We start from the raw sequence: 57671 nt of genomic DNA, 5'->3' as shown, positions 1-57671 counted from the left end.
GCGACCGACGCGCGGATTCCGTCCACGGTCAGCTCATCCGGGGTCGTCATGGCTTTCTCCTCACTGGCTGGGGTGGTCATCTGCTTGATCACGGTGTCGATCACCTGGACGCGGTGCGGCTCCAGGTAGAAGTGCCCGCCGGGGAACACTTCCAGGCCGAACCCGGCGTCGGTCGCCTCGGCCCAGTCCGCCGCCTGCGCCACGGTCATCCGCGGGTCGTCGGCGCCCGCGAGCGCGAAGATCGGGACGGGCAACGGGTCGGCGGGAGCCGGGCGGTACGTCTCGATCAGCCGGAAGTCGTTGCGGACCATGGGAAGCACGAGTTCGCGCAGCTCCGGCTGGTCGAGCACGGCGACGCCAGACCCACGCAGCGTCGCCAGTTCCGCGACGATTCCGTCATCGTCGCGCAGGTACACCTCGGTCCGGGTGGTCCGCTGGTGCGACGGCGCAGGCCGTGCGGAGACGAACAGCCGGTCAACGGGAGCCCGTCGGGCCAGCAGCCGCTTGGTGACCTCGTAGCCGACGGCCGCGCCCATGCTGTGCCCGAACACGGCCGTCGGCAGGTCGAGCACCGGCGCGATCGCGTCGGCGATCTGATCGGCCAGTTGGTCCATGTCCGGCACGCACGGCTCGGTGAAACGGTCCTCGCGGCCCGGGTACTGCGCCGCCCACAGTTCGACGTCGGCGGGCAGCGTGTCCACCCACTGCCGGTAGAACCCGGCGCCGCCCGCCGCGTGCGGGAAGCAGATCAGCCGTCGGGTCGCGTACGGCCTTGGTCGGTAGCAGCGAACCCAGTCGCCGCGGAAGATCGTCATCGGCGCATCAGCTCCGCTTCGACGTCCTCCTCCGGCATCCGCGAGATCTCCAGGTACAGCTCGGCGACCTGCTCGATCCGGCCCGGCTGCTCCTGGTCGGCTGTCATCGCGGCGGCGAGTTGGCGGACGGTCACGGTTGACAGCACCGACAGCAGACCGAGACCCGGCGTGTCCAGCGCCTCGCGCAGCCGGGCGACGATCCGGGTGGCGAGCAGCGAATCCCCGCCCAGGGCGAAGAAGTCGTCGGTGACACCTACCCGCTCGACCTCCAGCACGTCCGCCCACACCTCGGCGATGACCTCTTCGAGCGGGCTCACCTCGCGGTCGTCGACCGGCTTTGCGGCGGTCGCCTCGGCCGACGCGAGCGCGGCCCGGTCGACCTTTCCGTTGCGCGTCAACGGGAACTGGTCGTGGACCGTCACCGTCGCGGGCACCATGTGCGCGGGGAGCCGCGCCGACAGCGCTCGGCGGATCTCCTCGGCGTCGAGCGACTCGCCGACGGCATGCGCGGCCAGAGCGCGGTATCCGGGCCGGTCCGCGTGCGGCACGGCGGTGGCGACGGCGTCGCGCACCCCGGGGACCGCGCCGAGGGCCGCCTCGATCTCGCCGAGTTCGACGCGTTGCCCGCGGATCTTCACCTGCGTGTCCGCGCGTCCGGCGAACTCGATCACCCCGCCCGGCAGCAGTCGCCCGCGGTCACCGGTCCGGTAGAGCCGCTCTCCATCATGCTCCACAAAGGACTGCGAGGTGCGTTCCGGGTCGCCGAGATAGCCGCGGGCGACACCGGGTCCGACGCAGTACAGCTCACCCGCCACCCCCGCGGGCCGAGTGCGCCGCCACGGGTCGAGGATGTGGTAGCGCGTGTTCGCGATCGGCACGCCATACGGGACGCTGCGCCACGACTCGTCGAACTCCTCGACCGGGTGCCAGATGTTCCACAGCGTCGTCTCGGTCGGCCCGCCCACCGACACCAGGCGCAGGCTCGATGACAGCTCGGCGGCCAGCCGCAGCGGAATCCAGTCGCCGCCGAGGAAAGCCAGCCGCAGCGACGATGGCACCGGGCCCGTCTCCAGGAGCATCTCCATCATGGCGGGCACCGAGTTCCACACGGTGACGCCGTGTTCGGCGATCAGGTCGGCCCAGTGCTCGGCGTCGCGGGCGCGGACCGCGTCCGGGATCACGATCGCGCCGCCCACGCCCAGCACGCCGAAGACGTCGAATGTCGACATGTCGTGGTGCAGCGCGGTCACGGCCAAAGCGCGGTCGCCCGACCCGATGCCAAATGTATCGATGGTGTCGCGCAGGCAGTTGACCATGCCCGCGTGCTCGATCATCGCGCCCTTGGGCGTGCCGGTGGAGCCGGAGGTAAACAGCACGTAGGCGAGGTCCGACGGCGTCTGGGCGGCGTCGAGTGGCGTGTCCGGCAGATCTCCCGCGTCGTCGACGCACAGCACCGGCCGCGCCCCGACACTGTCCATAAGGGACTCGTAGAGGCCGCTTCTGGTCAGTACCAGCGAAACACCCGCCGTGTCAAGCAGGCTGGAGATCCGCGCGGGCGGCAGCGCGGCGTCCACCGGCAGGTAGGGCGACCCGGCGAACAGCGAGCCGTAGGCCGCCACCACCTGTTCCCAGCCCTTGTCCAGCACGACCGCCACCGGGGTCTCGGTGCACGCGCCGTGCTCGCACAGCCAGTGGGCGACCTGCCATGCCCGCGACCGCACTTCCCGGTACGTCAGGGATCCGTCGGAGGTGATCACGGCGACCTCGTCGGGTCGCTGCTCGGCCTGGTCCAGGAAAAGCCGCTGCACCAACATCTCGGGCACCGGGCGGTCCGCACCGGCGAGCGGACCGGAAGCCGCGAGCGTGAAGTCGGTCGCCGACCAGCTGTCCGGGTCGGTCAGCCGGGACAGCAACTTGCCGAACGCGGCGAACGCGTCGGCGATCAGGTCGGCCGGGAAGATCCCGTCGACGCTGTCCCAGTTGTAGGTCATCGCGCCGGAGGGGGACTCCTCGATCTGCACGTCGAGGTACACCTGCGGGGTCTGCGAGATCGCGAACACCCGCTCGATCTGGCCGCCGAGCAGGGGAGCGGGTCCGGCGTCGAAACCGAGCGTGCTGGTCAGCACCACCGGCATGGCCGCGCGGTGGATGCCGCCGCGGACCCGGCTCAGCTCGCGCAGCACCTGCACGCCGCTGACCTGCTGGTGCGCCAGGTCCGTCCACAGCTGCCGCTGCACGGCCTTGGCCCGCTGGGTGAACGGCGCCGAACCGTCGTGGTCGACGGCCAGCAGCGAGAACGACGCGAACTCGCCGAGGATCTCGTTGGCCTGCGGGTGCAGCGGCAGCCGGTTCATCCGCGGCACGTTGATGGTGAACCGCGGTTCCTCGGACCACACCGCCAGCACCTCGGCGAACGCGGCCAGCACGAGGGCGGTCGGGGTGAGCCCGGCCTGCCCGGCCAGCGCCTTGAGGGCGTGCCACGGCTCGGCGTCGAGCGTGCCCGCGCGGCTGGTCCAGCGCGGGTGGGAGAGGGTCGCGGGGTCGGTGCCGATCGGCAGCCGCGGCGACTCCGGCAGGTCCTCGACCCGGTCGCGCCAGTACTTGTCGGCGCGGCGGTAGGACTCGGTGTCCTTTAACGCCCGCTGGGTGTGGACGTAGTCGCGGAAGGTGAGGTCGAGCGGGTCGAGCCGCAGGTCCGGGTCGGCGTAGAACCGGGTCAGGTCGGCGACGAGCAGCTGCCAGCTCAGGTAGTCCAGGGTGAGCCCGTCGAAGCTGATGTGCACCCGGGCCCGCGCATCGTCGAGCCTGCTGACGACGACCCCGAACAGCGGGTACTGGTCGGCGGGTCGAACCTCGTGCGACATCCGGTCGCGCAGTGAGGTCAGCCGCGCGGACACCTCGTCCTCGCCCAGGCCACGCAGGTCGATGACCTCGGGCGCGAACGGCGGCACGTCGACGAGGATCACCTGCTGCTCGCTGTCGGGCAGCAGGACCGCGCGCAGCATGTCGTGCCGCTCGACGACCCGCTGCCACGCGCGGGCGAACCGGTCCAGGTCGAGTTCGCCCTCGTACTCGTAGTACGCGTGGGTGGACACGTTGCCCAGCTCGAACTCACCGGTCCGGCCGACGAGGTAGGCGTGCTGCTGGTCGGTGACGGGGAACGGCTCGAACCGCGCGTTCGGCGCGGGTTCGACCGTCGGGAATGCGTCAAACACCTGCTGCTGCTCCGTTTTCCTGTGTGGACTCCTGGGCGGCGCCCTGAGCGACACTGCCGAGCATGAACTCGCCGACGGCGCCCTCGGTGAAGTAGTCCCGGCCGGTCGCCGCGGTGAACACCTCGGCGTGGCCGCCGCCGATCGCGCACGCGGCCAGGCCCATCGCCGTGGCGACGGAGTACATGACCTGGTAGAGCACGCCGACGTCCTTGAGGATCGCCGCGTAGCCCATGGCCTCGTACTTCCACAGCAGCCTGCCGAAGCGGGCGGCGACGACGAAGACCAGCTGCGGGCTCTGCGCGCCGGTGGCCAGCTCGGCGGCCATGATCAGGGTCTTGGTCGCGTCGTTTTCCCCGCACACCGGCCGAAGCTGGTGGGTGTGGCCGTCGTAGTGGTACATCCCGGGCTCCAGCCCGTCGACCGAGCGGACCACCGGGTAGATCTCCAGCTCGTGCAGCGCGCCGCCGGAGGGGTACGGGCGGTCGACGTGCTCGATGCCGTCGAGCAGGTGGGTGCCGCGGACTCGTGTGCAGCGGAACAGGAACTCGCCGAGCTGGTCGACGGTCAGCGGGGTGCTGTCGTCGTGCTCGCGGATCGAGCGCCGGTCTTCGAGCACGGCGGTCAGGCTGGGATCGTTGCGACGCAACGCGTCCAGGTCCGGCCGGAACAGGTCGACCGGCGTGCCGGGGTAGGGCTCTGGACGCGCGGGCAGCGGGCGGAAGGTGCCGTCGGCCCAGGCGGTCAGGCCCCAGGACGCGTTGAAGCCGCCGGACTCGCCGAGCCTGCTCCGGTTGTGCAGCCACAGTTCGAACGGGCTCCACTGGCGCAACCGCAGCTCCGTCTCCTCCTCCGCGCCGTAGGCCACGACCAGCCGTGCCCGCCATAGGTCGGCGATCAGCAGTTCGGTCGCCTCGGCGGGCAGGACCTCCGGCAGCGCCGAGAACCGCAGCGGCGTGGAAAGCGCGCCGATCACCGCGAGGACAGCCGGATCGTGCACCCGCAGATCGCACCAGGCGCGCGGGGACTCGACCAGCAGGGCCGTGCCCTCGCGGTGGATGACCGCGAACCGGGACAGCACCAGTCCGACACCCTCGGGCAGCGGACCCGGGTCCTCACCCCGGCGGGCCGGGTGCAGCGAGTAGAGCGGGCGCCCGTCGACCGACCGTTCGAGGGGCGGGTCCGCCAGTTCGGCGGTGTTCATTCGCCCATCGCCTCGATCAGGCTCTTGGGCCGCATGTCGGTCCAGTTCGCGCTGATGTGGTCCAGGCAGGCCTGCCTGGTGTCCGGGCCGAACGCGGCCGTCCAGCCGGCGGGGACGTCGGCGAACTCGGGCCACAGCGAGTGCTGGCCCTCGTCGTTGACCAGCGCCAGGTACGTGCCGTCGGGGTTCTCGAACGGGTTGGTCATGGTTCGTTCCTTTCCAGTGAGATTGCAGCGGCGGCCCAGTGTTTGGCCAACAGTTCGGGTGTGGGGTGGGCGAACAGTTCGGCGACCGGGACCGACCTGCCGAATTCCTCGGTGATTCGGTTGCGCAGCGCGACGATCAGCAGGGAGTGGCCGCCGAGGGCGAAGAAGTCGTCGTCGACGGCGACGGACGGGACTTCGAGGACGTCGGCGAACAGCCCGCAGAGGATCTTCTCGGTGAGTGTGCGCGGTTCCCGGCCCACGGTCGTGGTGAATTCCGGCGCGGGCAGCGCGGCCCGGTCGACCTTGCCGTGCGGGGTCAGCGGCAGGGCGTCGAGCACGACGAACGCGGCGGGCACCATGTAGTCGGGCAGCCGTTCGCCGAGGAACTCGCGCAACCCGACGAGTTTGTCCACTGTGGACGGTACGACGTGCGCGACGAGCCTGCCCGCGATCTGGGTGACCACGGCCTGCGCCACCTGTGGGTGCGCCGACAGGGCCGCGGCGATCTCGCCCAACTCGACCCGGAAGCCGCGCACCTTGACCTGCTCGTCGACCCGGCCCAGGTAGTCGATCTTGCCGTTTCCGGTCCACCGCACCAGGTCCCCGGTGCGGTACATGCGGGACCCGGCCGGGCCGAACGGGTCGGCGACGAACCGTTCGGCGGTGAGGCTTTCCCGGCGCAGGTAGCCCCGCGCCAGGCCCGCGCCGCCGAGGTACAGCTCACCGGCGACCCCCGGAGCGACCGGTCGCAGGAACGCGTCGAGGACGTACGCGCTGGTGTTGGCGGTGGGCGTGCCGACGAGCGGGGTGTCACTGTCCGCCGCGCGCGCCGCGAGGGCGTCCACTGTGGTCTCGGTGGGGCCGTAGAGGTTGTAGCACTGGATGTTCCGCAGCGACCGCATCGTCCGCCAGAACGCCGGCGGCACCGCCTCGCCACCGACGCCGAGCGCCAGCAGCGGGCACTCGCCGTCGCTGATCAGGCCCGCGTCGGCGAGCGCGACCGCCAGCGACGGGCTGACCTCGATGAAGTCGAGCCGCTCCGTGCGAACCTGCTCGGTGAGCACGGCGGGGTCGCGCAGGGTCTCCTCGGTGACGATGTGCAGGGCGTGCCCGTCGAGCAGCCACAACTGCGGCTGCCAGGACGCGTCGAACGCGAACGACCAGGTGTGCCCGACCCGCAGCGTGCGCCCGCCCGCCGCGGCGACGGTGGGCTTGTAGAGCGTCTCCCGGTGGCTGTGGAACAGGTTGACCACGCTGGCATGGGTGACCACCACGCCTTTGGGCACGCCGGTCGAGCCGGACGTGTAGATCACGTACGCGGGGTGTCGGGGATCCAGATCGACCTCAGGAGCGGTGTCCGGGAAGGCGTCGAAGGTCTGCTCGTCGAGCAGCAACCGAGGCGTCTCCCCGAGCACGTCGGCGACGGCGGCCATGCTGATCACCAGGTGCGGGTCGGCGTCGGCGATCGTGGCCGTGATCCGCGCGGCCGGATACGCCGGGTCGATCGGCAGGTATGCGCCGCCCGCCTTGAGGACCGCGAGCATCGCCACCACGAACTCGGCGGTCCGGGGGAGCAGCAGCGCGACGATCTTCTCCGGCCCGACCCCTTGGGCGACAAGGGCATTGGCGAGCCGGCTGGCCGCCGCGTCCAGCTCGGCGAAGGTCAGCCGGGTGCCCTGTGCCACCAGTGCGACGCCTTCCGGGTCGCGGGCGACCGCGTCGGCGAACAGGCTGGGCAGGGTGGCATCGCGCGGCACGTCGAGCGCGGTGTCGTTCCATGTCCGGAGCACCTGTTCGCGCTCGGCATCGGTCAGCGGATCCACTGCGGCGACCCGGATCGACGGGTCGACGAGGAGCCCGTCGAGGACGCGCAGGAACCGGTCGAGGACCCGCTGGGTGCCGTCGCGGTCGAAGCACTCCGGGTGGTACTCCAGGTGCAGGTCCAGTTCGGCGCCCGGCAGCACGGCCAGGGTCAGCGGGTAATGCGTGGCGTCGATGCCCTCGGCGGCGGTGACCCGCAGGCCCGGCGCGGGCTCGATCCGGGTCTGCTCGTCGACCGGGAAGTTCTCGAACACCACCAGCGAGTCGAACAGCTGCCCGGACCCCGCCGCACGCTGGATGTCGGCCAGCCCGACGTGGTGGTGCGCCATCAATACGGCCTGCTCGTCGGCGATCCGGCTGAGCAGTCCTTCGACGCTTTCGCCTGCCCGCAAGGCGATCCGCACCGGAACGGTGTTGATCATCAGGCCGACCATGGCCTCCGCGCCGGGCAGCTCGGCGGGCCTGCCGGACACGGTCTGGCCGAACACCACGTCGTCGCGCCCGGTGAGCTGGGCGAGCACGAGCCCCCAAGCCGCCTGCAGCACGGTGTTCTGGGTGACGCCGGTCGTCCGCGCCACCTCCGCGAGCCGCGCGGTCAACGATGCCGAAAGCCGGGTGCTGACCCGGGTGCGCTCGGTGGAGCCGCCGCGCACGGTCTTGGCGACCAGCCGGGTCGGCTGCTCCAGTCCGGCCAGCGCCTTGCGCCACGCCTCGCGACCCGCGTCGGCGTCCTGGGCGTCGAGCCACGCCAGGTAGTCGCGGTACGGCGCGGCGGTGGGCATCGGCCCGCCTTGGTAGAGCGCGAAAAGGTCCTGGGCGAGCAGTTGGGTGGACCAGCCGTCGAGCACGACGTGGTGGCAGGTGAACACGATCCGGTGCTGGTCGGATCCCAGTCGCAGCACCAGGAACCGCAGCAGCGGCGGGGCGGTGACGTCGAACCGGCGGTCGCGTTCCTCGACGGCGAGCCGGTCGGACTCGGCCTGCCTGCCTGCCGGGTCGAGGTGTGAAAGGTCGATCTCGCGCCACGGCAAGTCGGCGGCGACCGGGATGACTTGCACCAGCTGACCGGCCTGGCGGAAACCCGCGCGCAGGTTGGGATGCCGGGTCAGCAGCCCCTCGGCCGCACCCCGCAGCCGGACCAAGTCGAGCGGGCCTTCCAGGTCGATGAGGTCCTGCACGGTGTAGACGTCGATGCCGTCGGACTCGCCCGCGGCCATCGAGTGGAACAGCAGGCCCGCCTGCAGCGGTGTCACCGGCAGCACGTCCGCGGCCGGGCCGAGCGCGTCGAGTTGGTCCTGGGTCACGGAGACGAGCGGGACGTCCGACGGGGTGAGGCCGCCCGCGTCGGCGTGGACCAGTGCGTCAAGCGCGGCGATCCAGCCGTCGGCGAGGTCGGCCGCCTCGGCTTCGCTGAGCACACCGGATGCCCACGTCCAGTGCGCGAGCAGTTCCGGCCCCTCGGCGGTGTCACGCACCGCCGCGTTGACCGCCAGCGCGTGTGACAGGGGCGCGGAGCCGACGGACGCGCCACCCAGCAGCGCGTCCGTGTCTGCGGGCGCGAACGGGCCGGTCTCGGCGCCGCCGAGCCTGCCCAGGTAGTTGAACTCGACCTGCGGCTTGGCGAGGTCGGCCAGCGCGGACGCCGTCACCGGGTTCAGGTGGCGCAGCACGCCGTAGCTGAGGCCGTTGTGCGGCACCGCACGCAGCGATTCCTTCACCAGCCGGACAACCTGACCCGGGTCGCCCGCCGCGTCGAGCCGGACCGGGTACTGGCTGGTGAACCAGCCGACGGTCCGGGACAGGTCGACGGGTTCGGCGACGAACTCCTCGTCGCGGCCGTGCCCTTCGAGGTCGACCAACAGCGACGACCGCCCGACGCTGAGCGTGAGTGCGGCGAGCAGCAGTTCGGGAACCGAGGCCCGGTAGCGGTTCGCAGTCTCGCCGAGGAGCCGCGCGGGTAGGGCACGGGTCAGGAGACCGGCGGTGTCCAGTGTGTCGCGGGCCGGGTCGAGTGGCCGCGAGCCGATCGGGTCCTCGGGCTGCGCAAGCGTTTGCTGCCAGTGTGGAAGGTCGGCCAGCACGGCGGGCGCGCTCGCCTGGGTGTTGAGCAGTCGCGCCCAGCGCCAGAAGGACGTGGTCTGCTGCGGCTCGGCTGTGCCGTGCCCGCACGCGGCGGCCAGTTCCGGCACGAGGATGCGCCAGGACACCCCGTCGACGACGAGATGGTGGGCGAGCACGAGCAGCCTGCCGTCGTGGTCGGGCCCGCGGTCGAACCACACGAACCGGACCATCACGCCGTTCGCCGGCGCGAGCAGCGCGGCCTGCTCCGCGGCGACCTTCGCGACCAGCGCGTCCAGGTCCGACCCGGTGGCGTCCACCCGCGACACCGCGGGCGTCACCCCGCGAGGCGGGACGTCCAGGGCCCACTGGCCGACGATGTCGCGGCGCAGCTTGGCGCGCAGCAGGTCGTGCCGGTCGAGCAGCCCGGTCGCGGCGGCGGTCAGCGTGGACAGGGCCAGGTCGGCGGGGGTGCGCAGCACGACGGACTGGTGCACCTGGTCGATTGACCCGGGCACCGCGAGCAGCGCGTGCATGATCGGGGTCAGCGGCACCGCGCCGATACCCGCGTCGGGGTCCTCCGTGCGCCGCGCCTCGGGGGCGTCGGCCGAGCGGGCGACCGCGGCCAGCGCCCGGGGCGTGCGCTGCCCGAAGACGTCGCGCGGCCGGATCAGCAGACCGGCGGCCCGGGCCCGGCTGACGACCTGGATGGACAGGATGCTGTCGCCGCCGAGGGTGAAGAAGTTGTCGTCCACACACACAGCCCGCATGCCGAGGACTTCGGCGTAGACCTCGCACAGGATCCGTTCGGCGTCAGTGATCGGCTGCGCCACCTCGCGGGCGGCGTGCTCCGGATCGGGCAGCGCGGCGGTGTCCAGCTTCCCATTGGTGGTCAGGGGAAGCGTGTCCAGCACGACGAAGGTCGGCGGGACCAGGTAGTCGGGCAGCCGTGCCGCGAGGTACGCGCGCACGGTTTCGATGTCGATGGCGCCGTTGGGAACCAGGTACCCGACCAAGCTGGTGCCGCCGGCGGTGACGGCCGACCGTGCGACGCTGGGGTGGGCGTCGAGCGCGGCTTCGATCTCGCCGGGCTCGATCCGGAACTCGCCGATCTTGACCTGGTCGTCGGCCCGGCCGACATAGTCGAGCGTGCCGTTGTCCTGCCACCGCGCGAGGTCGCCGGTGCGGTACATGCGTTGACCGGGCTGCCCGAACGGGTCGGCGACGAACCACTGGGCGGTGTGCCCGGGAAGGCAGGCGTAGCCGCGGGCCAGTGGCGTGCCGGCCAGGTACAGCTCGCCGACCGTGCCCGGCGGGACCGGCCGCAGCCAGCCGTCGAGGACGTAGGCGCGGGTGTTCGTCAGCGGCCTGCCGACGGTCGGGGACTCGGCGTCGGCCAGCGCGCAGGCCAGAGTGTCCACAGTGCACTCGGTGGGCCCGTAGTAGTTGTAGCCCAAGGTGTCCGGCGCGTCGCGCACCTCGGTCCACAGCGCGGGTCCGACCGGCTCGCCGCCGAGCATGAGCACCCTGGGTCGGTGTCGGGGGTCGGTGAGCAGCCCGGCCGCGACGACCTCCTGGGCGAACGACGGGGTGAGGTCGAGCAAGTCGACCCGCTCGCCCGCGACGTAGTCGACGAGGGCGTGCGGGTCGCGGCGGGTGTCGTCGTCGATCAGGTGTAACTCGTGGCCCGCGGCCAGTGCCAGCAGGCCTTCCCACGACGTGTCGAACGACAGCGCTGAGGTCAGCGCCACCCGCAGGCGTCCACCCACTTCGCTCGCGTGCGGGGAGAACAGGGTGCGCACGTGGTCGCGGTAGAGGTTGGCCAGGGACCGGTGCTCGATCACCACTCCGCGCGGAGTCCCCGTGGAACCGGAGGTGTAGAGCAGGTACGCCGGGTTCGCCGGGTCGAGGCTGAGCGGGGGAGCGGTGTCGGGGTACCGGTGCGCGCGGGTCAGCGTGAGTTCGTTCAGCACGAACGTCGGGCGGGCGGTGCCGAGCAGGAAACTGATGCGCTCGGCGGGCAGGCCGGGGTCGATCGGCACGTACGCGCCGCCCGCCTTGTGCACCGCGAGCAGCGCGACGATGAGATCGGCCGAGCGGGGCACCAGCAGGGCGACCAGCTTCTCCGGCCCCACACCGGCTTCCACCAGCAGGTTCGCCAGCTGGTTGGCTCGCCGGTCGACCTCGGCGAACGTCCAGCGGACCGGTCCGGCCACCAGCGCGGTCGCGGCCGGGGTGCGCTCCGCCTGCTCGGCGAAGATCTCCGGCAGCAGCGGGCCCGCGGTGTCACCAGCGGTGTCGTTCCACTCGACCAGCAGCCGGTGCCGCTCGTCCGCGCTGAGCGCGTCGAGCAGGCTGACCGGCTGGTCCGGGTCGACCAGGAGAGCGTCGACGAACCGCTCCAGCCGCGCGGCGATGACCTGGACCTCCGGCTCGGCGCACACATCCGGCCGGTAGCCGAGGTCGAAGCGCAGCCGCTCGCCGGGCAGCACGGTGAGGGTGAGCGGGTAGTGCGTGGCGTCACCGCCCGCGACGTCGACCAGCTTCAGGCCAGGCGCTGGTTCGAAGACGCCGTCGGCGTCGAACGGGTAGTTCTCGAAGACGGCGAGGGTGTCGAACATCTCGCCCACGCCCGCGAGCTTCTGGATCGCCGAGAGGCCCAAGTGCTGGTATGCCAACAGGTCCGCCTGCTCGGCCTGCAGCCGGGTGAGCAGGTCGGCGAACGTCTCGTCCGGGCGCGGCCGCAGCCGCACGGGGACGGTGTTGATGAACAAGCCGATCATCGACTCGACGCCGGGCAGGTCGTGCGGGCGCCCGGACACGGTGGTGCCGAAGACGATGTCGTCGCGGCCGGTCAGCGTGGTGAGCAGCAGCCCCCACATCCCGGCGACGACCGTGTTCAGGGTCAGGCCGCGGGCACGGGCGAACGCGGTCAGCTCCGCCGTGCGCTCCGCCGACAGCTCGACTTTGAGCCTGCGTGGGGCGACCGCGATCGGGCCCGCGTCCGGGGCGACCCGCGTCGGGCCGTCCAGACCCGCCATCGCGTCGCGCCAGGCGGACTCGGCGGCGTTGTGGTCCTGGCGGGCGAGCCAAGCCAGGTAGTCCCGATACGGGGTCACCGCGGGCAGCGGGGTCCGGGCATAGCAGGCGAACAGCTCGGAGACGAGCAGCGGCATGGACCAGCCGTCGAGCACGATGTGGTGGTTGGTGATCACCAGTCGGTGCCGGTCCGGTGCCTCGGCGAGCAGGGCGAAGCGGATCAGCTTCGGCTGCCCGAGGTCGAACGGCTCACCGCTCTCCTCCGCCGCCACCCGGGCGACGGTGGCTTCCCGCTCGGCCGTGGACCCGGTCAGGTTCTCCTCGCGCCACACGGGTTCGGCCGTGTGCGGGATGAGGGCGACCGGGGTTCCGTTGGCCCGGTACCGGAACGCGGCGCGCAGGTTCGGGTGTCGCGTCAGCAGCGACCGGGCCGCTTCCCGCAGCGCCTTTCCGTCGAGGACACCGTCGAGCGTCAGGATCGTCTGGACGACGTAGACGTCCGACCCCGGTTCCTCCAGCTGGGACTGGACAAGCAGCCCTTCCTGCAGCGGCGAGAGCGGCAGGATGTCCGCCAGGCCCGACTTTTTCGTGGTGCTCACAGGAAGTCCGCCTCGAACTCGTCGATCTCGTCCTGGCTCAGTGCGACCAGGGTCAGGTCGGCGGGGGTGTGCCCGCCCGCGTCCGGTGCGTCGGCGTGCGCAGCCAACGCCTCCAGGTAGCCGAACCAGCGCTCGGCGAACCGGGTCGCGACGGCCTCGGACAGCACCGCGCCCGGCCACGACCAGGTCGCTTGCAGCACCGGGCCGTCGGCCTGGTCGAGCGTGACCACGTTGAGCTCCAACGGATAAGCCACCCCGGCGCGGTCGTCGACGCCTGCGGGCAGCGGGCGCAGGTCGACGGCCCAGTCCGCGGTGGGTGACTGCTCGGCGGTGAGCCTGCCGAGGTAGTTGAACAGCAGTTGGGCCCTGGGCAGTTCCGCGAGGTACGCGGCGGTGTCCGGGTTGAGGTAGCGCAGCCTGCCGAAACCGGCGGTGTCCTCGGGCAGCTCGGCCAACCGCTGCTTGACCCGCTTGATCGCCTTGCCCGCGGCCCGCCCGCCGACGGCGGCGTTGGGCAGGTCGATCCCGGTCACGTCGAGCCGGGCCGGGTATACGCTGGTGAACCAGCCGACCGTGCGCGACAGGTCGAGCCGCTCGTGGTCGCGGCCGTGGCCTTCCAGCTCGACCAGGAACTCCGTGTGTCCTAGGCAATCGGCCAGGGCGAGACCGAGACCGGTCAGCAGGATTTCGGTCACGCCGGTGTGGAACAGCTCCGGCAGCCTGGTCAGCAGCGTCGCCGTCGGCACGCTCGCCAGGCGCAGCGTCAGTCGCTCCACTGTGGACGCGACATCGACGGCCGGGTCGAGCGGCCGGTCGCCCAGTGTCTCCAATGGTGAACTCGCTTGCCCGGAGGGGCGACTCGTTTGCCTGGCGGGGCGACTCGCGGTTGGGTCTAGGACGGCGGCCCAGGCGGCGAGATCGGTGGGGCGGGCGGCGTCCTGGTGGGAGCGTTCGGCCCAGCGGCGTACCGATGTGCGGACCTCGGGGAGTGGGGCGCCGCGCCAGGCGTCGACGAGGTCCGGTTGCAGGACGCGCCAGGACACGCCGTCCACCACGAGGTGGTGGATGACGAGCAGCAGCCTGCCGTGCGGGCCGGGGCCCGCGTCGAACCAGACCGCCTGGACCATCACACCCTCGGTCGGGCGCAGCCGGTCGATCGCCGCCGCGGCCTCGGTCTCGATCAGGGCGGCCGACCCGGTTTCGTCCATAGTGGACACGTCATGTCGGGTGAGGATGTCCGCGGCGGCGACCGAGCCGGGTTCGCCGATGTCTAGGGACCAGTCGGTGTCGAGCCGGGCGCGCAGTGCGTCGTGCCGGTCCAGGACCGCCTGCAATGCCGTGCGCAGGCCGGCTTCGTCCAGGTCGCCGGGGGTCCGCAGCAGCAGCGACTGGCTGAACTTCTCGATCGGGCCGCCGCGCTCGCGCAGCCAGTGCGCCACCGGAGTCGCGGGTACCCGGCCGACGCCGTACCCGGCGGGCTCGGTGTCGCGGTCGGCGCTCTCCACCACCGAGGCGGCCGCGGCCAGCGCGGCAGGCGTCTGGTGGGCGAACACGTCACGCGGGGTGATGCCCAGGCCCGCGGCCCGGGCCCGGCTGACCAGCTGGATCGACAGGATGCTGTCGCCGCCGAGGGCGAAGAACCCGTCGTGCGCGCCGACCCTGGGCAGGCCGAGCAGGTCGGCGAACAGCTCGCAGAGCAACTGCTCGCGCGGCGTCTCCGCCTCGTCATTCCCGGCGTGGGCGGCGAAGTCGGGTGCGGGCAGCTTCGCCCGGTCGAGCTTGCCGCTGGGGCTGATCGGCAGCGCGTCGAGGGTGACGAACGCGGCGGGCACCATGTGCTCGGGCAGCAGCCGGGCCGCGTGTTCGCGCAGGTCGGCGCCAGTTCCGATGACCCTGCCGACGACTGTGCCGACGATGTAGCCGACGAGCCGGTCGTCGCGCACCACTACAGCGGACTGGCTGATCGCCGGGTGGCCCAGCAGGGCCTGCTCGATCTCGCCGAGTTCGATGCGGAAGCCGCGCAGCTTGACCTGGCTGTCGACCCGGCCGAGGTACTCGACGGCGCCGTCGCGGTTCCAGCGGGCCAGGTCGCCCGTGCGGTACATCCGAGATCCCGGTTCCCCGAACGGGTCCGGCACGAACCGCTCCGCGGTCAGACCCGGCCTGCCCAGGTAGCCCCGGGCCAGTTGGACGCCGGTCAGGTACAGCTCACCGGCGACCCCAGGCGCGACCGGTCGCAACCCTGAGTCGAGGATGCGCAGCCGGGTGTTCCAGACCGGGCGGCCGATCGGGACCACAGTGGACGATTCCGTGCAGGCCCACGCGGTCACGTCGACCGCCGCTTCGGTTGGCCCGTATAGGTTGTGCAGCTCCGCGCCGGGCAGGACGTCCGTGCAGCGTGCCACCGCGTCGGCGGGCAGCGCCTCGCCGCTGCAGATGACCCGGGTGAGGGACACGCAGTCCGCCGCCGTCGGCTCGGCCAGGAAGGCGCGCAGCATCGTGGGGACGAAGTGGACGGTTGTGACGCCCTCGGACTGGATGAGCCCGGCGAGGTACTCGGGGTCCTTGTGCCCCTCGGGCGCGGCGACCACCAGCGTCGCGCCGGTCAGCAGCGGCCAGAAGAACTCCCACACCGACACGTCGAAGCTCGACGGCGTCTTCTGCAGAACCCGGTCGGCCTCGGTCAGGCCGTAGGCGTCCTGCATCCAGAGCAGCCGGTTGACGATGGCGGCGTGCGAGACGACTACACCCTTGGGCCTGCCGGTGGAGCCGGAGGTGTAGATCATGTACGCGGCACCGGCGGGGTCGACCGCGACGGCGGGCGAAGTGCCCGGATAGGACTGGACCGCGGCGATGACGTCGGCGTCATCGAGGACCACCGGGGCGTCGACCGAGGGCAGGACGTGCGTGAGGTCGGCGGTGGTGAGCACCACGGCGGGGTCGGCGTCGGCGAGCATGTACGCGATCCGGTCGGCCGGGTAGTCCGGGTCGATCGGCAGGTACGCGCCACCGGCCTTGTGCACCGCGTACAGCGCGACGATCAGCTCCACCGACCGGGGGACCGCGACGGCGACGACCCGCTCTGGGCCGACACCGCGCTCGATCAGCAGGTGTGCCAAGCGGTTCGCCGCCGCGTCCACGCCCGCGTAGCTCACGTGCCTGCCCTCGAACACCACCGCGGTGGCGTCCGGCGTGCGCGCGGCCTGCGCCGCGAACAGCTCCGGCAGGGTCGTCGCGGGCACCGTGTGGGCGGTGTCGTTCCAGCCTTCCAGCACGGCGTGCCGCTCGTCGGCGGTGAGGACTTCCACACCGCCGACGCGGGTTTCGGGGGCACGAACCAAGTCCGTGAGCAGCCGGACGTAGCGGTCGGCGATGCCCGCTGCGGTCTCGCGGTCGAACAGATCGGTGCTGTACTCGACGAAGCCCTCGATGGCCTCCCCGTCGAGCCCCTCGACAACCGTCACCGTCAGGTCCATTTTCGCGACACCGCTGTCGACGACGACCGGCCGTGCGTCGATCCCGGTCAGTGTCGGGCGGGCCACGGTCGCGTCGTTGTGCACCAGCATGACCTGGAACAGCGGGTGCCGGGCCTGCGAGCGCTGCGGGCTGAGCAGCTCTACGAGTCGCTCGAACGGCAGGTCCGCATGGTCGAACGCGGCGAGGTCGGCCGCCCGGACTCGCCCAAGAAGCTCGGTGAACGTCGGGTCGCCGGAGGTGTCCGTGCGCAGGACCAGCGTGTTGACGAAGAACCCGACCAGGTCCCGCAGCGCCTCGTCGGTGCGCCCGGCGACCGGGGTCCCGATCGGCAGGTCGGTGCCCGCGCCGAGTCGGGTCAGCAGGGCGGCGAGACCGGCGTGGAACACCATGAACGGACTGACACCGGTCGCGTTGGCCAGCGCCCGCACCGCGCGGGCGGAGTCGGTGTCGAGCCGGAACCCGATCAGGTCGCCCGCGTGGCTCGCGACGGGCGGTCGCGGCCGGTCGGTGGGCAGCGCCAGTTCGGTCGGCGCGTCCGCGAGGGTCTCCGTCCAGAACGCGGTCTGCCGGGACTGCTCGCTGCTCGGGTCGTCGGCGTCGCCGAGCAGTTCGCGCTGCCAGACGGCGTAATCGGTGTACTGGGCCGGCAAGGGAGTCCACTGAGGACTCTCGCCCGCGAGCCGAGCGGTGTACGCCGTGGACAGGTCCCGGGTCAGCACCTCGATCGACGCACCGTCGCCCGCGATGTGATGTACCAGCAGCGCCAGCACGTGCACGTCGGTGTCCAGGGTGAACAGACTCGCCCGCAGCGGGATCTCGCCTGCGAGGTCGAACGGGCGCCGGGCCGCCGCGGTCAACAGCGCGTCCACAGTGGACTCGATGGCATCGCTGACATCAAGGGCAGGCCGGACGGCGGTCAGCACCACGCGCTCGGCGTGGCCGCCGGACTCGCCGTACAGCGTGCGCAGCACCTCGTGCCGGTCGGCCACATCGGCCAGCGCCGACCGCAGCGCGCCGACGTCGAGCGCTCCGGAGAGCCGGAACGCGGCGGCGATGGTGTAGGTGGGGCTGGGGCCTTCGAGCTGGTGCAGGAACCACTGCCGCTGCTGGGCGAACGACAGCGGAGCGGCCTGGCCCGCGTCGCGGGCGACCAGCGGCGGCCGGACGGCGCCCCCGGTCACCTCGGCGAGTTGGGCGACGGTCGGCGTCTCGAACAGCGCGCGCAGCGGCAGTTCGGTGCCGAGGGCGGCCCGGACCCGGCTGACGAGCTTCGTGGCGAGCAGCGAATGGCCGCCGAGGGCGAAGAAGTCGTCGTCGATCCCGATCCGCTCGACCCCCAGCACGTCGGCGAAGAGCTCGCACAGGACTTCCTCGCGTGGTGAACGCGGGCCGCGCCCGGCGGGCGTCGAGTAGTCGGGGGCGGGCAGGGCGCCGCGGTCGATCTTGCCGTTGGGCAGCGTCGGCAGCGCGTCCAGCACGACGAACGCCGCGGGCACCATGTAGTCCGGCAACACGGCGGCGAGGTGCCGACGCAGGTGCGAGGCCTCAGGCGCGGAACCAGGTTCGGCTGACAAGTAGGCGACCAGTCGCTTGTCGCCGGGGCGGTCCTCACGGGCGATGACCACGGCGGCGGCCACATCCGGGTGGCCCACCAGGACGGCGGCGATCTCCCCGGGCTCGATGCGGAACCCGCGGATCTTGACCTGGTCGTCGGCGCGGCCGAGGAAGTCGACGCGGCCGTCCGGGGTCCACCGCGCGAGGTCGCCCGTGCGATACATACGAGAACCCGGGGCGCCGTAAGGATTCGCCACAAACCGCTGCGAGGTCAGCGCGCCTTGGCCGTGGTAGCCGCGAGCGACACCGTGGCCCGCCAGGTAGAGCTCACCGACGACGCCCACGGGCACCGGCCGCAGGCCCGCGTCGAGCACGTAGCCGAACATCCCGGGGTCGGGCCTGCCGATCGGCACCGACGCCGCCGCGGCGATCGCGTCGAGGTCGCACTCGCCGAGGGTGGCGTTGACCGTGGTCTCCGTCGGGCCGTAGCAGTTGACCATCCGCCTGCCCGGCGCCCAGCGGCGCACCAACTCCGCCGACACGGCCTCGGTGCCCACCAGCAGGTGGATGCCGGTCGGCAGGTTGACGTCCTCGGGCAGCACGGACAGCACCGACGGCGGCAGGAACGTGTGGGTGACCTTGTGGTCGCGGATGTAGTCGGCCAGCGCGGGACCGGGCACGCGCCGGTCGGCCGGGAACACGACCAGCCGACCGCCGGAGAGCAGGCCGACGACGAGTTCCCAGAACGCCAGGTCGAAGCTGGGGGAGGAGAACATCGTCACCGCGTGCTCGGGCCCGAAGCCGAGCCGGTCGCGCTGCGTGGCGACCAGCTTGGCGACGCCCTCATGCGGGACCACCACGCCCTTGGGGCGGCCCGTCGAACCGGAGGTGTAGATGACGTACGCGGCGTTGTCCGGCCCGAGCGGGCACGGCCGGTCGGCGTCGGTCACCTCGCGGGCGTCGGAGCCGCTATCCGGTGTCACACAAGGCAAGGCCGCCAGTTTGGGCAGCCTCGCGGCGATGTCGCCGGTCGTGACCGCGCAGACCGGGTGGGCGTCGGCGACCATGTAGGACAGCCGGTCCGCCGGGTAGTCCGGGTCGAGGGCCAGGTACGCCGAACCGGACTTGCTGACCGCGAGCAGCGCGATGATCAGGTCCAGCGACCTCGGCAGCGCGACCGCGACGATCCGCTCCGGGCCCGCGCCGTGCGTGAGCAACTCGCGTGCCAGTCGGTTGGCGGCCGCGTCGAGTTCGACGTAGCTCAGCGAGTCGTCCTCGAACTCCACGGCAGTCGCGTCGCCCCGCAGCCGGACCTGCTCGGCGAACAGCGCGGGCAGCGTGGACGGTGCCCCGGACGGGCCGCCGTCGCCCCAGACGGACAGGATCGTGGCGCGCTCGTCCTCGGCCAGGATGTCCACGGCGCCGATGCGGCGGTCCGGGGCGGCGAGGACGCCGGTCAGCAGCCGGACCAGCCGCTCGCCGAGGGTCCTCGCGGTGGTCGGGTCGAACAGGTCGGCGCGGTACTCGATGCCCGCTGCCAGCCCGTCGACCCCGTCGGTCTCGGTGACCACGACGGTGAGGTCGAACTTCGCGGTGCCCGTGGTGACCAGCTCGACCGACGTGCCCAGGCCGTCCATCGACGGCCCGGCGGCGGAGCGGCGCTGGTAGCCGAGCGCGACCTGGAACAGCGGGTGCGCCGAGGTGGAGCGGACCGGGTTGAGCAGCTCGACCAGGTGCTCGAACGGGACGTCGGCGTGGTCGAACGCGGCCAAGTCGACCTCGCGGACCCGGCGCAGCAGCTCGGTGAACGTCGGGTCGCCTCCGGTGTCGGTGCGCAGAACGACCGTGTTGACGAAGAACCCGACGGCGTCACCGAGAGCTTCGTCCGGGCGGGCGGCGACCGGGGTGCCGATCGGGATGTCGGTGCCCGCGCCGAGGCGGGTGAGCAGCGCGGCGAACGCGGCTTGCAGGACCATGAACGCGGTCGTGCCGGTCCGCTGGGCCAGCGCCCGCAGCTCGCGGTGCAGCTCGGGCGGCAGGTCGAAGGTGGCGAAGCCGCCCGCGTTGCCCGCGACCGGCGGCCGGGGCCGGTCGGTGGGCAGCGGAAGCTGTTGCGGGAGACCGGCGAGCGTCTTGGTCCAGTACGTGCCCTGACGGGAGACGACGCTGTGCGGGTCCTCGGCCGCGCCGAGCAGTTCGCGCTGCCAGAGCGTGTAGTCGGCGTACTGCACGGGAAGCGGCTTCCACGCCGGGTCCTTGCCCGCGCGGCGCGCGTCGTACGCGGCGGCCAGATCGCGGGTCAGCGGGTCCACCGACCACTCGTCACCGGCCACGTGGTGGGCCAACATGAGCAGGACGTGCTCAGTCGCGCCGAGGGTGAACAGGTGCGCCCGCAGCGGCAGCTCGGTGGTGAGGTCGAAGCGGTGGCGGACAGTCTCCGCCAGGTCGGCGTCGATCCGGTCGGCGTCGCTGACTGAGGTGGACACCGGGACGTGCGCTTCCTCTGCGGGGACGACCACCTGACACGGCTCGCCATCCACTTCGGACAGCAACGTGCGCAGGCTCTCGTGTCTGGTGACGACATCGCCGATCGCGGCGGCCAGCGCGTCGGTGTCCAACTCGCCGGTCAGCCGCAGCACCACGGGAAGGTTGTAGGTCGTCGCCGAGCCGTCCCACTGCTGCAGGAACCACAGACGCCGCTGCGCGTGCGACAGCGGGATCCGCTCGCGCCGGGCCGCGGGCCGCAGTGGGATCCGTCGGGTGCCGCCGTCGCCGAGCCGCTCCGCGAGCCGGGCGACGGTCGGGTCGTCGAACACCTGCTTGATCGCCACCGGCATACCCAGGGTGGCTTCGATCCGCAGGGCGAGGCGGGTGACCAGAAGGGAATGCCCGCCCAGGGCGAAGAAGTCGTCGTCGATGCCGACCGAGTCCACGCCGAGGATCTCGGCGAACAGCCCGCACAGCACTTCCTCGCGTGGCGTGCGCGGCGGACGACCCACGGCGGCAGTTTTCGGCTCGGGCGCGGGCAGTGCGGCCCGGTCGAGCTTTCCGTTGGGGGTGACCGGGAACGCGTCCAGCGTGACGAACGCCGACGGGACCATGTAGTCCGGCAGCCGGGACCGCAGGTGCTCGCGCACCGCATCAGTCGATACGCCATCCCCCGACGCAACGACGTAGCCGACCAGACGCTGTCCGTCCGGATGGGCCACCACGACCGACCGCGCCACACCGGGACACCCGGCCAGCACGGTCTCGATCTCGCCTAGTTCGATCCGGAAACCGCGGATCTTGACCTGGTGGTCGCCACGGCCCAGGAAGTCCAGTTCGCCGTTGGCCGTCCACTTGGCGATGTCGCCGGTTCGGTAGAGCCTGCTGCCCGGCACGCCGAACGGGTCGGCCACGAACCGTTCGGCGGTCAGGTCCGCCCGCCCGCGGTAGCCGCGCGCTAAGCCGTCTCCGGCGATGTAGAGGTCGCCCGGGACGCCAATTGGGACCGGGCGCATGTGCGCGTCCAGGACGTACACCTGGGTGTTCGCGATCGGCGTGCCGATCACCGGCGGACGGTCGCCGACCTTGGCCACGGTGGACCAGATCGTGGTCTCGGTCGGTCCATAGAGGTTGGTGACATCGGAGGCGACCCCACGCATCCGCGCGGCCAGATCGGTGGGCAGCGCTTCGCCGCCGACGAGCATCCGCAAGCCGCGCAAGGGCTTGCGGCTGCTGTCCACAAGGGACCGCCACAGGGACGGCGTCGCCTGCATGACGGTGGCGCCGCTGCTGGTGATCAGGTCGCCGAGCACCCGCGGGTCCAGCACGGCCTCGCGCGGGGCGAGTTCCACGGCCGCGCCGCTGATCAGTGGCGCGTAGAGCTCCAGCGCGGCGATGTCGAACGACACCGTCGTGACCGCGAGCAGCCGCTGCCCCGGGCCGAAGGCGAACCGGCCGGTCATGTCGAGCAGGAAGTTGGTCAGCGCGCCGTGCGGCACGACGACGCCTTTGGGTTTGCCGGTGGAGCCGGAGGTGTAGATGACGTACGCCGGGTTGTCCTGCCGGACGGTGACGCCAGGGTCGGAGTCGGGGTGGGCGGCGGTGTCTCGGATGGCGGCGAGGTCGTCGAGCACCAAGGTGGGCTCGGCGTCGGTGAGCATCGCGTCGATGCGGTGGCGCGGGAAGTCCGGGTCGATCGGCAGGTACGCGGCGCCGGACTTGAGCACGGCGAGCAGCGCGACAACCAGGTCGACCGAGCGGGGCAGCGCCACCGCGACGAACCGCTCCGGCCCGGCGCCATCGGCGATCAGCTTGTGCGCCAGCCGGTTCGCGAGCGAGTTGAGTTCCCGATAGCTCAGGGATTCGCCCGCGCACGACACCGCGGTCGCCTTCGGGGCCCGGGTGGTTTGCTCGGCGACCAGCTCCGCGACGGTCTTGGCCGGGACGGCCACGGAAGTGTCGCGGGCGAGCAGCCGCTCGGCCTCCGCCTCGGTGAGCAGCGGAAGGTTCGACACCGCGAGGTCGGGATCACCTATCGCCGCGCGCAGCACGGTTTCCACGTGTCCCAGCAGGCGGTCCATAGTGGACTCGGTGAACAGCTCCGTGCGGTAGGTGACTTCCAGCCCCGGCTCGTCGCCGAGAACGGCGGCCAGAGCGAGGTCGAACTGGGCGGTCCCGTTGAACACCGGGCGCTCGCTGATCTCGATGCCCGGCAGCTCGAAGCCGCGCAAGATCGGGGTGCGCAACGAGAACATGGTGTCGAACAGCACCGACCGCCCCGGTGTGCGCGGCGGGTGCAGCCGCTCGACCAGGGCGTGGAATGGGAGTTCCTGGTGCGGGTACGCGCCCGTGCACGTCTCGCGGACGCGGTGCAGCAGTTCGCGGAAGGTCGGCTCGCCCGCGACGTCAGTGCGCAGCGCGATCATGTTGCCGAAGTTGCCGATCAGCCCCGCGAGCTCGGGCCGATCCCGGTTGACCACGGGGGAGCCGACGCAGATGTCGTCGGCGCCGCTGTAGCGGTGCAGCACGGCGGTGTAGCCGGCCAGCAGGAGCATGAAGGGCGTGACGCCCTCGCGCCCGCACACGGCGGGCAGCGCCTCGGCCAGGTCGGCGGGCAGCGCCCGGACCCGGCGGCCACCGGACTCCGACTGCACGGCCGCGCGGGGAAAGTCGGTCGGCAGGGCGAGCGGCTCGGGGGCGGGATCGAGCCTGCCGCGCCAGTAGTCGAGCGCCTGGCCGTAGTCCCGCTTCTGCTCCCAGACGGAGTAGTCGGCGTAGGACAGGGGCAGCGCGGGCTGGTCGGTGCTTTCGGTGTAGCGCTCGGCCACCTCGCGCAGTAACAGCATCCAACTGGAGTCGTCCCAGGCGATGTGATGGGCGACGAGCAGCAGGACGTGTTCGGCTGCGTCCATTCGGAGCAGTGACATCCACAGCGGCGGTTCGGCCGTAAGGTCGAACGCGCGCGATCCGATGCCGCGGGCGAGATCGTCGATCATGGACTCGCGCTCCTGCGCGGGGAACGCGCCGCAGTCCATCAGCGCGACCGCGACCGGCTGGTCGTGGACGGTCTGGACCGGAGCGCCGTCGGCGTCGACCCCGTACGTCGTGCGCAAGACCTCGTGCCGGGCGACCGTCGCGGTCAGGGCGCGGTGGAACGCGGCGGTGTCGAGCGGGCCGCGCAGCCGGATGCCGACGCAGAGGTTGTTGGCCGCGCTGTGCGGCTGCAGTTGCTGCATGAACCACATGCGCCGCTGCGCCGAGGACAGTGCCGCGGGCCCCGCGGCCCGCCGGGCGGTGATCGCCTCAGCTCGGCTGTCGGCGGAGAGTCCTTGTGCGACAAGCCTTCGCCGCAGCAACTCCATCCGATGCGACGACTCTGTTGCCCCCGAAGCTGCCCCCGACTGTGCCCCCGACGCTGACCGCGCACCAGCCACGTGATGTCACGCCTCTCTGTTGACCCTCGACAGCAAGTTAGGTAAGTCTTACCTCAGTCATCGTGAGAGCCTAGGTGATCGAGTTACGTTAGGCTAGCCTAACTTCTGATAGCAGGATCACGTCCAAAGAGGGGTCACCACAGATGCGCCTGGGGCAACTTGTCGTCGATGTGACGCCTGCCAGGGTCAGCCGAGATTTCCGACTCCTGTTGATCTGCCGGACCGTTGTGCTGCTCGGCGCGGGGTTCATCGCGGTGGCCGCGCCGGTGCAGGTCTACCGGCTCACCGAGTCGTCGCTCCAGGTCGGACTGATCAGCCTGACCCTCGGGATGACCATGCTGCTCGGCTTCACCGCCGGCGGCGTGCTCGCCGACCGGATGGACCGGCGCAAGCTCATCCTGATCAGCAGCATGACCGTGGTGCTGGCGTTCAGCGCGTTCGCGATCAACGCGGCCGTGGCGTCCTCGCACGAGTTGCTCTTCATCTATCTCATCGTGATCGTCGGCGCGGGCGTGGAAGGCATCGGGGAGACGGCGCTGTCCGCGGTCACCCCGGCGCTGGTCGCCCCGGAGCACCTCGCCGCGGGCAGCGGCTTGATCGTGGTGACCTCGCAGCTCGGCCTCATCGCGGGCCCCGCGCTCGGTGGTGTCATCATCGCGGGCGCCGGGCTGCCCGGCACCTACGCCGCCGCGGCCGTCGCGATCCTGATCAGCACGGTCCTGCTCGCCACGCTGCCGGCACTCCCGCCGGGGAAGGACTCCACCGACTCGGGCGAAGGTGGGCGCGAAGGCGTGTTCGCCTCGATCGCCGAAGGGTTCCGCTTCGTCCGGCACAACAAGCTCATTCGCGGCGTGCTGATCATCGACTTGTGCGCCACCGGTTTCGGTGTCCCGCAGACACTTTTCCCGCAGCTGGTCGCCGAGGTGTTCCACGGCGGCCCCGAGATGATCGGCTTGCTGGCCGCCGCCCCGGCCGTCGGCGCCCTGCTCGCGTCCATCAGTTCGGGATGGACCAGCCGGGTGCGCCGCAGCGGCCGGGCGCTGATCGTCGCGGTCCTGCTGATGGGCGCGGCCTACGTCGGCTTCGGGCTGAGCCCGCACCTAGTGCCCGCGATGGTGTTCCTGGCGATCATCGGCGGCGTCGACTCGGTGTCGGAGATCCTGCGTCGCGCGCTGCTCATGCACCACACCCCGGACCACCTGCAGGGCCGGGTCAACAGCCTCTGGCTAGCCCAGGCGAGCACGAGCTATTCGTTGGGCAGCACCACTTCCGGGTTCGCCGCGGGCCTGTTCGGACCGGCCGTGGCGATCATCGGCGCGGGCGCGCTGTGCATCAGCGGCGTGGCCGCGCTGGCGTCGACGTCTCCCGAACTGCGCGACGCGACTCTGGCCATTGAGGACTCCGATGATGTGAGCGGGAGCACCGGGAAGGACTCTGGCGCAGAAGTTAGCTTAGGCTAAGCTAACCTTCGATTTTCGCTGATGGTTGATCCGCGATCGGAAGGACACCGATGAATTCCACCCGCCCCCGCCGAGCCGTCCGGCTCGCGGCCACACTGCTGGCCGCCGCGCTCGTCGGCACCCTGGCCGCCTGTGCCTCCGCCGACAGCAGCAAGCAGGCGGGCCAGGTGTCCGACGCCGCGACCGGGCCGTGGGAGTTCACCGATGACCGCGGCACCAAGGTATCGCTGCCCTCCAAGCCCAAGCGCATCGTGGCCCAGGTACATGCCGCCGCGGCCCTGTGGGACTTCGGCGTCAAGCCGGTCGGCGTGTTCGGCCCGCAGCGCAAGCCCGACGGCACCCCGGACCCGCAGGTCGGCAGCGTCGACCTGAACTCGGTCAAGTCCGTGGGCGCCCAGTTCGGCGAGTTCAACCTCGAGGAATACACCAAGCTGCAGCCGGACCTGGTCGTGACGATCATGTACGGCCCGGCGCTCTGGTACGTCCCGGAAGAGGCGCAGCCCAAGATCGAGAAGCTGGCCCCGATCGTCGGCATCCGGCTCGACGGCAAGTCCGCGGCCGAGTCGATCAAGAAGTTCGGCGAGCTGGCCAAGTCGCTCGGCGCCGACCTCGACGCCCCCGCGGTCAAGGAAGCCAAGGCGGACTTCGACAAGTCCGCCGCGGACGTCACCGCCGCCGCCAAGGCGAACTCCGGCCTCAAGGTCGCCATGGTGATCGGCCAGCAGGAGGGCTACTGGGTCGCGGACCCGAAGTGGCACGGTGACTCCATCCTCTTCAAGGAACTCGGCGTCGACGTCGTCGCCCCCGGCAAGCCCGACGCGGCTTTCGGCTTCGAGATGCTGAGTTGGGAACAGGCCGGTCTCTATCCGGCCGACCTCGTCCTCGAGGACGCGCGGACCCTGGGCATGACCCCGGCCGAGCTGTCGGCGAAGTTCCCCACCTGGAACGAGATCGCCGCGGTCAAGGCGAACCAGGTCGGCAACTGGCGCGCGGAGACCGCGTCGAGCTACAAGGAATACGCCAAGGTGCTCAAGGAACTGGCCGAGAAGGTCAAGGGCGCCCGCTCCGACGTCGTCTAGCCCGCCTCCCCGGAATTTTTAGGATCGGTCACCTGTCGTGTGATGGTGCGGATTGGTGGGTGACCGTGGTCTGTTGCCGTCGCGGTCCCCTGAGGTTCCTGTGGCGCGCGCAGCCGGTATTCAGAACCATCTAGGCGAATCGGGGCATCGACGATGACCAGTGATCTCGGACCGGACCTGACCGAGTGGCCCGCGGACTTCGCCGAGGGCTACCGGCGGGACGGCTATTGGCGCGACCGCACGCTCGACGACCTGCTGCGGCAGTGGGCGGCGGACTACGCCGACCGCACCGCCGTGGTCGACGGCGACCGTCGCTGGACCTATGTCGAGCTCGAGCGGAAGGTAGGCGGCCTGGCCGCCCGCCTGCACGGGCTCGGCATCGGCCGCGACGACCGGGTCGTGGTGCAGCTGCCGAACAAAGCGGAGTTCGTGGTGCTGTGCTTCGCGCTGTTCCGGCTCGGCGCCCAGCCGGTGCTGGCCCTGCCCGCGCACCGCGCCAACGAGATCACTTATCTGTGCCAGAGCAGCGACGCGGTCGCGTACGTGGTGGCCGACCGGCAAGCCGGATTCGACTACCGCGACCTCGCCCGTGACGCCCTGCGCGCGGCGCCCGCGCTCAAGCACGTCCTGGTTGTGGGAGACCCGGCCGAGTTCGAGCCGCTGGAAGCCGGTGCCGGGGAGGTGGGGGACCTCCCCGGCACCGGGCCTGCTTCCGATGTCGCGCTGTTCCTGCTCTCAGGCGGGACCACTGGACTGCCGAAGCTGATTCCCCGCACGCACAACGATTACGCGTACAACATCGAGGCCAGCGCCCGGGTGTGCGGGTTCGACGCGGACACCGTCTACCTGGCCGCCTTGCCGATCGCGCACAACTTCCCGTTCGGCTGCCCCGGCCTGCTCGGCACCTTCAGCGTGGGCGGAACCGTCGTGCTGGCACCGAGTCCGGCTCCGCCCGACACATTCCCGCTCATCGAGCGTGAGCGGGTCACCGTCACCGCGCTGGTGCCGCCGCTGGCGCTGCTGTGGATGGAAGCGGTGAAGTGGGCGGGTCGTGACCTGTCCAGCCTTTCCGTGCTCCAGGTCGGTGGGGCCAAGTTCAAGCCGGCGGCCGCCGCCCGCGTCCGGTCTACTTTGGACTGTCAGTTGCAGCAGGTGTTCGGTATGGCCGAGGGATTGCTCTGCTACACCGGCCTCGACGACCCCGACGAGGTTGTCGTGGGCACCCAGGGCCGCCCGATGTCGCCCGCCGACGAGATCCGTGTGGTCGATCCCGACGGCAATGAGGTCGCCCCCGGTGAACTGGGCGAGCTGCACACCCGCGGCCCCTACACGCTGCGCGGCTACTACCAGGCCGCCGCCTACAACGCCCGCGCCTTTACCGCCGACGGCTTTTACCGCACCGGAGACCTGGTCCGGGTCACCGGGACCGGCCACCTGGTCGTCGAGGGACGCGTGAAGGACATCATCAACCGCGGCGGGGAGAAGATCTCCGCCGAGGAGGTGGAGAACCACCTCCTCGCGCACCCGGCCGTCCGCGACGCCGCCCTCGTCGGCATGCCCGACGACATGCTCGGCGAACGGACCTGCGTCTACGTGCTGGCCCGCGGCGACGCGCCGAGCCTGCCCGACCTGGTCGCCTTCCTGCGCTCGCGCGGCCTGGCCGACTACAAGCTGCCCGACCGGCTCGAAGTCGTCGACGCGTTCCCGGGAACCGGGGTCGGCAAGGTCAGCAAGAAAGACCTGATGGCCGACATCACGGCCAAGCTGGCGGCCGGCCGATGACCGCCGGTATTCACCCCGAACCCTTGGGAGTCACGGTGTCAACCGAAGCCCTGCTGCTCGACGAGCAGTTCACCGGCCGCCTGTCGTACCACGAGATCGAGGTCGACGCGCCCGGAGACCCGCTGCTGGTGAGCACCCGGTTGGTCGAGTCCGGCATCTCCGACACCCACGTCCTCTACGAGCGCCCCGGCGCCTGGGCGGTCGCCCTCGGCGCCTTGGCCGAGATCACCCTGACCCCGTCCGAGGCGGTCCTGGAACTTGTCGACGGCCACCGCACTTCGTTGCGCTGGACGGATTCCCCGGTCGACCGGGTCGCCGAACTCCTTGAGCGGCTGGCGATCGACGGCTGGCGTGCCTACGGCTGGGCCGCGTTCGAACTGGCCTACGCCCATGCGGGCATGCCCGAGCTGATCCCGGACGGCGAGACCCTGCTGCATCTGGTCGTGCCGCACACCGAGGTCCGCATCGCCGACGGCCGCGCCACCATCCGCAGCACCAGCCCCGACATCCTCGACACGATCCGCGCGCTGCTCGTCACCCCCGCGCCCGTGCGCGACTACGAGCCCAGCCCGGTCGCCGTCGAGCACTCCAACGCCGCCGCCTACCGCGAGTCGGTCGCCGCCGCGGTCGAGGACATCAGGGAACGCAGGCTGCAGAAGGTGATCCTGTCCCGCGTGGTGGAGGTCGACCACCCGGTGGACCTGGTCGGCACCTACGTCGTCGGCAGGCAGCGCAACACCCCGGCCCGCTCGTTCCTGATCAGCATGGGCGGCTTGCGGGCCACCGGTTTCAGCCCGGAGATCGTCGCGGAGGTGGACGAGACCGGCTGGGTCACCACCCAGCCGCTGGCGGGCACCCGCGAACTGTCCATATTGGACGCCGACAACACCGAACTGCGCGCGGACCTGTTGAGCGACACCAAGGAGATCTTCGAGCACGCCATCTCGGTCAAGGTGTCGTGGGAGGAACTCACCGAACTGTGCGAACCGGGCAGCGTGGTGGTCGACGACTACATGGCGATCAAGGAGCGGGGAAGCGTGCAGCACCTGGCTTCCTCGGTGTCGGGGCAGCTCGCGGCGGGCCGGAACCCCTGGCAGGCCTTCATCACGCTGTTCCCGGCGGTCACCGCGTCCGGCATCCCGAAGCGGGCCGCCTACCCGGTCATCCAGCGCCACGAGACCCACCCACGCGGCCTATACAGCGGAGCCGTGCTGACGGTCGACCAGTCCGGCGCACTCGACGCCGCCCTGGTCCTGCGCACCATCTTCCAGCGCGACGGGAAGACGTGGCTGCGCGCGGGCGCGGGCATCGTCGAGCAGTCCCGCCCCGACCGGGAACTGGAGGAGACCTGCGAAAAGCTGCGCAGCGTCGCCCTTCATGTAGTTCGCGCCTGACGCATGGGGCCGATGCCAACAGGCATCAGCCGCCCAACGCCCGAACCGCCTCAGGAAACCTTCCGGTGCGTCCGGTCGTCGTAGACGCCCAGCGCTGACGCTCCGGTGACGGTGAGGTACACCCGGCCGCCCGGCCGATCGACCTCGATCAGTCCCGCGCGGTTCAGTTCGTAGAGGGCCACCAGGTCGTGGCCGGGTGGGAACCGTCCCTGGTGAACGGTGGCGAATCCACCGGACAGGCCGATGTCCCCGCGCCACACGACATCGCGGTCGCGGACGGTGGCGAGCATTCGGTGGTGGATCGGTGTGACGTTCATGTGGGCTCCTGTCACCCACGACTTGGTCGCGGTGGTCTGTGTGAGCTGGACCACATCACTGTGGTCCATTCGGGTGTCCCTCCGCGTCCGCATAACCACGGATGAAGGTACGTACTTCCGGGTCGGTGGGAGAGTGGAACCGTGATCCTCGACGTCAAGCTCGTGCGCGGCCGAATCCTCACCATGGACCCCGAACACCCCACCGCGAGCACGGTCGGAGTGTGGCGGGGACGGATCGTCGGGCTCGATGACGACGTGGCCGATCTTCCCGCCAAACGCACCGTCGACCTCGACGGCGCCACCGTGCTCCCTGGCTTCATCGACGCCCACACCCATCTCACCTGGGCCGGACGCGCACGGCGCACCATCGACGTGTCCGCGTGCCGCACAGCCGAGCAGGTGGTCGACGCCTTGCGGGGCACCGAGGGGGAGGGGTGGATCGAGGGGTCCGGCTACGACCGGCGGGCGCTGGACCGGCCGGTGACCGCAGCCGACCTCGACACGGTCAGCGCCGACCGCGACATCTACGTGCAGGACGTCTCCGGTCACGCGTGCGTGGTCAACTCCGCGGTGCTCAAGCAGCTGCCGGGCATCGTCAGCGACGGGTGGCTCACCGAGAGCGACCAGTCCGCGGCCCGCGCCCTGCGGCTGCCGTACTCCCTCGACGAGATCTGCGAAGACCTGCACCACAGCGCCCGCCAAGTGCTCTCCGAGGGCATCACGACCTGCGCGGAGGCCGGTGTCGGCGGCGGGCTGCTGGCGGGCAGCCCGGTCGAGGTCGCCGCCTACCAGCGGGCGGACCTGCCCATCCGCGTGCAGCTCATGGTGTCGGCCGACGTCCTGCACCCGGTCGGCGCACACGTCGACGACGGCATCACCCGGTCGATCGACCTCGGGCTGCGCACCGGTTTCGGCGGCGACCGGCTGTCCATCGGCGCGCTCAAGGTGTGGACCGACGGCGGCATGATGGCGCGCACGGCGGCGCTGACCGAACCGTACGTCGGCACGGACAACACCGGTGTCCTCCTCGACGAGCGCGCCGCGATCCTCGACGGCCACGCGGCGGGGTGGCAGCTGGCCGTGCACGCCATCGGCGACCGCGCCGTCGACTTCGTGCTCGACACCATCGCCGAGGCGCAGGCGTGTGTCCCGCGGCCGGACGCCCGCCACCGCATCGAGCACTGCGGACTCGTCCGCCCCGACCAGCTTTCCCGGATCGCCGAACTCGGCCTGATCCCGGTGCTGCAACCGACCTTCCTCTGGGCCTATGGCGACGACTATGCCGCGATCATGGGCCCGGAACGCGCGCCCTGGATGTACCGGGGCCGCTCGTTCCTCGACCACGGCATCGCGATCGCGGGCAGCTCCGACCGCCCGGTCGCCGACGGCGCACCGCTGCGCGCCATCGAGTTCATGGTCGAACGCCAGTCCGCCAACGGTGGACACATCGGCGCGGGCGAGGAGATCACGGTCGACGAAGCCATCGCCGCGTACACCCTCGGCGGCGCCTATGCGTGCGGGCTGGAAGCGGATCTGGGCAGCGTCACCCCGGGCAAGCTCGCCGATTTCACGGTGCTGGCCGACGATCCCCGCACCGCTGCCCGTATCTCAGCCGTCGAGGTGCTGGCCACGGTCGTGGGCGGGGACTTCGTCTTCGGATCGTGGGCGGCCTCATGATCGCGGCGGGGTGACCGGCCACGACACACTCTGTGGGAGGCGCGGGACATCTTCACTCGGCCGGGTGTTTGTCCCGGTGCTGCTGGGGGACTCGCAGCGCGGTACCGATCGCTGTGCGGTCCACTTGGGACATGACGAAACACGCCCCCATCACGCGCCTTCTCACCGCGCTCATGTTGTGTTGCGCCATGCTCGTGCCGATGACGGGCACCGCGGCGGCCACCCCGGCCGCACCCGTGACCACCGAGCACGACGTCACAGCGAACAAGGTCAAGGCAAAGGTCAACGCCAAACTGCTCGACACAAAGGTGAAGGTCAACGCCGACGCCCGCATCGACGGCAAACTCGACCTGCCGAAGGACAACGCCCGCTCGCTTGAACTGATCGTCGTCCAGCGGTTGGTCGCGGGTGCCTGGGTCGATGTCTCCACCGGCTCTTGTCGGCCCAACTACAGCTTCCGGCTGACCGTGTCGTTCAGCATCGCCGCCACATACACCCTGCGGGTGTTCTACCCGGAAACCGCCACGGCGACGGCCGCCGCTTCCGGGACCTTCAACCTGACCGTTTTGGGCTGAGCAAGCACCAGACCCGATGAACCACGCCCGCGGTGGCCGAGCGCCACCGCGGGCTCCACCTGTGACTGACCCGCGAATCTGGTCGCACCCACCGCACCGCACCGCACCGCACCGCCACACAACTCGCACCGAATCACAGCACACCTCGAACCTGCACCACCCACAGCCCCACCCGGACGAGGAAACCCCAAGGGAGCGCTGGCTTTTTAATCCCTGCTCTGCCCCCTGCTCCCTCGTCCTGGCCATCCTTAACTTTCGATCATCGGTGTCAAGGGTCAGCTCCGCTGATCGCGCAGCGACGGCGCTTGCGCCGCCCTTACGCCGATGATCGAAAGTTAAACAATTATGGCTGAGGGAGACTTCCCTTTGATGCCAACGAGAACTCGGGGCCTGAAGAACCTGAAGGTGATCCCTTCGGAGGTGCCATGACGAAACGGCTGTCCTTGAACAATCTCTAGCCGCAAACCGAGCCGGGCCTCGCCGATCGGCAGGGCCCGGCTCGCGTTCGATCGCTCAGTTCGTGGGCTGGGCGATGAAGCGCAGGTACGGCTTGACCTCGTCGACATCGCCGAACTTCGCCTTGGCGTCCTCAGTGGACACGGTCGGCGGGACGATCACCCGGTCGCCTTCGCGCCAGTCAACCGGGGTCGCTACGGCTGCCCGGTCGGTGAGGCGAAGTGCGTCGAGGCAGCGCAGGATCTCGTCGAAGTTGCGGCCGACGCTCTTCGGGTAGGTCAGGGTGAGGCGGATCTTGTCGGCCGGGTCGATGATGAAAACCGACCGCACCGAGGAGGTGTCGCCCGCGTTCGGGTGGATCATCCCGAACAGGTTCGCGACCTTCTTGTCCGGATCGGCGACGATCGGGTAGTCGACCGTTGTCTTGTTGACCTCGTCGATGTCCGGGACCCACTTGTTGTGGTCTTCGACCGAGTCCACCGACAGTGCGATGGGCTTGGCGTCGCGAGCGGCCCACTCCTGCTTGAGCTGCGCGACGCGGCCCAGTTCGGTGGTGCAGACCGGCGTGAAGTCGGCCGGGTGGCTGAACAGCACAGCCCAGCTGCCGCTCTTCCAGGCGTGGAACTCGATCGCCCCGGCCGTGCTGTCGGCGGTGAAGTCAGGCGCGGTGTCACCCAATTGCAGGCTCACTAGCGGGCCTCCCATGATGTCCGGACATTTGCGCCGCGAGTCTAGGGAGATCCCAGCGCGGTGGCGATCGATCCCACCCTGTAGACGCCGCTACCGGCCGGTCAGAAGCTCGGTCAACGTCGTCGACGATCCCGCGTCCGGGGTCTTGCTGTACCCCAGCGCCTCGACGATCATGCCATCGCGCACGAGCATGAGGTTCACCCCGCGAACCGAGTCCGTGGGTCCCTCGCCGAACCGGTAGCGCCAGCGGATCGTCGCCCGGTCTCCGGAGACAGCCACGTCCTCGGGCTCGAACTGCCCTGCGCGGTCGTTCGCCAGCGCCTCCCAGAACGCCAGACACGCGTCGCGCCCCTCGTAGCGGGCGCCGTCCGGGGCGGGCTGCACGGCCTCCATGACGCAGTCCTCCCCGACGAGGTCGCGGAGCAGGCTCCCGTCGTGTTCGACGAATGCCTGGTTGAACTGGCGCATGACCTCGGCGGTGCCGGACATGGTGTTCTCCCCAAAGTAGAACGACTGGTCTACACAACCATATAGACCGGTTGATCTACTCGTCAAGGTGTGCGATCTTGTCCCCGTGAACGCACGAGTCGAGCCGGGTCCGCGAGAGCGGCTGCTCCGGGCCGCGCAGAGCCTGAGCTACACCCACGGCACCACGATCGGCGTCGACGCCCTGCTCAAGGCGGCCAACGTCGCGCGGCGGTCGCTCTACGAGCACTTCGGCGGCAAGGATGGCTTGATCGCCGAGATGCTGCGCCGCAGCGCGAACGAGGACGAAGCGGCGTACCGCGCGGTCATGGCGGCGGCCGGTGACGACCCCCGCGACCGGCTGCTGGCCATCTTCGACGAACTCGACCGGGTCGTGTCCGCCCCGGAGTTTCGAGGCTGCCGCTACCTCGCCGCCGACCTCGCCTCGGCCGAGGCCGACCACCCGGCCCACGCGGTCACCAGGGACTACCGCGAACGGATCCGCGGCCTGCTGGAAACCGAGGCACGCCGGTCGGGGCACCCCGAGCCCGCCCGCGCCGCCGACCAGCTGCACCTGCTGATCGAGGGTGTCCTCGCGACCGGAGCCTCCCGGCCCGGCACCCGGCCCGCGGCCACCGCCCGCGACCTCGCCAGGGTCGTTCTCGACCGCTGACGCGCCCACCGGCTTAAGCCCGCCCCCAAAACACCAAACCCGGCTCCACTGAACGGACCCTGTCGATCGGCAGGGTGCTGTGGGTGTCGGTCGCCCGATGTGTCGGGCGGTGCCGCCGCCATAGCGTTCTCCACCGGGAACGCGATGGTGTCCTGCGCGGGTTCGCGCGGCGGGCCTCGGGGCCCTCGCGCAGCACGCCGATGATCTCGCGCAGCCGCTCGGTGGCGTTGCCCGCTCCGACCCGCAGCCCGCCGACCGCTTCGCGGTGGTGTTCGGCCAGGTCCGCGGCGAGTTCCAGCTCGCCCGCGCGCACGGTGAGCCGGGCGGATCACGACAGTGGGCACTTTCCACACACCGGTGACGATGTGGAGCCAGCTGCGAAATGGTCTGCCGCCGGCACACCCAGATGGCGGATAATGCAGGAAACCCGGCAAGGACTGGGAATCTGTCCCGACCTTTGGTGACTATGTGTCCGTGTCGCGTCGGGATCGCGGCTAACCCATCGGTCAGACCGACCGCGCCCCTCCGTCTGGTCTAGGTGCCCGACTGGTGCTTGCGTTCAGGCGAAGACCGAGGCGTGGTCGCGTAGGAAGTCGTCGATGTCTCGGGGTGGGTGGCCGACCACATCGGTGAAGTCGGTGGTTGTGTAGTCGCCCCAGCCGGTTGCGTAGGCCTGGGAGTATTCGATCAGCATGTCGGTGATCCAGGTCGAAGTGCCGTATCCCAGAAGGGTTTCGCGCTGGGTTTCGTCGGGGACCGGTCGGTAGCCGACCGGTTTGCCGAGGATTCGGGTAAGTCCTGCGGCGATGTCGGTGAAGGAGACTGATCGGGGGCCGGTTGGGGTGTAGATCTTGCCGTTGTGATGCCGCGGTTCGTCGGTGAGGATTCGGGCGGCGAACTCCGCGATGTCTCGGACGTCGATCATGCCCATCCGGGCATCGCCGGCGTTGAGGGAGAAGGCTCCCCGCGCGGCGATGTCTCCCGCCTCGTTCAGCAGGTTCTGCATGAACCAGTGCGGGCGCAGGATGGTCCAGCTCAGCCCGGACTCCCGCAGTTCGCGGTCAGCCAGGGCATGCAGCCGTCCGCTGCGGGTCGGTGCGTCGTGGGATGCGCCGACGGCGGAGAGGCGCACCACCCGTTCGACGCCTGCCTGCCTGGCCGCCCAGAGGGCGTTCATGCTGTTCTCCGGGGCCCTCGGGCCGTTGGGAACAAGCAGCCACAGGTCGTGGACACCGTCGAAGGCAGGCGGCAGCGATCGCGGGTCGTCCAGGTCGCCGACGACCGCGTGGACGCCCTGGGCCCGCAGCGCCACCGCCTTGGCGGGGTCTCGGACCATTGCCCGGATGTCGAAGTCAGATCCCGCGAGCCTCGCCCGCAGCGCGGTGGAGACGCTGCCGGTAGCACCGGTGATCAGCAAGGTGCGACGCATAGTCGATGTTTCCCTTCGTGGTCAGTGAGTCAGCGGGTCAGCAGTGCGCGGGCCGCTTGTGGTGTGAGTTGTGCGCCGAGGATCGAGACCATGGCCACGGCGAACCCGATCGTCTGCGCGATGGTCAGCGGCTGCCCGAGCACGAGCCAGCCCAAGGCGGTCGCGACCACGGGGGAGAGCAGGACGAGGAACGACACCGCCGACACCGGCAGCCGCCCGACGCCCTGGAACCAGAGCACGTATGCCAGCAGGGTGCCGACGAGCGCCAGCCAGGCGTACCCGCCGACCGCGGCCGCGTCCAACCGGGGGGGCGGGCCCTCGAAGATCGCCGCGAGCGGGACGAGCAGCAGACCACCGGCCGCGAGCTGCCACCCGGTGAACGACAGCAGACCGGCGCCGTCCGGTGGACCCCACCGCTTGGTGAGCACAATGCCCGTGGCCATCGACAAGGCCGCCGCGAGGCCCGCCACAACGCCGACGAGGTCGAAGCCCGCGTCCCCGCGCAGCACCATCATGGCGACACCCGCCACGCCGGCGACGCCCCAGCCGAGCCGCCACGTCGTCGGCCGCTCTCCCAGCAGCACCACGGCCAAACCGGCGACGAGGAGTGGCTGCATCGAGGTGAGGGTGGCCGCGACGCCCCCCGGGCAGGCGGTAGGCGGCGATAAACAGCAGCGCGTTGAACGCACCGATGTTGAGCGCGCCCAGCACCGCGGAGCGCCACCACCACCGGCCGCGCGGGAGCGTCCGGGTGAGCAGCAGGACCGCGAGCCCGGCCGGGAGCGCGCGAAGCACAGCGGAGAGCAGCGGGCGGTCCGGCGGGAGGAACTCGGTGGTCACCAGGTACGTCGTCCCCCAGCTGATCGGCGCGATGGCGGCGAGAGCGGTGAACGCCGCCGTGCGCGTCGCATCATCGACGGCAGGTGCGGAAGTCATGGCAAACTCCTCAACATTGAAATGTTCAATGTTGAAGACTTTAAGGTTGTTGGTACTCTTCGTCAACCGACTTCGAGGAAGGTCCGGATGGGCGACAACGTCGACCGAGTGCTGGGACAGTGGCGTGCCGAGCGGCCCGACCTGGACGCGTCGCCGATGGGTGTCGTCGGCCGCGTCCAGCGGGCGAGCAGGCGGCTCGAGCGCGGGCTGAGCGAGAACTTCGCCCAGCACGACCTGCAGCTCTGGGAGTTCGACATCCTCGGCACCCTGCGCCGGTCCGGGCCGCCCCACCGGCTGACCGCGGGCGCGCTCTCGGACAGCTCCATGGTCACCTCCGGCGCCATCACCAACCGCATCGACCGGCTGGTGGCCAGGGGCCTGGTGACCCGCGAGACCGATCCCGACAACCGGCGCTCCGTCGTGATCACCCTGACCGAGCGCGGCTTGGCCCTGGTCGACGAGGTCCTCGTCCACCACGTGGCCCACGAGGAACGCCTGCTGGCCTGCCTGAGCGCCGAGGAACAGACGCAACTCGCGGCCCTGCTGCGCACCCTGCTCATCGGGCTCGGAGACGTGCCCAGCCCGGACGCGGGTTCGAGGCGTGTCATCAAATCCGGGCGGACCGCGGACTGAACCTGTCCGCAAGGCGTGTCAGGGTGGGGTCCATGGACGCAGAACGGAGCAGCCGATGAGCCGCCACATCCAGATCACCTTCGACGCCCACGATCCGCGGGCGCTGTCCTCCTTCTGGCGTGACGTACTGGGCTACGTCCACCCCGGCCCGCCCGGTGTCGAGCTGCCCGTTGGCGCCGACCCGCTGGCCGCGTGGGACGAGTTCCTAGCGCGGGTGGGTGTGCCGGAGGAGCAGCGCAACACGCGGTCGGCCATCGAGGATCCGGACGGGCACGGTCCGCGGGTTTTCTTCCAGCAGGTGCCCGAAAACAAGGTCGCGAAGAACCGGGTCCACCTCGATGTCCGTGCGGCCCCTGGACTGGAGGGGGAGGAGCGGATGGCGGCGCTGGAGGCCGAGTGTGAGCGGCTCGTCGCGCTCGGAGCGACGCGGGTGCGCCGCGACGAGCCCGCTCCGCCGATGAGCGCGGGCTTTATCGTGATGGCCGACCCCGAGGGCAACGAGTTCTGCCTGGACTGACCCGGCGCGAAAGCGAGCGCGGCACTCAGTCCGGATGTCACAGTCGTGGCTGATGGATCGCCGCCACACTCATCGAAAGGACGTCGAGTGACGAATGCGACTTGGGCCCCGGACACGCCGGGACTGCTGCGTCTGCCGTCCGGGTCGCTCGTCCGCGGCCGGGGCCTGCGAAACCCGCTTCCCGCGGGTCAGCTGCCCGAGTTCGGGATATACCTGCAGGGCAAGGAACCCGCCAAGGTCGACTGGGAAAGCCGATGGGTGCGGTGGAAGGACTTCTGGCTGCCCTCCGACCCCGCGGCCTTCTCCGACACGTTGCGTGAATTACTGAAGCGCGCCGAGAACGATCGCGTCGAAATAGCCTGCGGCGGCGGCTTCGGACGAACCGGCACAGCGATGTCCTGCCTCGTCACCCTCGAAGGCGTTCCCGCCGCCAAAGCTGTCGCCTACGTTCGCGAGAACTACTCGCCCCGAGCCGTCGAAACCCCATGGCAGAAACGATTCGTCGCCCGCTTCGCCTGAATCCACAGTGCGCGAACGACCGGCGACCCGCGCTGCGAGCGAGCGACCGCGCCCAGGAGCTGCTGGGCGCCGGCGACGACTGGGCGGCGGAACTGCCGCGCGGAACAAGTCGTCGTCGGTGACCTGGAGACCGAGCGGAACGGGTGGCCGACATGCTCACCGCGTATTACCCGCGTCCGTTCGACGAACCGGCCGCTCGGGCCGCGGACGACGGGTCCGCCGGTGGATGTCGATCACATGACATCGAGCCGGGTCCCCGCGCCGCGGGGGCTCTTGGTGGTGCTGGTCGCCGCGGCCGGGCTGGCCGCGTGCGGCACCGAGCCGGGATCGTGCACGGCGACCGTCATCGCCGTGGAAGCCCGTGCGGGTCACCGATCCGGTCGCCCCACCGACCTTGGCGGCGACGGTGACCGCGGGCGGCGAGCCCGTCGAAGGGGCCGAGCGGGCCTACTTCATCCGCGCCACTGACAGTCGGCTGACCAACGCGGTCACTGCGTCACGTTCGCGTCGAGCACGGAGTAGGACTTCCCATGGCGGCGAGCATGGCCACCCGCGTCGCGGGTGGCCTTCCTGTTCGAGGGCCGCGGTTTGGTTGCTGTGGCCCGGTCGCGCTGATGGCGTGGCTCAGTCGCCCAGGTCTCGGTGGAGTCGCCGTTCGTGCAGCTCGGTGCCGCCGGGCCCGCGGTCGAACTGGGCACGTCCGGTGTCGGTCCAACCGTGGCGAAGGTAGAAGCGCAGGGCGCGTTCGTTGGTGTCGAGGACCCACAAACCCGCGTGGGTGAAGCCGCAAGATCGGAGCCGGTCGATGGCGGCGGCGTGGAGCAGGGTGCCGATGCCGCGACGCCAGACGTCGGGGGCGAGGTAGAGGGTGTAGAGGTCGCCGAGCGTGGGATCGGCCCGGTCGGCGGGTACGAGCGGCGGCCCGGTCGCGGCGAAGCCGACGACGGCACCCGCGACCGTCGCGACGACCGCGCCGGTGTGCGGCGGGCAGGCGGTGAGGGCATCCGACCAGAACTGTTCCCGCTCGGGGATGGACATGCCGGCCAGAACATCGTCGGGGAGCAGCCCGCGGTAGGCGGCGCGCCAAGACCGCACCAGCACGTCGGCGATGGCATGCGCGTCGGCCCGCGTCGCGTCTCGGAGCTCGACCATGCTGCCGATGCTTCCACGGGAGAACCGCATCTCCACCTTGATCGGGCTGTCGACACGTTCGAACCGCGGCTGGAAGTCTGGCACTTGCGTGATCGGAGCACACAATGTCCACGTCTTCCGCAAGACCTGCGCGACCATGCTCGACGACGCGGGCCCGTGTGCCCGGCTCATCGCCGACCAGTTCGGCCACGCTCGGCCCAGCATGACCCAGGACGTCTACATGGGCCGGAAGTCCGGTTCGGCGAAAGCCGCGAACGCTCTGCACCGCGCGTTGTTGACAAGGTCAGACCAAAGCATTGAGTAACGTGTGGAGGTGGCCTAGACAGCAAAAAACCCAGGTCAATGACCTGGGTTTTTGTGCGCCGCCAGGGACTCGAACCCCGAACCCGCTGGTTAAATTAATGGGCAGCTGGACGTCGGCGAACTGGACCTCAAGATCACCGGCCGCGAGGAGGACGTCGCCGACCAGTTCGCCGCCTGCGTGCTCACCAGCGCCGACGAGGTCAAGGAACGCCGCGCGAGTGGCTGCGGCAGGCCGAGGAGCACTTCCACCGGAGCGAGTGACCGCGGTCGCCAGAGCCTGCCGCGCCGTGCTGCGCCGGATAAGGGAACCGGTGCGTCAGCGGCGGACCGGCATCGAACTCGTTCCGGACGCGCTGCGCGGACTGGGCGTGACCTCGCGGGAATTCGAGGTGTGGCGGCTGCTGGCCGCCGTTGAGCAACAAATCCGTCGCCGCGCGTCTGCACATCTCCCCGCGCACCGTAGAGAAACACGTCGCGAGTCTGCTGACGAAGACCGGGCCGGCGAACCGGGGCGTGCTCATGGAGACCGCCGCCGCGGATCACTGACCGACGTCCGCGTGCAAGGCGACGAGCGGGTCCAGGCCCAGTCCTGGCCGCAGCAGGTGGGCATGCTGAAGCCGGTCCGCGTCGTCGTCGGAGGCGGAGCCGTCGCGGGCCCGGCGCAGCGCGGCCCGGTCTTCGGGGGAGAGCGCCCGCAGATGCCGTGCGATGCTCGCCGCCACCGACAGGTCGCCCACCGCGAGGTGGCTGAGCCGGGCGGCAGGATCGGCCAGCCGAGCGGCGAGGTCGGCCAGCGGCCGCCACGGGCGGGCGAGCACCCAGGCCGCGGCGTTGTGCAGGGCCAGCGGCATCCCCGCACAGTACCGAACGATGCTCGCAGCCGCGGCGGGCTCGGCCGCGGCCCGTCCGGGCGGGGCCAGACCCGCGAACAACGCCATGGCGGCGTGCTCGCCGAGGGCGTCGAGGCGGGCGGCGGCGCACGATCCGAAGGCGAACGGTGCCCGTCGGGCCGCCACCAGCACCGCACTGCCCGTCGACCCGGTCAGCAGCGGCCGCACCTGCGCCTCGGCGGTGACGTTGTCCAGCACCAGAAGCACACGTCGCGCCACCAGCACCGCGCGCAGGGCCGCGGCGCTCTCGTCGGCGTTGCCCGGTGGCGTGTTTTCGCCGAGAGAGCGCAGCACCCTGGCCACCACCGCCGCGGGCTTCGCGGGGCCGGTCGGACCGTCCACATCGGAATAGACCTGGCCGTCGGGGAACTCGTCGGCCACCAGGTGCGCGACGGTCGCGACGGTCGCCGTCTTCCCGGCCCCCGGGCCGCCGCTGATCATGGCGAAACCGGCAAGCAGATCGGCGAGCGCGGCGGAGACCACGTCCGCACGACCCACCAGGGCGACCGTCGCGGCAGGCAGCTCGCATCGGCCGCGCGCGATCGCCGCCCGCTCCGACCGGCCTGCCTTGCGCAACAGCCGGGCCCGCGCCGGATCGCGTAGTCCGAGAGCGTCGACCAGCAACCGCGCCGTGTGCCGCTGCGGCCTGCCGGTGCGGCCCTGTTCCAGATTGCGGATCGCACGCACGCTCAGCCCGGACAACTCGGCCAGCTCCTCCTGGGTGAGCCCGCACCCGACCCGGTGATCACGCAGCTCGGCACCGAACTCCCCGTGCGGAGCCGGGTCCGGTGGTCTTGCGGCCAGCACCGAGGCTGATGCGTCCATGTCCACTTCCTCTCGCCGTCGTCACCGGGCGCGACACACTTTCCCCGGCGGCGTGCACGTGCGCGGCCAGGCGGACCGCTATGACCATCGCCGGACTGTGCTCCTGGTGGTATCTCGATGGCGACCGGCGATTCACCGTGTCCCGCCTGCCCAACGTCGTTCACCGAGGTGACCGCGACCTGGACCGTCGCGCTCGTGGGCGAGGACCTGGCCGCGGACACGATCCCTACGCACCTGCGCTGCTCTGCCACACGTTCACGCGTTGGCTCGGCTCATGCGGCCGCCAACACCCCCGTCGCCCGCATGAGCCGCCCAACAAGCAGCTTCACGCGAGCCTTGATGGAGAATCACGGTGCCGGACGGCCGACCGCTCGGCGATGTGGGCGGTCAGCCCTATGGTCAATCGGTAGGGCGGCTTGACCATCCAGCTCGGCAGGACCGGGTGTCGCTCCTCGAGTGCGACCCGGGCGCGCAGGTGCTCCTTCGGCCGGACCCGGGGCCGTTCGGTGCGGAAGTCGATGGCGAGCAGGTGCTTGACGCTCTTGTACCCGTACTGGCTGGGCGACACCAGGCGCAGCGGCGCGCCACGGCGTCCGTCCAGCCGGACCCCATTGAGGTGGGTGGCCAGCACCACGTCGGCGGCGGTCACGTCCTCCCAGACGAAGGCGGCCGCGCGCCGGTCGCCGGTGCGGGCCACCAGAAAGGGCGCCGGCTTGGTTGTGACCCCCACCGAGGCGAACACCTCACGAAGCGGCACGCCGGTCCACACCAATCCGGTCACCGACCAGGTCGTGACGCAGTGGAAGTCGGCCAGATGATCCCGGGGGCGCAGCGCCACCAGGTCAGCCGCGGTCACCACGGCGACCGGTTCGCCCTCGTTGCTGATCTCCAGCCGGGGCTCGTCCGGCATCTCCGGCGGCGGCAGGTGCGGGCGGTCGGTGAACCGCGGCATCACCGTCAACAGGCGCTGCCCGGGTGGAAGTCCCACGGCGCGGCGGGGCCAGTAGCGATTCCGGGTCCTCGGCACGTCTTTGTGCATACGCTCACGTTGGCACATCATGCCAACTCGGCACAAGATGTCACGCGACACGTACCATCGTCCGCATGCCCGAACTGCGCGCGCGCCGACATGCCGAAACCAAGGACGCCGTCGTGGCCGCCGCACTGGCGCTGTTCGACCGGCACGGCTTCGACCACGTGACGATGGAGGAGATCGCACACGCGTCGGGTGTGTCCCGACGTACCGTCTACCGGCGATTCCCTTCCAAGGACCTCATCGTGCTCGAGGTTTCGAGCCGATGGCTGGCGGTCTGGGACGACTCGGTGCACGACTCGATGGCCGCGCGTGTCGACACGCCACCGGTCGCCGTGGCCGAAGCCGCCTGCCTCGCGGTCGCCCGCCACATCGACGCCCACCGCGCCGACGTGCTCACCGCCTACGCCGCACTCGACCGGTCACCAACCCTCGCAATCGCCGCCGCGTCGAGTCGCGAGTGGATCGACCGGGCCGTCGCACTCATGGGGCGTGAAACCGCCGACCTGCCCGACCCGGTCCGGCACCTGATCGCCGGGGCGTACCTCGGCGCCATCGACGCGATGATGGCGCACTGGGTCAGTCGGTCCGGGCGCGGTTCGGTGGTCGCCCACACCAGGGACCTGCTCGACCGACTACGCCCGATCTGGCCTGCACCTGCCACCGGGGACGGACAGCGAGTGCCAAGACCGGTGCGCACCTCCCCGGCCGACAGCGAGCGCAGGACCAGCGGATAGACCTGGTCGACCTTGGCGGGCACCAGGTAGCGCCGGCTCACCGGGGTTGGGGTATACACGTTCTCCCGGCCATGATCTGGCCGTTGCGTCGCGCCACCAGGCCGCGGCGCTCTCGTCGGCGTTGCCCGGTGGCGTGTTTTCGCCGAGAGAGCGCAGCACCCTGGCCACCACCGCCGCGGGCTTCGCGGGGCCGGTCGGACCGTCCACATCGGAATAGACCTGGCCGTCGGGGAACTCGTCGGCAGCTCGCATCGGCCGCGCGCGATCGCCGCCTGCTCCGACCGGCCTGCCTTGCGCAACAGCCGGGCCCGCGCCGCTCCCACATTCGCAGCGCGGAGAATCGGCGCCTGCGCACGGCGAACTGCCGGGAATGTGCCGGTCGATGTTCCTGGTGGACCGCGAGCCGGGCCCGTTGACTTACCGCGGTCACCATCCGGTGCCATCCCCTGATCGCGGGAGACGCTGATGTCCACTGTGCTCTGGCGGAGAACGGTGCCAATCCGGTTCCAGCTCACCAAGTCCGAGGGCGCGGCGGCCTGTCTCGCGATGATCGCCAGCTACTACGGACGGGCGACGTCGGTGCCGGAATGCCGGGACGTGACCTCCGTCGACCACCTCGCCGACGCCGCCGACCGGCTGGGCATCGCCGCCCGCGTCGACGAGACCGCCGACCCCTTCGCCGAACCGTTGGCCGGGCCCGCGATCGCCAGGTACGGCGCGAGCGGATATGTCGTCGTCGCCAGGGTGAACCGGCACCAGGTGGCGCTGGTGGACCCCGCGCTAGGCCGCAGCCGGGTGGCCAGGGCCGACTTCGACCGCCACTACCACGGCACGCTGGTGCGACTGACACCGACGGCGTCGTTTCAGCCCCGGCGAACCCGGTGGCGCGACGCGACCATCACCCGGTATCTGCGGCTGATTCTCGCCGCACCGGGCGGCAAGCGGCTGCTCGGCCTCACCGCGGCGTTGGCCGCGGTCCTGCAGGCGCTCGGGCTGGCCGTGCCGTTGCTCACCAAGACCATTGTGGACTCGATCGTTCCGCACGGCCGTACCGATCTGCTCGGCGTGCTCGGGTTCGGCGTCCTTGCCGTTGCCCTGCTCACCGGGATGTTCACGGCCGCGCGCGGCCTCGTATTGCTCGCGCTGCGGGCCCGCGGCGACTGGACAATCACCCGCGGGTTCGTGCACCACCTGTTCCGGCTGCCGGTCAGTTTCCACCTCGACCGGGGCCGTGGCGACCTGCTGATGCGGCTGTCGAGCGTGTCCACGGTGCGCGAAACACTGACGCAGCAACTGCTGACCACGATCCTCGACGGGTTCCTGCTCAGCGGGTACCTGGTCGGGCTGCTCCTGCTGTCGCCGCTCTACCTGCTCGGCGTGCTGCCGATCGTCGTCCTGCACCTAGCGCTGCTGGTCGGCAGCCATCGCGCGCTGCGCACCAGGACGCAGCAGGAACTCGCCGCCAAGGCTGACGAACAGAGCTACCTCGCCGAAGCGCTGGAGGCCGTCGTCGCGGTTCGCGCGAATGGCGTTGAGGGCCCGATCACCCGCCGCTGGGCGGACTTGTTCGGTGCCTACCAGCGAGAAGTGCTGCGCCGGGGCCGCGCCGCGGCATGGATGAGCGCGGCGCAACGCGCGGTCGCCGCGCTTGGGCCGCTGATGCTGCTCTGGGGCGGGGTGTGGCTGGTCATCACCGGGCAGCTCACCCTCGGCGCGATGCTTGCCGCCAATGTGATCGCGCTGTCCGTGCTCGCCCCGCTCGACACCCTCGCCACGACCGGTCAGATCTATCACGCCGTCCTCGCCCAACTCGAGCGGCTGTTCGACGTGGTCGACACTCCGGGCGAGTCCACCGGCACAGTGGCGCTTCCCGCACATCGCCCCACCCGGATCCAGCTCACCGATGTCTGTGCCCGCTACCGGGCCGACCTCCCGCCTGTGCTCGCCGGGATCGACCTAGACCTGCCGCCCGGCGCGAAACTCGGTGTGGTCGGCCGCACGGGCTCCGGCAAGAGCTCGCTGGCGAAGGTGGTGCTCGGCCTGCTCCCGGTCAGCGCGGGCGAGGTCCGACATGACGGGATCACGTTGGCCGACCTCGACCTCACCGACTTGCGGTCGTGCTGCGGGGCGGTCCTGCAGGACCTCAGCCTGTTCAACACGACAATCACCGAGAACATCACCCTCGGCAGGGACGGCATCGGCACGGACGACGTCGCTACCGCGGCCAAGGCCGCAGGACTGCACGACGACGTCCGCGCGCTCTCCGCGGGCTACGACACCGTGGTCGGCGAAGGCGGATCGGCGCTGTCGACCGGCCAGCGGCAGCGGGTCGTACTCGCCAGGGCGCTGGCGCACCGGCCCCGGCTGCTGATTCTCGACGAGGCCACCAGCAACCTTGACCCGGCGACCGAACGCCGGGTCGACGCCGCCCTCGGCGCGCTCGCTGTCACGCGCATCGTCATCTCGCACCGGCTCAGCGCCGTGCGCAACAGCGACGAGATCATCGTCGTCGACGGCGGCCGGATCGTCCAGCGCGGCCACCACGACCAGCTCATCCGCGTCGACGGAGTCTACCGGGAGTTGTTCGGCGCCGACGCTCCACACCTGGCCCCACTGTCCGCATAGGAGACACGATGAGCGAGTTCGCCTTCACCATGGCCGACCCCGACTTCTACGCACCGCTGCATACCGCGGCCGATCGCGGCGAGGTGTTCCATCCGGGGGAGATGCCCGCGCACTGGCACAGGATGGAGGCTGGCCTCTGGACCCACTGGATGCCCCATGACCACGTGCCCGCCAAACAGGGGTGGAAGGTTCACGTCTCCGCCGCACCTGACCGCGTCGCGCACGTCCTCGCCGTTGTCGGGACCGCGTGCGTCGAGCACGGCGTCGCGTTCAAACACATCGCCGCCCGGCTGTTCTTCCTATGGCTCAACCACAAGCACGGCCCCCGTCCGCAAAGCGGCAAACTCTGCGCGATCTACCCGGCCGATGTCGACCAGGCTCGAACCCTGATGGACCGACTCAGCCTCGATCTGTCCGAAGAGGACGGACCGTATATTCTGACCGACCGCAGGTTCGGCGATTCGCGGACCGTGCACTACCGCTATGGCGCGTTCGCCAGGATGCAGCAGCGGCTGCCCGACGGATCGAGCATGCCCGTGCTGCTGGACGCGCACGGCGCCATCGCCGAGGACCGCAGGGATGTGGCGTTCCGGCTGCCCGCGGGTGTCACCGACCCGTTCGCCCGGCCCGCACCAGCCGAGCCCGCGTCGACCACCTTCCACGGTTTCGTCTTCGAACACGCCCTGCAGCACAGCAACGCGGGCGGCGCCTACCTCGCGCGAGAGGAGTCGACCGGCCGTCAGGTGGTGATCAAGGAGGCCCGCGCCCACACCGGACTCACCTGGGACGGCCGTGCCGCCCCATACCGGCTGCGGCGCGAGTGGGACACCATGCGAGCCCTGCACGCCATCGAACCTGGCCTGTGCCCTGAGCCGATCGCGATGTTCCGCGAGTGGGAACACGACTTCATGGTGCAGGAGCACATCGACGGCATCCCGCTCAAAAGCTGGGTCGTCGCCCACAGCACGCTGATCAGATCCAAGCCCACCGGGGACGAGGTCGCCGACTATCACGCGCGCTGCGAGAAGATCCTCGCTGGGGTCGAACGGGCGTTCGCCAGGCTGCATGTCCTCGGCTACGTGTTCGTCGATGTCAACCCCGGCAACGTGATCGTCACTGAAGGCGACGGTGTGCGCCTGGTCGACTTCGAGGCCGCGCACCGGGTCGACGAAACACTGCCGCCGATGGGCGCCGAGGGGTTCACCCCGCCTCGCGAGCTCGTCTCCGATGACCCGCTCGTCTTCGACGACTACGGTCTGGCCGCGCTCGCCCAGTTCATGCTCGCCCCGCTCCAGCAGGGGGTCCAGCGCAATCCCGACGTCCTCGCGCACCTGCGGTACGACCTCGCCGAACTCGGCCCGGTGCCGCAGGCGCTGTGGGCCAAGGCCACCCGGTTCCACCGGCCCGGTGCCGACCCTGTCCTGCCCGGTCCGGAGCAGGTCGCCGCCGACCCCGACACACACCTGCGCGACCTCGCCGACCGAGTCGCCACCGGGCTCGCGGCCATGGCAGAGCCGGGGCATCCGGACCGGGTGTACCCGACGATTCCACAGGGCTTCGCCAGCAACACCCTGTGTGTGGCGTACGGGACGGCGGGTGTCGTGCACGCGCTGCGCCGTAGCGGTGGCCCGGTTCCCGACGACATCGTGGCCCGCCTGCGCCGAGACACGGTGCGCTCGATCCCGGATCTCGCTCCCGGTCTGCTCTACGGTCTCGCGGGCATCGCTTGGGTCCTGGCGGATCTCGGTCACGTCGACGAGGCCGTCGACTTGCTGGCCGAGGCGGATCGCCACCCGCTCGTCGGCGCCCGCGCCACCTACGGCAGCGGTTCGGCCGGACTCGCGATGGCCCACCTCGCCCTTTACGGCCACACCCGCCGCGAACACCACATCGACCGTGCCGCCGCACTGGCGGCCGGCCTGCCCGACGGGCAGGATCTCATCGCCCTGCTCGGCCCCGACGATGCCACCGGCCTGCTCGAAGGCCGCTGCGGCATCGCGCTGATGATGCAGCAACTCGCCGGGGTCACCGGTGACGTGTCGTTGCGGGAGCGGGGTACCCGACTGCTGCACGCCGAACTCGACCGGGCCTCCGACCCCGACGCCGACGATTTGGCGTTCCCCGTGTCGGCCACCGACTCCCGCAGCATGCCTTACCTCTACTGCGGGTCGGCGGGAATGGTGATGGCGTCCACCCGGTACCTGCGGGACGCACCCGACGAACGGCTCGCCGCGGCCCTGCCCAGACTGCTGCTGCGGATTGGCGGCCTCTTCACCGTGATGCCCGGGCTCTACCAGGGGCTGAGCGGGCTCGGGCTGGCGACGGCAGACCACGCTCGGCTCACCGGCGATCACGCCACCCGCGCCACGGCGACGCGGACCGCCCGCGCCCTCTGCAAGTACGCCGTCCCGCACGAGGACGGCGTCCGCTTCCTCGGCGAGTTCCGGCACCGGTTCAGTGCCGACCTGTGGAGCGGGTCGGCCGGGGTGCTGCTGTTCCTGTCCCAACTGCTTGACCCGCGGCCGGATCCACTGTTCACAGTGGACGAACTCGCAGGCGTCCAAGCCCACGAATCCGGGGTGCTGCTGACCGTCGTCGGCTGACGCGGCGGCGACTCCACCCGACTTGGTCGCGAACGCGACCGGGAAACCAACGAAGGGAAGATCCATGCAGAACATCCTTGCCCTCCAGGAGATGTCCGGCGCCCCTGCCGTGGAACACGGCGACGCCTCGGCGACCTGGAGTTCGCTGAGCCTGTTCCTCTGCCGCAGCGACGTGAGCGTCGCGGTCTGCTGACCCATGCGGCCCGGCGACCCGCCCCAGTTACGGGGGCGGGTCGCGGTGCCCGACTAGACGGGGGCCTCGATGCACGACTTCTGGTGGACGGTCGCCGATGACGAGCACTTCGTCGCGGTGAACGCGGCGCCGAACCCTGGCGAGCGGTACCGGCCCGGTGCCGTACCCGCGGACTGGACGGTCCATGCGGACTCGCTGTGGGCCAAATGGAGCCCTGACCCCACCGTTCCTCGGCCGAGCGGGTGGATCGTGCATGTCTGCGCCCGTTCCGATCGGGTACACCACGTGCTCGACATTGTGGCCGCCGCGTGCTTCGCCGCCGGGATCGCCTTCGAGCACCTTGCGACGGAATTGGCATTTCGCGCGGTGCACCACAAGGACGGGCCCTGGCAGCTCTCCGGTCAGTTCTGCCGCGCCTACCCGTCGGACGCGGGCTCCGCTCGCGACCTGATCCGCGTGCTCGCGGCCGACCTCGTGGGGGAGCGGGGACCGCTCGTGGTCACCGCCCGGCGCTATGGTGACGCCGGCGTCGTCCACTACCGTCACAGCCTTTCGGACGGGGACAGGGGATTCGAGCTGCCCGACGGTGTCGGCGACCTGTTCCCGCCGGTCGATCCTCAGGCGGCGAACCCACTTCTTGCAGGCCGCTACGCCGTGCGCGGCGCGCTCAGTCGAGGCAACGGAGTCGCCGAATACCTCGCGGTGGACCAGATCACCGGGCGGCCGGTGCTCGTCAAGGAAGCCAGGCCGCACACCGGGTACACCGCCGGCGGCTCCGACGCGCCGCAGCGGCTGCGCCGCGAGCGCGAGTCGCTGCGGCGCGCGCACCAGGTCGACCCTGGGCTCGGTCCCGAGCCGCTGGACCACTTCCGCGCGTGGGAGCACGAATACCTGGTCACCGCGCCCATCCAGGGACGCTCGGTATTGCAATGGGTGTCGGTCAACGGCGTGTTGCACAGACTCGATGTCCACCCCGCCCGCCGCGCGGCCTACTTCAGGCGCGTCGAGATGGTGCTCGCGTCGCTGCGCGCGGCCCTCGACCGGCGCAGCAAGCTCGGGCTGCGTCTCGCCGACGTCGGTCATGCCACGGTCCGGGTCCTTGACGACGACACCGTCCGGCTCGTGGACTTCGAACCCCCGGCCCCCTGCGAGGCGACGACCGACGACCACGGCTACGCCGCCATCGCCATGCTGATGCTGTTCCCTTTCGGGGTGCTGCCGAAAACCACCGGGCGGCTCGACCTCATCCGCCGCGACCTGGAAGCCGCGGGCCCGGTCCCGGAAAGGCTGTGGAAGACCGCGACGCACGGCCACACGCGTCCACCGAACGACGACGCACCAGGTCCGTTCGGCGTTCCCAGTGTCGCCGACCTCGACGCGGACCCGGTGCGCTGCCTGCGGGTCCTCGCCGACGGACTCGCCGCGGGCATCCTTGCCTCGGCCCGGCCCGAGCGTCCCGAGTGGATGTTCCCGCCGCCAATCGCCGCATACAAGAGCAACCACCACTGCGTCGCCTTGGGCACAGCCGGTGTCCTGCACGCTCTGCGCCACTCGGGCAGGCCCGTGCCGCCCGCCGTGCTCAACCGGTTCCGAAAGGACACCGTCGACCACGGTGCCGAACTCCCGCCGGGTCTGCAAACCGGAACCGCCGGCATCGCCTGGGTCCTCGCCGAATTCGGCCTGCTGGACGAGTCGAGACACTTGCTCGACACGGCCCTGCGACACCCACTCACCGACCACGGCTACGGCCACGGAGCCGCCGGAATCGGTATGGCCTGCCTGGGGGTGCGCGCCGCGACCGGCGACGAACGTCTGCTCGCCCACGCTTCCCGCATCGGCGACACCCTGGTCACGGAAGCGGCCTTGCCCGTGGGCCCCGCAGGTTTGGAGTCCGGCCTGTCGGGTGTGGTCTTGTTCCTGCACGCCCTCGCGGGCCACACCGGAGAGCGCCGGTATTCGCACGCCGCCGTGTCCCTGATGCACGCCGAACTGGACCTCGCAATCGACGCAGGGGAGGACGGCCTGCTGTTCACCGATACCAACGGCAGACGGATCACCTGCTACCTGTCCACCGGCGCGGCCGGGGTGGCCACCGCGTTGACCCGCGTCGTCACCGCCACCGGCGACGACCGCTGCGCCGATGCCCTCCCCAGAGTGCTGGCGGCTTGTCGCGCCACGAGTTCGGTCGAACCAGGCCTCTACAGCGGTGTGGCCGCGTGGGCGTACGCCTTCGCCACCCATGCCCGCCACGCAGGCGGACCCGCCGATCACTCCGTCGCCGTGCGCATCGCGACCAGCCTCGCCAAATACGTCGTCCCTTGTGCCGACGGGCTCCGTGTCCTCGGCTCTTACACCTCCCGCTTCCACGCCGACCTGGCGAGCGGGAGCGCGGGCGTGCTGCTTGCCATCGAGCACGTCCTCGCCCGCGGCACACATGTGTTCACTGCGGACATACCAGAGGAAAGGAACGGATCATGAACCACGTTCTCGCACTGCAGGCAATCCCGGAGATCAGCACCGACGCTGCCGCTCCGGAGGCGGCCGTCACGACAATGGGCAGCTACATCAGCGTGTTCAACGACTGCACCGGTGAACGCAGTGTCTGGTGTTCGCTGACCTGCAACTAGGACGACCACGGGTGGCCAGGCGGATCACGCCTGGTCCCTTCACTCGACCTGGCGAACATTGCGGGTTGGGACGTCGTCCTGCCTGTGGGCCAGTCCGGCGTGGGCCACATTTGGTCCCACGGTGGTCCCACACAAGATCGACGCCCACCGGCAAGATCCTATTGATCAAGGATGCTTGCAGGTGGGCGTCGATACAGAAATGTGCGCCGCCAGGGACTCGAACCCCGAACCCGCTGGTTAAGAGCCAGCTGCTCTGCCAGTTGAGCTAGCGACGCTCGCGGGAAGTTCTCCCGCTCTGACGGGAGAAAAGTTAGCACAGGGTGTCCGCCCGGAAGAAATCGGGGGGTTGGTCTCAGCTTGGTCAGAGTTCGACCGGAGAGTCGGTCCGGTCGGGCACACTGTGTTCCATGGTCGGGGCCCGTTGTGAGCAGGATGGAAGGTCGGTATGACCAGGGGAGGACGTGCGCCGCTACGCGGTGCGCGGGTTGTCGCGGCGGTAGTTGTCGTCGTGGCGTTCGCGGCGGGGTGCACGGTGACCGCACCGGCCGCGCAGACTGAGGGGCCTCCCGGTGAGGCGACGATCACAGCGGGGGCGTCCAGCGCGCCTTCGGGGCCGATCGCGCTGGCGTTGACGCCCGCGGACAAAGCGGTGGATGTCGCTCCCGGCGACCCGGTCACCGTGGCCGCCACGGGCGGGACGGTCACCGAGGTGCTCCTCAAGGGGCCGGACGGAAAGCAGGTCGCGGGGGCGGTCGCGGCCGACGGGAAGTCGTGGGCGGCGGCGGAGAAGCTTGGCTACGGCAAGTCGTACACGGTCACCGCCACCGGCAAGGACCCCGCGGGCGCCACGGTCACGTCCGCGTCGACGTTCACCACGGCCAAGGCGAAGCGGCAGACCGCGCTGTCGATGAATCCGCTCGACGGGCAGAAGGTCGGTGTCGGCCAGCCGTTCGCGTTCTATTTCGACGCCAACATCGCCGACAAGGCGGCCGCGGAGAAGGCCATCAAAATCACCGCGTCGCCGACCACCGAGGGCGCGTTCTACTGGTTCGGCGAGAAGGAAGTCCACTGGCGCCCGAAGGAGTACTGGAAGGCGGGCACCACGGTCACGGTCGACGCCGCCGTCTACGGCAAGCACTTCGGCAACGGTGTCTTCGGCCGTGAGGACCGCAAGGCGACTGTCACGATCGGCGACTCGGTCGTCGCGGTGGCCGACGGGGCGACCCACCAGATGACGGTGACGGTCAACGGTGTCGTCGCGCGCACGATTCCGATCTCGACCGGCAAGAAGGCCCACGAGACGCCCGTCGGCACCTACGTGGTCATGAGCGAGCACACCAACTACACGATGGACTCCTCGACCTACGGCGTCCCGGTCGACTCCTCGGCGGGGTACCGGACGAAGGTCGCCGTGGCCAGCCGGATGTCGAACAGCGGCATCTTCTTCCACTCGGCGCCGTGGTCCGTGCGTGATCAGGGGGTCCGCAACGTCAGCCACGGCTGCATCAACATGTCGACCGAGAACGCCACCTGGTTGCAGAGCATCTCCAACAAGGGCGACGTCATCACCGTGCAGAACACCGGCGGCCCGGTGCTGGAGGCCTGGGACGGCCTCAGCGTGTGGCAGATCCCTTGGGAGACCTGGAAACAGGGCGGCAAGCGCTAACGGCGGCTCGCCACTCGGATCTCGTCGGGGCCGACGGTGACGATGTCGCCGGGGTGGACCTGCCTGCCCCGGCGGATCTCGGGTTCGCCGTTCACCGCCACCTCGTCGGCGTCGAGCAGTTCCTTGGCGTGTGCGCCGTCCTCGGCCAGGCCCGCCAGCTTGAGCAGTTGGCCGAGCCTGATCATGTCGTCCTTGATCTCGATGTCGCGCATTCGGTAATCATCGCGCGGACGCGACAGCGCCCCCACCCGGGAGGTGGGGGCGCTGTCGGTCACCGGACTACAGGGCTCCGGTGTACTGCTGGATCCAGCTGCGGAACGCGGGGACGTCGGTGTAGATCGACGGGGCCACCGCGCACTGCGATCCGCCACCGGAGCGGCTGGTGGCGCCGATGAGCTGCCACACGCCGTTCACGGCCTTGATCTGCGGACCACCCGAGTCGCCGTAGCAGGCGCCCGCGCTGTTGTTGGGGTTGTCGGTGCAGATCTCGATCGAGCCGCTGATCCCGCTGCACTCGTTGTCCGCCACGATCGACGTGTTGAGCTCCTGCAGGGTCACCGGGGCGCCGCAGGCTCCCCGGATCGGGCAGGTCTGACCCCACCCGATGATGCGGGTGCGGGTGCCGACGGCGCCCGACGCGCTGGCGATCGTCACCGGCGCCTGGCTGACGCTGGTGCTGAGCTGGACCAGGGCGATGTCGTACGGGCCCCGGTAGCTCGGGTGGATGATGATCCGGGACGCGCGGGCGACGCTGCCGCCGCTGGTGCGGTTGGTCGTCCCGATGCGCGCCTGGACGCTGCTGGGGGATTTGCCGGAGACGCAGTGGGCCGCGGTGACGACCCAGTTGGCCTTGATCAGCGAGCCGCCGCAGAAGTGGCTGCCGCTGGTGGACTGCAGGGACACCATGAAGCTGTAGGTCTGGGTGGCGTTGCCGCCACCCACGATCATCGGGCTGACGTCGTCAGCGGATGCCGTGGCGCCGGACCCGGCCACCATCGCGGCGGCCGCCATGAGTCCGACTAGCAGGGAACGAACCTTCATGAGGTGCTTCTCCTTTCGTGCCGGTCCCTCGACCCGGCAACAAGGAGAAAACTAGGTATAGCCGCACCCTGTTGAACACCCACAACGGGTATTCACCAGTTACCAACAGCCATTTCCCGGTTACCATTTGTAGGGAACTTTGTCGGGGATTCGGCCTTCCGGCGCACCCCAGGCGTGTATCACGGTCTGGGACGTGAACGTGGCGATCCGCGCCACACCTACCTGGGGAGCACGTTTGCGCAAGCTGTCTTCCACGCTGTTCGTGTCGCTCGATGGGGTGGCCGAGAGCCCCGGCGATTGGCAGTTCGAGTTCGACGAGGAGATGGGCGCGGCGATGACCACGACCCTGGAGATCTCGGACGCGGTGTTGCTCGGCCGTGTCACCTACCAGGAGTGGGCTCAGTACTGGCCGACCGCGGAGACCGACGAGGACTTCGCCAACTGGATCAACACCAACCCCAAGTATGTCGCGTCGACCACCTTGGATTCGGTCGACGACTGGCCCAACAGCACCCTCCTCAAGGGCGACGTCGCCACCGCCGTACGGGACCTCAAAGAGACCGGCGGCAGCACCATCAGCGTCGCAGGCAGCCCCGGCCTCGTCCGTTCCCTCCTAGACCAAACCTCCTAGACGAGTTGGTCCTCCTAATCCACCCCGTAGTGGCAGGCGAGGGCCGCAAGAAGCTCTTCACCGACAACACCCCCCTAAAGGAGCTGGAACTGGTAAGCGCCACCCCCACCTCCAGCGGCGTAATCATCGCCACCTACCACCCCACAAAGTGCCCCAGGGGCGCGGCGGCCCCCACCGCCGCGCCCCTGATCGCGAGCGCAGCGAAGCACCCACGAGTCCGGCAGGGCTGGGTTGCTCACCGTCGCACCGTGTGCGACCCAGCCGTTGGTTACGCACCACGATGCGCGCAGCGCGAGCCCGCACTGGTTGTCCGGCAGGGCTGGGTTGGTCCCCGATCGCACCGTGGGGGTCTGGGGGGTCGCCCTCCAGGACAAATGACGAACCCCCCTCGTCTGCGCTTTCCGCAGACAAGGGGGGCCCAATGGGGTGAGTGACGGGACTTGAACCCGCGGCATCCTGGACCACAACCAGGTGCTCTACCAGCTGAGCTACACCCACCATCTGCACCGGTGTACTGGTGCTGGAACATCGTAGCGTGTCGGTTGGGTGGGGTTGAAATGGGTTATGGCTTGGGTGTCGGCTTGACGGATTCGGCCACTGCTTTCGCCTCTTCCGTTGTGGGTCCTGGTTGGGCGACGAAGGCGGTTCCCCGGTAGTAGCGCAGTTCGCGGATCGACTCTTGGATGTCGGCGAGGGCGCGGTGGGCGAGGCCTTTGTCGGGCTGCGCGTAGTAGATCCTCGGGTACCAGCGCCTGCAGAGTTCTTTGATCGAGGAGACGTCGATCATCCGGTAGTGCAGGTGGTTGTCGAGTTCGTGCATGTCGCGGGCGAGGAAGCCGCGGTCGGTCGCGATCGAGTTGCCGCACAGGGGTGCGGTGCGGATCTCGGGGACCCATTGTTTGATGTAGTCGAGTACTTGGCGTTCGGCTTCGGCGAGGGTCAGGGTGCTGGCGCGGACTTCTTCGGTGAGGCCGGAGCGCGCGTGCATTTCGCGGACCACGTCGGGCATGCCGTCGAGGGTGGCGTCGTCGGTGTGGATCACGAGGTCCACCCCGGGGCCCAGGACGTTGAGTTCGGAGTCGGTGACCAGGGCGGCGATCTCGATCAGGGCGTCTTTGCCGAGGTCGAGCCCTGTCATCTCGCAGTCGATCCATACCAGGCGGTCCGTCACCAGGCGAGCTTATCTCCCCTGGCTGTGGGGTTCGTTCCCCCGGCGCGCCGGGGGAAGTCGTTCTAGGCTTCCGCGTGGTTCTGACGGCTTGTCTGAGGGAGGCGCCCATGCCTGAGCAGTCGAGTCCGGCCCAGGAGATCGCGGCCGGTTACGCAACGTCGGGGAGCGCGGTCGAGTTGGGGTCGGTGGTCGTGGACGGCCAGGTCGACGCGGGGGCGCGGGTGCGGATTCCGTTGGCGATGATGAACCGGCATGGGTTGGTCGCGGGTGCGACGGGCACGGGTAAGACGAAGACTTTGCAGGGCATCGCCGAGCAGTTGTCGAATGCCGGGGTGCCGGTGGTGATGGCTGATGTCAAGGGTGATCTTTCGGGCTTGGCGCAGCAGGGCGCGTCGAACGACAAGGTCACGGCGCGGGCCGCGGACACGGGGGATGACTGGGCGCCGACCGCGTTCCCCGTGCAGTTCCTGTCGTTGGGGACCAGTGGCATCGGGGTTCCGGTGCGGGCGACGATCAGCGGGTTCGGGCCGATTCTGTTGTCGAAGGTGCTCGGTCTCAACGACACCCAGGAGTCCACGCTCGGCTTGATCTTCCATTGGGCCGACACGAAGGGCCTGCCGCTGCTCGACACCAAGGACCTGCGCTCGGTGATCACGCATCTCACCAGCGACGCGGGCAAGGCTGATCTGCAGGGCATCGGCGGTGTGTCGTCGGCCACCGCGGGCGTCATCCTGCGTGCACTGTCCAATTTGGACGCTCAGGGTGGGAACGAGTTCTTCGGCGAGCCCGAGCTGGCGGTGACCGACCTCATCCGCCAGACCGACGGCAAGGGTGTCATCAGCCTGTTGGAGCTGGGCAACCTGCAGGGCAAGCCCGCGCTGTTCTCGACCTTCCTGATGTGGCTGCTGGCCGAGCTGTTCGAGGAGCTGCCCGAGGAGGGCGATCTCGACGCGCCCAAGCTGGTGTTCTTCTTCGACGAGGCGCACCTGCTCTTCCATGACGCGTCGAAGGCGTTTCTCGACCGCATCGAGCAGACCGTGAAGCTGATCCGGTCCAAGGGCGTCGGTGTGTTCTTCTGCACACAGCTGCCGACCGACGTGCCCAACGCGGTCCTCTCGCAGCTCGGTGCGCGCGTGCAGCACGCGCTGCGGGCGTTCACCCCGGACGACCAGAAGGCGCTGACCCAGAACGTCAAGACGTACCCCACGACCCCGCACTACGAGCTGGGCAAGGCGCTGACCTCGCTGGGCATCGGTGAGGCGGTCGTCACGGTGCTCAGCGAGAAGGGCGCGCCGACGCCGGTCGCGTGGACCCGGCTGCGCGCGCCACGTTCCCTGATGGACACCATCGGCGACGACGCCATCAAGCAGGCCGCCGCCGCCTCTGAGCTGCACGGCAAGTACTCGCAGGCCGTGGACCGTGAGTCCGCCTACGAGATGATGGCGCAGAAGATGGCACCGCCCGCCGAGCAGCCCCCGGGTGAGCAGCCGCAGGAGCAGCGGGCGCCCGCGCGGGAGAAGGAAGAGCCGGGCTTCATCGAGCAGGTGATGGGCAACAGCGCGGTCAAGTCGTTCTTCCGGTCGGCCGCGAGCGCGCTGGGCCGTGAGATCACGCGTGGGGTGTTCGGCACACGCAGGCGGTGACCTGTGGCGCGGGGCGCGCCGAT

Annotated in this window: 38 protein-coding genes, 2 tRNA genes and 1 pseudogene (1 of these 41 running past the window's edge); 21 read left to right on the top strand and 20 right to left on the bottom strand. The window is 70.3% G+C overall.

The window, feature by feature from the left end; all coding sequences use genetic code 11:
* The 6 genes in view from ACUZ2Y_RS12655 to ACUZ2Y_RS12630 are tightly spaced (each overlapping or abutting the next) and all read right to left on the bottom strand, a layout consistent with a single transcriptional unit that may run on beyond the window.
* Positions 1-815, bottom strand: partial view of an alpha/beta fold hydrolase gene (locus ACUZ2Y_RS12655; protein ID WP_476330273.1) — the 5' portion only. It extends 190 nt beyond the left edge of the window; only the first 815 of its 1005 coding nucleotides appear in the window; it begins with the start codon at positions 813-815; its stop codon lies off the left edge, out of view.
* Positions 812-4030, bottom strand: coding sequence for a non-ribosomal peptide synthetase (locus ACUZ2Y_RS12650; protein WP_476330271.1), 3219 nt, complete (start codon positions 4028-4030; stop codon positions 812-814). The genes ACUZ2Y_RS12655 and ACUZ2Y_RS12650 overlap by 4 nt, the downstream gene beginning before the upstream one ends.
* Positions 4023-5231, bottom strand: a complete 1209-nt coding sequence (locus tag ACUZ2Y_RS12645) for a SagB family peptide dehydrogenase (RefSeq protein WP_476330268.1) — start codon at positions 5229-5231, stop codon at positions 4023-4025. Before ACUZ2Y_RS12645 ends, ACUZ2Y_RS12650 begins: the two co-directional genes overlap by 8 nt.
* Entirely contained in the window at positions 5228-5437 is a 210-nt protein-coding gene (locus ACUZ2Y_RS12640) for an MbtH family protein (protein ID WP_476330266.1), read from the bottom strand. The genes ACUZ2Y_RS12645 and ACUZ2Y_RS12640 overlap by 4 nt, the downstream gene beginning before the upstream one ends.
* Entirely contained in the window at positions 5434-12954 is a 7521-nt protein-coding gene (locus ACUZ2Y_RS12635) for an amino acid adenylation domain-containing protein (RefSeq protein ID WP_476330263.1), read from the bottom strand. Before ACUZ2Y_RS12635 ends, ACUZ2Y_RS12640 begins: the two co-directional genes overlap by 4 nt.
* Positions 12951-23834: a non-ribosomal peptide synthetase gene (locus tag ACUZ2Y_RS12630; RefSeq protein ID WP_476330260.1), complete on the bottom strand. Its 10884-nt coding sequence runs from the start codon at positions 23832-23834 to the stop codon at positions 12951-12953. Before ACUZ2Y_RS12630 ends, ACUZ2Y_RS12635 begins: the two co-directional genes overlap by 4 nt.
* 215 nt (positions 23835-24049) lie before the next feature.
* On the opposite strand from ACUZ2Y_RS12630, the gene entS reads away from it, so the two are divergent.
* The 4 genes from entS (at position 24050) to ACUZ2Y_RS12610 (ending at position 29621) form a co-directional block, all read left to right on the top strand.
* Entirely contained in the window at positions 24050-25366 is a 1317-nt protein-coding gene (gene entS, locus ACUZ2Y_RS12625) for an enterobactin transporter EntS (protein WP_476330257.1), read from the top strand.
* A gap of 50 nt (positions 25367-25416) precedes the next feature.
* A complete protein-coding gene (locus tag ACUZ2Y_RS12620) occupies positions 25417-26445 on the top strand; it encodes an ABC transporter substrate-binding protein (RefSeq protein WP_476330254.1) in 1029 nt (342 codons plus the stop codon).
* 153 nt (positions 26446-26598) lie between these two features.
* Positions 26599-28227, top strand: coding sequence for a (2,3-dihydroxybenzoyl)adenylate synthase (locus tag ACUZ2Y_RS12615; protein WP_476330251.1), 1629 nt, complete (start codon positions 26599-26601; stop codon positions 28225-28227).
* A 35-nt stretch (positions 28228-28262) separates the two neighbouring features.
* Positions 28263-29621: a salicylate synthase gene (locus ACUZ2Y_RS12610; protein WP_476330248.1), complete on the top strand. Its 1359-nt coding sequence runs from the start codon at positions 28263-28265 to the stop codon at positions 29619-29621.
* Positions 29622-29671: 50 nt separating this feature from the next.
* Here the strand turns inward: ACUZ2Y_RS12610 and ACUZ2Y_RS12605 are convergent, their stop codons facing one another.
* Positions 29672-29938: a hypothetical protein gene (locus ACUZ2Y_RS12605; RefSeq protein WP_476330245.1), complete on the bottom strand. Its 267-nt coding sequence runs from the start codon at positions 29936-29938 to the stop codon at positions 29672-29674.
* 141 nt (positions 29939-30079) lie between these two features.
* On the opposite strand from ACUZ2Y_RS12605, the gene ACUZ2Y_RS12600 reads away from it, so the two are divergent.
* Positions 30080-31615: an amidohydrolase gene (locus tag ACUZ2Y_RS12600; RefSeq protein ID WP_476330242.1), complete on the top strand. Its 1536-nt coding sequence runs from the start codon at positions 30080-30082 to the stop codon at positions 31613-31615.
* A 131-nt stretch (positions 31616-31746) separates the two neighbouring features.
* Positions 31747-32190, top strand: a complete 444-nt coding sequence (locus ACUZ2Y_RS12595) for a hypothetical protein (protein WP_476330240.1) — start codon at positions 31747-31749, stop codon at positions 32188-32190.
* 513 nt (positions 32191-32703) lie between these two features.
* Here ACUZ2Y_RS12595 and ACUZ2Y_RS12590 read toward each other — a convergent pair.
* Positions 32704-33336, bottom strand: a complete 633-nt coding sequence (locus ACUZ2Y_RS12590; RefSeq protein ID WP_476330237.1) for a peroxiredoxin — start codon at positions 33334-33336, stop codon at positions 32704-32706.
* Between the two features lie 90 nt (positions 33337-33426).
* Positions 33427-33825, bottom strand: coding sequence for a nuclear transport factor 2 family protein (locus tag ACUZ2Y_RS12585; protein WP_476330234.1), 399 nt, complete (start codon positions 33823-33825; stop codon positions 33427-33429).
* An 85-nt stretch (positions 33826-33910) separates the two neighbouring features.
* On the opposite strand from ACUZ2Y_RS12585, the gene ACUZ2Y_RS12580 reads away from it, so the two are divergent.
* Positions 33911-34474: a TetR/AcrR family transcriptional regulator gene (locus ACUZ2Y_RS12580; protein WP_476330232.1), complete on the top strand. Its 564-nt coding sequence runs from the start codon at positions 33911-33913 to the stop codon at positions 34472-34474.
* A 13-nt stretch (positions 34475-34487) separates the two neighbouring features.
* On the opposite strand, the gene ACUZ2Y_RS12575 is transcribed toward ACUZ2Y_RS12580, so the two are convergent.
* The 3 genes and pseudogenes from ACUZ2Y_RS12575 to ACUZ2Y_RS12565 form a co-directional block, all read right to left on the bottom strand.
* Positions 34488-34787: a hypothetical protein gene (locus ACUZ2Y_RS12575; RefSeq protein ID WP_476330229.1), complete on the bottom strand. Its 300-nt coding sequence runs from the start codon at positions 34785-34787 to the stop codon at positions 34488-34490.
* A 246-nt stretch (positions 34788-35033) separates the two neighbouring features.
* Entirely contained in the window at positions 35034-35903 is an 870-nt protein-coding gene (locus tag ACUZ2Y_RS12570; protein WP_476330227.1) for an SDR family oxidoreductase, read from the bottom strand.
* Between the two features lie 29 nt (positions 35904-35932).
* Positions 35933-36839: pseudogene (locus ACUZ2Y_RS12565) on the bottom strand (EamA family transporter).
* Between the two features lie 87 nt (positions 36840-36926).
* Here ACUZ2Y_RS12565 and ACUZ2Y_RS12560 point away from each other — a divergent pair.
* The 3 genes from ACUZ2Y_RS12560 to ACUZ2Y_RS12550 all read left to right on the top strand — a co-directional run bounded on the left by ACUZ2Y_RS12560 (position 36927) and on the right by ACUZ2Y_RS12550 (position 38508).
* The gene (locus ACUZ2Y_RS12560; protein WP_476330224.1) at positions 36927-37472 is read left to right on the top strand and encodes a MarR family winged helix-turn-helix transcriptional regulator; all 546 of its coding nucleotides are present in this window, start codon (positions 36927-36929) and stop codon (positions 37470-37472) included.
* 55 nt (positions 37473-37527) lie between these two features.
* Positions 37528-37989, top strand: a complete 462-nt coding sequence (locus ACUZ2Y_RS12555; protein WP_476330221.1) for a VOC family protein — start codon at positions 37528-37530, stop codon at positions 37987-37989.
* An 87-nt stretch (positions 37990-38076) separates the two neighbouring features.
* The gene (locus tag ACUZ2Y_RS12550; protein WP_476330218.1) at positions 38077-38508 is read left to right on the top strand and encodes a protein-tyrosine phosphatase family protein; all 432 of its coding nucleotides are present in this window, start codon (positions 38077-38079) and stop codon (positions 38506-38508) included.
* 624 nt (positions 38509-39132) lie between these two features.
* On the opposite strand, the gene ACUZ2Y_RS12545 is transcribed toward ACUZ2Y_RS12550, so the two are convergent.
* Positions 39133-39744, bottom strand: coding sequence for an N-acetyltransferase family protein (locus ACUZ2Y_RS12545; protein ID WP_476330215.1), 612 nt, complete (start codon positions 39742-39744; stop codon positions 39133-39135).
* Positions 39745-39748: 4 nt separating this feature from the next.
* On the opposite strand from ACUZ2Y_RS12545, the gene ACUZ2Y_RS12540 reads away from it, so the two are divergent.
* Positions 39749-39964 carry a hypothetical protein gene (locus tag ACUZ2Y_RS12540; protein WP_476330212.1) on the top strand — a complete coding sequence of 72 codons (216 nt, stop codon included), beginning with the start codon at positions 39749-39751 and terminating at the stop codon, positions 39962-39964.
* Between the two features lie 410 nt (positions 39965-40374).
* Positions 40375-40509 (top strand): LuxR C-terminal-related transcriptional regulator, encoded by a 135-nt coding sequence (locus ACUZ2Y_RS12535; protein WP_476330210.1) that lies wholly within the window; start codon positions 40375-40377, stop codon positions 40507-40509.
* Here the strand turns inward: ACUZ2Y_RS12535 and ACUZ2Y_RS12530 are convergent.
* Positions 40503-41678, bottom strand: a complete 1176-nt coding sequence (locus ACUZ2Y_RS12530; protein ID WP_476330207.1) for a helix-turn-helix domain-containing protein — start codon at positions 41676-41678, stop codon at positions 40503-40505. The genes ACUZ2Y_RS12535 and ACUZ2Y_RS12530 overlap by 7 nt on opposite strands.
* A 325-nt stretch (positions 41679-42003) precedes the next feature.
* Positions 42004-42666, bottom strand: coding sequence for a molybdopterin-dependent oxidoreductase (locus ACUZ2Y_RS12525; protein ID WP_476330204.1), 663 nt, complete (start codon positions 42664-42666; stop codon positions 42004-42006).
* Positions 42667-42782: 116 nt separating this feature from the next.
* Between ACUZ2Y_RS12525 and ACUZ2Y_RS12520 the strand changes: the two genes are divergently transcribed.
* The 6 genes from ACUZ2Y_RS12520 to ACUZ2Y_RS12495 all read left to right on the top strand — a co-directional run bounded on the left by ACUZ2Y_RS12520 (position 42783) and on the right by ACUZ2Y_RS12495 (position 51496).
* The gene (locus ACUZ2Y_RS12520) at positions 42783-43448 is read left to right on the top strand and encodes a TetR/AcrR family transcriptional regulator (RefSeq protein WP_476330201.1); all 666 of its coding nucleotides are present in this window, start codon (positions 42783-42785) and stop codon (positions 43446-43448) included.
* 465 nt (positions 43449-43913) lie between these two features.
* Positions 43914-46073: a peptidase domain-containing ABC transporter gene (locus ACUZ2Y_RS12515; protein ID WP_476330198.1), complete on the top strand. Its 2160-nt coding sequence runs from the start codon at positions 43914-43916 to the stop codon at positions 46071-46073.
* An 8-nt stretch (positions 46074-46081) separates the two neighbouring features.
* A complete protein-coding gene (gene lanKC / locus ACUZ2Y_RS12510) occupies positions 46082-48676 on the top strand; it encodes a class III lanthionine synthetase LanKC (protein WP_476330195.1) in 2595 nt (864 codons plus the stop codon).
* 64 nt (positions 48677-48740) lie between these two features.
* The gene (locus tag ACUZ2Y_RS12505; protein WP_476330192.1) at positions 48741-48869 is read left to right on the top strand and encodes a SapB/AmfS family lanthipeptide; all 129 of its coding nucleotides are present in this window, start codon (positions 48741-48743) and stop codon (positions 48867-48869) included.
* Between the two features lie 69 nt (positions 48870-48938).
* Positions 48939-51347, top strand: coding sequence for a class III lanthionine synthetase LanKC N-terminal domain-containing protein (locus ACUZ2Y_RS12500; RefSeq protein ID WP_476330189.1), 2409 nt, complete (start codon positions 48939-48941; stop codon positions 51345-51347).
* Positions 51344-51496 (top strand): hypothetical protein, encoded by a 153-nt coding sequence (locus tag ACUZ2Y_RS12495; protein WP_476330186.1) that lies wholly within the window; start codon positions 51344-51346, stop codon positions 51494-51496. The genes ACUZ2Y_RS12500 and ACUZ2Y_RS12495 overlap by 4 nt, the downstream gene beginning before the upstream one ends.
* Positions 51497-51698: 202 nt before the next feature.
* On the opposite strand, the gene ACUZ2Y_RS12490 is transcribed toward ACUZ2Y_RS12495, so the two are convergent.
* Positions 51699-51771, bottom strand: a tRNA-Lys gene (locus tag ACUZ2Y_RS12490).
* Between the two features lie 170 nt (positions 51772-51941).
* Here ACUZ2Y_RS12490 and ACUZ2Y_RS12485 point away from each other — a divergent pair.
* A complete protein-coding gene (locus tag ACUZ2Y_RS12485; protein WP_476330184.1) occupies positions 51942-53162 on the top strand; it encodes a L,D-transpeptidase in 1221 nt (406 codons plus the stop codon).
* Here the strand turns inward: ACUZ2Y_RS12485 and ACUZ2Y_RS12480 are convergent.
* Together ACUZ2Y_RS12480 and ACUZ2Y_RS12475 are read right to left on the bottom strand one after the other, a co-directional pair.
* Positions 53159-53437 carry an RNA-binding S4 domain-containing protein gene (locus tag ACUZ2Y_RS12480; protein WP_476330182.1) on the bottom strand — a complete coding sequence of 93 codons (279 nt, stop codon included), beginning with the start codon at positions 53435-53437 and terminating at the stop codon, positions 53159-53161. The two genes, ACUZ2Y_RS12485 and ACUZ2Y_RS12480, sit on opposite strands and share 4 nt — an antisense overlap.
* 4 nt (positions 53438-53441) lie before the next feature.
* Complete coding sequence (locus ACUZ2Y_RS12475) at positions 53442-54203, bottom strand: S1 family peptidase (RefSeq protein WP_476330179.1); 762 nt, start codon at positions 54201-54203, stop codon at positions 53442-53444.
* Positions 54204-54438: 235 nt separating this feature from the next.
* On the opposite strand from ACUZ2Y_RS12475, the gene ACUZ2Y_RS12470 reads away from it, so the two are divergent.
* Positions 54439-54834 (top strand): dihydrofolate reductase family protein, encoded by a 396-nt coding sequence (locus ACUZ2Y_RS12470; RefSeq protein WP_476330176.1) that lies wholly within the window; start codon positions 54439-54441, stop codon positions 54832-54834.
* 422 nt (positions 54835-55256) lie between these two features.
* Here ACUZ2Y_RS12470 and ACUZ2Y_RS12465 read toward each other — a convergent pair.
* Together ACUZ2Y_RS12465 and orn are read right to left on the bottom strand one after the other, a co-directional pair.
* A tRNA-His gene (locus ACUZ2Y_RS12465) sits at positions 55257-55332 on the bottom strand.
* Between the two features lie 64 nt (positions 55333-55396).
* On the bottom strand, positions 55397-56005 hold the full coding sequence (gene orn, locus ACUZ2Y_RS12460) for an oligoribonuclease (RefSeq protein ID WP_476330173.1): 609 nt from the start codon (positions 56003-56005) through the stop codon (positions 55397-55399).
* A 107-nt stretch (positions 56006-56112) separates the two neighbouring features.
* On the opposite strand from orn, the gene ACUZ2Y_RS12455 reads away from it, so the two are divergent.
* Positions 56113-57648 (top strand): helicase HerA-like domain-containing protein, encoded by a 1536-nt coding sequence (locus ACUZ2Y_RS12455; RefSeq protein ID WP_476330170.1) that lies wholly within the window; start codon positions 56113-56115, stop codon positions 57646-57648.
* Positions 57649-57671: the final 23 nt, after the last annotated feature.

The sequence above is a fragment of the Actinokineospora sp. UV203 genome (assembly GCF_056323665.1).
The sequence above is the reverse complement of the archived record's forward strand: the minus strand, read 5'-3'. Positions and strand labels throughout refer to the sequence as shown.

Excerpts from the sequence above, each read along its gene's own strand:
- ACUZ2Y_RS12495 (WP_476330186.1), top strand. The coding sequence starts at position 51,344 with ATGAACCACGTTCTCGCACTGCAGGCAATCCCGGAGATCAGCACCGAC.
- ACUZ2Y_RS12620 (WP_476330254.1), top strand. The coding sequence starts at position 25,417 with ATGAATTCCACCCGCCCCCGCCGAGCCGTCCGGCTCGCGGCCACACTG.
- ACUZ2Y_RS12615 (WP_476330251.1), top strand. The coding sequence starts at position 26,599 with ATGACCAGTGATCTCGGACCGGACCTGACCGAGTGGCCCGCGGACTTC.
- ACUZ2Y_RS12555 (WP_476330221.1), top strand. The coding sequence starts at position 37,528 with ATGAGCCGCCACATCCAGATCACCTTCGACGCCCACGATCCGCGGGCG.
- ACUZ2Y_RS12640 (WP_476330266.1), bottom strand. The coding sequence starts at position 5,437 with ATGACCAACCCGTTCGAGAACCCCGACGGCACGTACCTGGCGCTGGTC.
- ACUZ2Y_RS12530 (WP_476330207.1), bottom strand. The coding sequence starts at position 41,678 with ATGGACGCATCAGCCTCGGTGCTGGCCGCAAGACCACCGGACCCGGCT.
- ACUZ2Y_RS12595 (WP_476330240.1), top strand. The coding sequence starts at position 31,747 with ATGACGAAACACGCCCCCATCACGCGCCTTCTCACCGCGCTCATGTTG.
- ACUZ2Y_RS12630 (WP_476330260.1), bottom strand. The coding sequence starts at position 23,834 with ATGGAGTTGCTGCGGCGAAGGCTTGTCGCACAAGGACTCTCCGCCGAC.
- ACUZ2Y_RS12475 (WP_476330179.1), bottom strand. The coding sequence starts at position 54,203 with ATGAAGGTTCGTTCCCTGCTAGTCGGACTCATGGCGGCCGCCGCGATG.
- ACUZ2Y_RS12645 (WP_476330268.1), bottom strand. The coding sequence starts at position 5,231 with ATGAACACCGCCGAACTGGCGGACCCGCCCCTCGAACGGTCGGTCGAC.
- lanKC (WP_476330195.1), top strand. The coding sequence starts at position 46,082 with ATGAGCGAGTTCGCCTTCACCATGGCCGACCCCGACTTCTACGCACCG.
- ACUZ2Y_RS12570 (WP_476330227.1), bottom strand. The coding sequence starts at position 35,903 with ATGCGTCGCACCTTGCTGATCACCGGTGCTACCGGCAGCGTCTCCACC.
- ACUZ2Y_RS12585 (WP_476330234.1), bottom strand. The coding sequence starts at position 33,825 with ATGTCCGGCACCGCCGAGGTCATGCGCCAGTTCAACCAGGCATTCGTC.
- ACUZ2Y_RS12485 (WP_476330184.1), top strand. The coding sequence starts at position 51,942 with ATGACCAGGGGAGGACGTGCGCCGCTACGCGGTGCGCGGGTTGTCGCG.
- ACUZ2Y_RS12515 (WP_476330198.1), top strand. The coding sequence starts at position 43,914 with ATGTCCACTGTGCTCTGGCGGAGAACGGTGCCAATCCGGTTCCAGCTC.
- ACUZ2Y_RS12500 (WP_476330189.1), top strand. The coding sequence starts at position 48,939 with ATGCACGACTTCTGGTGGACGGTCGCCGATGACGAGCACTTCGTCGCG.
- ACUZ2Y_RS12605 (WP_476330245.1), bottom strand. The coding sequence starts at position 29,938 with ATGAACGTCACACCGATCCACCACCGAATGCTCGCCACCGTCCGCGAC.
- entS (WP_476330257.1), top strand. The coding sequence starts at position 24,050 with ATGCGCCTGGGGCAACTTGTCGTCGATGTGACGCCTGCCAGGGTCAGC.
- ACUZ2Y_RS12455 (WP_476330170.1), top strand. The coding sequence starts at position 56,113 with ATGCCTGAGCAGTCGAGTCCGGCCCAGGAGATCGCGGCCGGTTACGCA.
- ACUZ2Y_RS12560 (WP_476330224.1), top strand. The coding sequence starts at position 36,927 with ATGGGCGACAACGTCGACCGAGTGCTGGGACAGTGGCGTGCCGAGCGG.
- ACUZ2Y_RS12520 (WP_476330201.1), top strand. The coding sequence starts at position 42,783 with ATGCCCGAACTGCGCGCGCGCCGACATGCCGAAACCAAGGACGCCGTC.
- ACUZ2Y_RS12505 (WP_476330192.1), top strand. The coding sequence starts at position 48,741 with ATGCAGAACATCCTTGCCCTCCAGGAGATGTCCGGCGCCCCTGCCGTG.